This window comes from Streptomyces sp. NRRL S-340, assembly GCF_000720185.1.
In the GTDB taxonomy this organism is placed as follows: Bacteria; Actinomycetota; Actinomycetes; order Streptomycetales; family Streptomycetaceae; genus Streptomyces.
The window spans coordinates 114,339-171,849 of sequence record NZ_JOIY01000010.1; the positions used below are offsets into that span (position 1 = coordinate 114,339).

At 74.0% G+C, this 57,511-nt stretch carries 44 protein-coding genes, 3 tRNA genes and 2 pseudogenes (2 of these 49 only partly in view); 25 read left to right on the forward strand and 24 right to left on the reverse strand.

Features of this window, described 5'->3' with window-relative positions; all coding sequences use genetic code 11:
- The 3 genes in view from IG64_RS10030 to IG64_RS10040 are tightly spaced (each overlapping or abutting the next) and all read right to left on the reverse strand, a layout consistent with a single transcriptional unit that may run on beyond the window.
- On the reverse strand, positions 1-618 hold the 5' portion of the coding sequence (locus IG64_RS10030; protein ID WP_037854234.1) for a carbohydrate ABC transporter permease. 240 nt of this gene lie to the left of the window's left edge; the window shows 618 of its 858 coding nt (coding positions 1-618); it begins with the start codon at positions 616-618; the stop codon falls past the left edge of the window.
- Positions 615-1,559 (reverse strand): carbohydrate ABC transporter permease, encoded by a 945-nt coding sequence (locus IG64_RS10035; RefSeq protein WP_037854235.1) that lies wholly within the window; start codon positions 1,557-1,559, stop codon positions 615-617. The genes IG64_RS10030 and IG64_RS10035 overlap by 4 nt, the downstream gene beginning before the upstream one ends.
- On the reverse strand, positions 1,556-2,911 hold the full coding sequence (locus IG64_RS10040) for an extracellular solute-binding protein (protein ID WP_037854236.1): 1,356 nt from the start codon (positions 2,909-2,911) through the stop codon (positions 1,556-1,558). The genes IG64_RS10035 and IG64_RS10040 overlap by 4 nt, the downstream gene beginning before the upstream one ends.
- A 580-nt stretch (positions 2,912-3,491) precedes the next feature.
- On the opposite strand from IG64_RS10040, the gene IG64_RS10050 reads away from it, so the two are divergent.
- From IG64_RS10050 to IG64_RS10065, 4 genes are all read left to right on the forward strand, one after another.
- The gene (locus tag IG64_RS10050) at positions 3,492-4,001 is read left to right on the forward strand and encodes a hypothetical protein (RefSeq protein ID WP_037854238.1); all 510 of its coding nucleotides are present in this window, start codon (positions 3,492-3,494) and stop codon (positions 3,999-4,001) included.
- The gene (locus IG64_RS10055; protein ID WP_037854240.1) at positions 3,998-5,557 is read left to right on the forward strand and encodes an MAB_1171c family putative transporter; all 1,560 of its coding nucleotides are present in this window, start codon (positions 3,998-4,000) and stop codon (positions 5,555-5,557) included. Before IG64_RS10050 ends, IG64_RS10055 begins: the two co-directional genes overlap by 4 nt.
- Positions 5,558-5,636: 79 nt before the next feature.
- Entirely contained in the window at positions 5,637-6,812 is a 1,176-nt protein-coding gene (locus IG64_RS10060; RefSeq protein WP_037854241.1) for an MAB_1171c family putative transporter, read from the forward strand.
- Between the two features lie 128 nt (positions 6,813-6,940).
- Positions 6,941-8,353, forward strand: coding sequence for a pyridine nucleotide-disulfide oxidoreductase (locus IG64_RS10065; RefSeq protein WP_051812638.1), 1,413 nt, complete (start codon positions 6,941-6,943; stop codon positions 8,351-8,353).
- Positions 8,354-8,725: 372 nt separating this feature from the next.
- Here IG64_RS10065 and IG64_RS10070 read toward each other — a convergent pair whose 3' ends face one another.
- Together IG64_RS10070 and IG64_RS10075 are read right to left on the reverse strand one after the other, a co-directional pair.
- Entirely contained in the window at positions 8,726-9,589 is an 864-nt protein-coding gene (locus tag IG64_RS10070) for an SMP-30/gluconolactonase/LRE family protein (RefSeq protein ID WP_037854243.1), read from the reverse strand.
- A complete protein-coding gene (locus IG64_RS10075; protein ID WP_037854245.1) occupies positions 9,586-10,359 on the reverse strand; it encodes an IclR family transcriptional regulator in 774 nt (257 codons plus the stop codon). The genes IG64_RS10070 and IG64_RS10075 overlap by 4 nt, the downstream gene beginning before the upstream one ends.
- Before the next feature lie 132 nt (positions 10,360-10,491).
- On the opposite strand from IG64_RS10075, the gene IG64_RS10080 reads away from it, so the two are divergent.
- Positions 10,492-11,094, forward strand: a complete 603-nt coding sequence (locus IG64_RS10080; RefSeq protein ID WP_199811556.1) for a hypothetical protein — start codon at positions 10,492-10,494, stop codon at positions 11,092-11,094.
- Between the two features lie 31 nt (positions 11,095-11,125).
- Here IG64_RS10080 and IG64_RS10085 read toward each other — a convergent pair whose 3' ends face one another.
- On the reverse strand, positions 11,126-12,130 hold the full coding sequence (locus tag IG64_RS10085) for a hypothetical protein (protein ID WP_051812641.1): 1,005 nt from the start codon (positions 12,128-12,130) through the stop codon (positions 11,126-11,128).
- A gap of 209 nt (positions 12,131-12,339) precedes the next feature.
- On the opposite strand from IG64_RS10085, the pseudogene IG64_RS10090 reads away from it, so the two are divergent.
- Positions 12,340-12,990: pseudogene (locus IG64_RS10090) on the forward strand (PP2C family protein-serine/threonine phosphatase); the annotation flags it as partial.
- A 391-nt stretch (positions 12,991-13,381) separates the two neighbouring features.
- Here the strand turns inward: IG64_RS10090 and IG64_RS10095 are convergent.
- Positions 13,382-17,059 carry a S8 family serine peptidase gene (locus tag IG64_RS10095; protein ID WP_037854248.1) on the reverse strand — a complete coding sequence of 1,226 codons (3,678 nt, stop codon included), beginning with the start codon at positions 17,057-17,059 and terminating at the stop codon, positions 13,382-13,384.
- A 311-nt stretch (positions 17,060-17,370) separates the two neighbouring features.
- Here IG64_RS10095 and IG64_RS10100 point away from each other — a divergent pair, with 311 nt between their 5' ends.
- A complete protein-coding gene (locus tag IG64_RS10100) occupies positions 17,371-18,408 on the forward strand; it encodes a rod shape-determining protein (RefSeq protein ID WP_037854249.1) in 1,038 nt (345 codons plus the stop codon).
- 20 nt (positions 18,409-18,428) lie between these two features.
- Here IG64_RS10100 and IG64_RS10105 read toward each other — a convergent pair whose 3' ends face one another.
- Complete coding sequence (locus IG64_RS10105; protein ID WP_037854250.1) at positions 18,429-19,361, reverse strand: sensor histidine kinase; 933 nt, start codon at positions 19,359-19,361, stop codon at positions 18,429-18,431.
- Entirely contained in the window at positions 19,358-19,726 is a 369-nt protein-coding gene (locus tag IG64_RS10110) for an STAS domain-containing protein (RefSeq protein WP_051812601.1), read from the reverse strand. Before IG64_RS10110 ends, IG64_RS10105 begins: the two co-directional genes overlap by 4 nt.
- 228 nt (positions 19,727-19,954) lie before the next feature.
- Here IG64_RS10110 and IG64_RS10115 point away from each other — a divergent pair, with 228 nt between their 5' ends.
- Both IG64_RS10115 and IG64_RS41545 read left to right on the forward strand, forming a co-directional pair.
- A complete protein-coding gene (locus IG64_RS10115; RefSeq protein WP_051812603.1) occupies positions 19,955-20,752 on the forward strand; it encodes an ANTAR domain-containing protein in 798 nt (265 codons plus the stop codon).
- Positions 20,753-20,842: 90 nt separating this feature from the next.
- Positions 20,843-21,016, forward strand: a complete 174-nt coding sequence (locus IG64_RS41545) for a hypothetical protein (RefSeq protein ID WP_199811557.1) — start codon at positions 20,843-20,845, stop codon at positions 21,014-21,016.
- 190 nt (positions 21,017-21,206) lie between these two features.
- Here IG64_RS41545 and IG64_RS10120 read toward each other — a convergent pair.
- The 3 genes from IG64_RS10120 to IG64_RS10130 form a co-directional block, all read right to left on the reverse strand.
- A tRNA-Ile gene (locus tag IG64_RS10120) sits at positions 21,207-21,280 on the reverse strand.
- 210 nt (positions 21,281-21,490) lie between these two features.
- Positions 21,491-21,563 (reverse strand) — tRNA-Asn (locus IG64_RS10125).
- Positions 21,564-21,568: 5 nt separating this feature from the next.
- Positions 21,569-21,641, reverse strand: a tRNA-Asn gene (locus tag IG64_RS10130).
- A gap of 144 nt (positions 21,642-21,785) precedes the next feature.
- On the opposite strand from IG64_RS10130, the gene IG64_RS10135 reads away from it, so the two are divergent.
- The 4 genes from IG64_RS10135 to IG64_RS10150 all read left to right on the forward strand — a co-directional run bounded on the left by IG64_RS10135 (position 21,786) and on the right by IG64_RS10150 (position 27,517).
- Positions 21,786-22,088, forward strand: coding sequence for a hypothetical protein (locus IG64_RS10135; protein ID WP_037854253.1), 303 nt, complete (start codon positions 21,786-21,788; stop codon positions 22,086-22,088).
- Positions 22,089-22,161: 73 nt separating this feature from the next.
- Positions 22,162-23,637, forward strand: a complete 1,476-nt coding sequence (locus tag IG64_RS10140) for a xylulokinase (protein ID WP_037854255.1) — start codon at positions 22,162-22,164, stop codon at positions 23,635-23,637.
- Between the two features lie 218 nt (positions 23,638-23,855).
- Positions 23,856-25,589: an ABC transporter ATP-binding protein gene (locus IG64_RS10145; RefSeq protein ID WP_037854256.1), complete on the forward strand. Its 1,734-nt coding sequence runs from the start codon at positions 23,856-23,858 to the stop codon at positions 25,587-25,589.
- Positions 25,589-27,517 carry an ABC transporter ATP-binding protein gene (locus IG64_RS10150; RefSeq protein ID WP_037854257.1) on the forward strand — a complete coding sequence of 643 codons (1,929 nt, stop codon included), beginning with the start codon at positions 25,589-25,591 and terminating at the stop codon, positions 27,515-27,517. The genes IG64_RS10145 and IG64_RS10150 overlap by 1 nt, the downstream gene beginning before the upstream one ends.
- Before the next feature lie 61 nt (positions 27,518-27,578).
- Here IG64_RS10150 and IG64_RS10155 read toward each other — a convergent pair.
- The 5 genes and pseudogenes from IG64_RS10155 to IG64_RS10175 form a co-directional block, all read right to left on the reverse strand.
- Positions 27,579-28,888, reverse strand: a pseudogene (locus tag IG64_RS10155) (RNA polymerase sigma factor).
- 183 nt (positions 28,889-29,071) lie between these two features.
- Positions 29,072-30,991 (reverse strand): DNA primase, encoded by a 1,920-nt coding sequence (dnaG, locus tag IG64_RS10160; protein ID WP_037854261.1) that lies wholly within the window; start codon positions 30,989-30,991, stop codon positions 29,072-29,074.
- A 38-nt stretch (positions 30,992-31,029) separates the two neighbouring features.
- Positions 31,030-32,295, reverse strand: coding sequence for an NAD(P)/FAD-dependent oxidoreductase (locus IG64_RS10165; protein WP_037854262.1), 1,266 nt, complete (start codon positions 32,293-32,295; stop codon positions 31,030-31,032).
- A 217-nt stretch (positions 32,296-32,512) separates the two neighbouring features.
- Positions 32,513-33,883: a deoxyguanosinetriphosphate triphosphohydrolase gene (locus IG64_RS10170; RefSeq protein WP_037854263.1), complete on the reverse strand. Its 1,371-nt coding sequence runs from the start codon at positions 33,881-33,883 to the stop codon at positions 32,513-32,515.
- A gap of 121 nt (positions 33,884-34,004) precedes the next feature.
- Positions 34,005-34,826: a sirohydrochlorin chelatase gene (locus IG64_RS10175; RefSeq protein ID WP_037854264.1), complete on the reverse strand. Its 822-nt coding sequence runs from the start codon at positions 34,824-34,826 to the stop codon at positions 34,005-34,007.
- Between the two features lie 569 nt (positions 34,827-35,395).
- On the opposite strand from IG64_RS10175, the gene IG64_RS10180 reads away from it, so the two are divergent.
- The 4 genes from IG64_RS10180 to IG64_RS10195 all read left to right on the forward strand — a co-directional run bounded on the left by IG64_RS10180 (position 35,396) and on the right by IG64_RS10195 (position 41,601).
- Positions 35,396-36,079, forward strand: coding sequence for a SanA/YdcF family protein (locus IG64_RS10180; RefSeq protein WP_037854266.1), 684 nt, complete (start codon positions 35,396-35,398; stop codon positions 36,077-36,079).
- 110 nt (positions 36,080-36,189) lie between these two features.
- On the forward strand, positions 36,190-38,625 hold the full coding sequence (locus tag IG64_RS10185; protein WP_037854269.1) for a molybdopterin oxidoreductase family protein: 2,436 nt from the start codon (positions 36,190-36,192) through the stop codon (positions 38,623-38,625).
- 71 nt (positions 38,626-38,696) lie between these two features.
- Positions 38,697-39,542: an arylamine N-acetyltransferase family protein gene (locus IG64_RS10190; protein ID WP_037854270.1), complete on the forward strand. Its 846-nt coding sequence runs from the start codon at positions 38,697-38,699 to the stop codon at positions 39,540-39,542.
- A 415-nt stretch (positions 39,543-39,957) separates the two neighbouring features.
- A complete protein-coding gene (locus IG64_RS10195) occupies positions 39,958-41,601 on the forward strand; it encodes a M4 family metallopeptidase (RefSeq protein ID WP_037854272.1) in 1,644 nt (547 codons plus the stop codon).
- Between the two features lie 99 nt (positions 41,602-41,700).
- Here IG64_RS10195 and IG64_RS10200 read toward each other — a convergent pair whose 3' ends face one another.
- Positions 41,701-42,138 (reverse strand): hypothetical protein, encoded by a 438-nt coding sequence (locus IG64_RS10200; protein WP_037854273.1) that lies wholly within the window; start codon positions 42,136-42,138, stop codon positions 41,701-41,703.
- A 208-nt stretch (positions 42,139-42,346) separates the two neighbouring features.
- A complete protein-coding gene (locus IG64_RS10205; RefSeq protein ID WP_037854274.1) occupies positions 42,347-42,943 on the reverse strand; it encodes an NADPH-dependent FMN reductase in 597 nt (198 codons plus the stop codon).
- A gap of 323 nt (positions 42,944-43,266) precedes the next feature.
- Between IG64_RS10205 and IG64_RS10215 the strand changes: the two genes are divergently transcribed.
- Positions 43,267-43,839 carry a hypothetical protein gene (locus IG64_RS10215; protein ID WP_037854276.1) on the forward strand — a complete coding sequence of 191 codons (573 nt, stop codon included), beginning with the start codon at positions 43,267-43,269 and terminating at the stop codon, positions 43,837-43,839.
- Between the two features lie 124 nt (positions 43,840-43,963).
- Positions 43,964-44,584 (forward strand): class F sortase, encoded by a 621-nt coding sequence (locus IG64_RS10220; RefSeq protein ID WP_037854278.1) that lies wholly within the window; start codon positions 43,964-43,966, stop codon positions 44,582-44,584.
- A 77-nt stretch (positions 44,585-44,661) separates the two neighbouring features.
- On the opposite strand, the gene IG64_RS10225 is transcribed toward IG64_RS10220, so the two are convergent.
- Positions 44,662-45,444: a sulfite exporter TauE/SafE family protein gene (locus IG64_RS10225; RefSeq protein ID WP_037854544.1), complete on the reverse strand. Its 783-nt coding sequence runs from the start codon at positions 45,442-45,444 to the stop codon at positions 44,662-44,664.
- 245 nt (positions 45,445-45,689) lie between these two features.
- Between IG64_RS10225 and IG64_RS10230 the strand changes: the two genes are divergently transcribed.
- The 5 genes from IG64_RS10230 (at position 45,690) to IG64_RS10250 (ending at position 51,501) form a co-directional block, all read left to right on the forward strand.
- Positions 45,690-46,907 (forward strand): NAD(P)/FAD-dependent oxidoreductase, encoded by a 1,218-nt coding sequence (locus IG64_RS10230; protein ID WP_037854280.1) that lies wholly within the window; start codon positions 45,690-45,692, stop codon positions 46,905-46,907.
- A complete protein-coding gene (nirB, locus tag IG64_RS10235; protein ID WP_051812605.1) occupies positions 46,908-49,571 on the forward strand; it encodes a nitrite reductase large subunit NirB in 2,664 nt (887 codons plus the stop codon).
- Positions 49,572-49,639: 68 nt separating this feature from the next.
- Complete coding sequence (gene nirD / locus IG64_RS10240) at positions 49,640-49,990, forward strand: nitrite reductase small subunit NirD (protein WP_037854548.1); 351 nt, start codon at positions 49,640-49,642, stop codon at positions 49,988-49,990.
- 53 nt (positions 49,991-50,043) lie between these two features.
- Entirely contained in the window at positions 50,044-50,628 is a 585-nt protein-coding gene (locus IG64_RS10245; RefSeq protein ID WP_037854281.1) for a TetR/AcrR family transcriptional regulator, read from the forward strand.
- 87 nt (positions 50,629-50,715) lie between these two features.
- Entirely contained in the window at positions 50,716-51,501 is a 786-nt protein-coding gene (locus tag IG64_RS10250; RefSeq protein WP_037854282.1) for an SDR family NAD(P)-dependent oxidoreductase, read from the forward strand.
- An 18-nt stretch (positions 51,502-51,519) separates the two neighbouring features.
- Here the strand turns inward: IG64_RS10250 and IG64_RS10255 are convergent, their stop codons facing one another.
- From IG64_RS10255 to IG64_RS10265, 3 genes are all read right to left on the reverse strand, one after another.
- The gene (locus IG64_RS10255; RefSeq protein WP_037854283.1) at positions 51,520-52,353 is read right to left on the reverse strand and encodes a carbohydrate ABC transporter permease; all 834 of its coding nucleotides are present in this window, start codon (positions 52,351-52,353) and stop codon (positions 51,520-51,522) included.
- Positions 52,346-53,248: a carbohydrate ABC transporter permease gene (locus IG64_RS10260; protein ID WP_037854550.1), complete on the reverse strand. Its 903-nt coding sequence runs from the start codon at positions 53,246-53,248 to the stop codon at positions 52,346-52,348. The genes IG64_RS10255 and IG64_RS10260 overlap by 8 nt, the downstream gene beginning before the upstream one ends.
- A 140-nt stretch (positions 53,249-53,388) precedes the next feature.
- Entirely contained in the window at positions 53,389-54,648 is a 1,260-nt protein-coding gene (locus tag IG64_RS10265; RefSeq protein WP_199811566.1) for an ABC transporter substrate-binding protein, read from the reverse strand.
- A gap of 325 nt (positions 54,649-54,973) precedes the next feature.
- Here IG64_RS10265 and IG64_RS10270 point away from each other — a divergent pair, with 325 nt between their 5' ends.
- Positions 54,974-55,777 carry a PepSY domain-containing protein gene (locus IG64_RS10270; protein ID WP_037854284.1) on the forward strand — a complete coding sequence of 268 codons (804 nt, stop codon included), beginning with the start codon at positions 54,974-54,976 and terminating at the stop codon, positions 55,775-55,777.
- A 159-nt stretch (positions 55,778-55,936) separates the two neighbouring features.
- On the opposite strand, the gene ppdK is transcribed toward IG64_RS10270, so the two are convergent.
- Positions 55,937-57,511 carry the 3' portion of a pyruvate, phosphate dikinase gene (gene ppdK / locus IG64_RS10275; RefSeq protein ID WP_037854285.1) on the reverse strand. The gene runs 1,173 nt beyond the window's last position, so the window shows 1,575 of its 2,748 coding nt (coding positions 1,174-2,748); its start codon lies off the right edge, out of view; its stop codon occupies positions 55,937-55,939.

Below are 57,511 nucleotides of genomic sequence, written 5' to 3' on the forward strand. Positions count from 1 at the left end.
GACCGCCGACAGGGACGGCTTGGACAGCGGCAGCACGATGGTGAAGAAGATCCGCCAGCGGCCGGCGCCGTCGATGAACGCGGCCTCCTCCAGCTCCCTGGGCAGGGACTGGAAGAACTTGTAGAGGATGAGGACCATCGCGGCCGGGGCGCACTGCGGCAGGATCATGCCCCAGTAGGTGTCGACCATGCCGAGCGACTGCACGGTGGTGAACAGCGGGACGCCGAGGATCGCCGGGGAGAACATCAGCCCGGCCATGGTGAGCGCCATCAGCGCGGACTTGCCGCGGAACTCGGTGCGGGCGAACCCGTATCCGGCCAGCGCGCTCACCAGCAGCACGATGAAGGTGACGCAGACGGAGACGACGACGGAGTTCACGAACCAGTTCGGGATGTCGCCCGCCGTGAAGACCGCCTTCCAGGAGCCGAGGGTGACGTGGTCGGGGATCCAGTGCGGGGAGGCGACGGACTCGGCCGGGGACTTCAGGGAGGTGGACAGGGCCCAGGCGAGCGGCGAGATCCACAGCAGGGAGAGGAGGGCGGCCACGAGGGTGAGGGCGATCTGGCCGGGGGTCCAGGTGCCGCGCGGCCGGCGCACGGCGGGGGCCGGGGTCGTCATCGGGCGGTCTCCTCACGGTGGCGCAGCAGCCACATCCGGGCCAGGGCGACGGTGGCGACGATGACGAACAGGACGAAGGAGATGGCGGAGGCGTAGCCCACGCGGTAGCTGGTGAAGCCCTGTTCGAGGGTGTACTGGACGAAGGTGCGGGTGGATTCCTCCGGTCCGGGCCCGAAGTCGTACATGACGACGGCCTGGTCGAAGACCTGGAGCGAGGCGAGCACCTGGAGGGCGAGGACGAGGCCGGTGATGGCGCGCAGGTTGGGGACGGTGATGTGCCGCATCCGCTGGAAGGGGCCTGCGCCGTCGAGTTCGGCGGCCTCGTACAGGTGCTGCGGGATGTTCTGCAGGGCGGCCAGGTAGAGCAGGAACGAGAAGCCGACGGTCCACCACAGGGTGGCGATGACGACGGCGAGCAGGGCCGTCGACTTCTGCGTGAGCCAGGGGGTGTTCAGGCCGAGCAGGTGGTTGATCATGCCGTTGGTGGGCTGGAGCAGCCACTTCCACAGGTTGCCGACGACCGCGGACGGCAGCAGGAAGGGCGCGAAGAAGCACAGCCGCCACAGCCACTTGAGGTGGGTGACGTGGTGGGCGATCAGTGCCATCAGCAGGGCGACGACGACGATGCAGGGCACGACTTCGAGGGTGAACCGCACGCTGTGCCACAGCGCGTCCCACACCAGCGGGTCGTGCAGCGCCTCGCGGTAGTTGGCCAGGCCGACGAAGCGGGTGTGGTCGCCGGAGATGTTGGCGTCGGTGAAGCTGAGGTAGAGGCCGCGGACGACCGGCAGGATCACGAACAGCGCGTACAGCAGGAGGAAGGGGGCGACGAACCAGCCTCCGTGCTGGAAGCGGCGGCCCCAGCGGACGCGGGCCGAGTCGGTGGCGGTGGTGGTCCGCGGGCGCAGGGCGGCGCCGGTGGCGACGGTGGTGCTGCTCATGCGGCGGCTCCCGTCAGCTCCTGGGCGGCGGTGCGTCCGTCCATGGGGTTCTTCATGGCGAGCAGCTCCTCCAGGACGTCGCGCATCCGGCGCGCGGCCGTGGGCGGCTTCGCCGAGCCGAGGTTGGAGGAGGCGATGACCGGGCCGATGCGCTGGGCGAGGGTGCCGGTGGAGCCGGCGAACCAGATGCGCGGTTCGGTGGCCGGGTGCTCCATGGCCGGGCGGGAGTACTCGTCCTGCGGGGCCAGTTCCAGGTAGGCGGGGTCCTTGAAGGTGGGCAGGTAGGCGGGGACGTGGCCGCCGCCCGCCCACGCGGTGGCGTGCCGCACGAGGTGGGCGGCGAGCCGGTGCGCGCCCTCGTTCGCGGCGCCGCCGCGGCCGGACTGGTGGGGCAGGACGAAGGAGTGCGACTCGGCGTGGGTGGCGGGCCTGCCGAACACGGGCGGCAGCGGCTGAGCCCCGTACTCGACCTGGTCGCCGAAGTACGGGACGGACCAGTCGCCCTCCCAGGTGAAGGGGGATCCGGCCAGGAAGGCCTCGCCGTCGGCCTCGCCCGCGACGGTGTAGCCGTCGGTGACGTGCTTGCGGAAGAACTCCAGGATCTCGGTGGCCTTGTCGGTGTCGAAGGTGACGTCGGTGCGGTCGTCGGTGAAGTAGGTGCCGGCGAGCTGCTGGTAGAAGGCGACGAAGAACCACCAGCAGAAGTTCTGGTCGTTGGCGTGCAGGCCGAGGGTCTGCACGCCGTTCCTCAGCTGCTTGCGGGCCGCGCGCAGGACGGCGAACCAGTCGTCGGTGCTGGTGGCGGCCGGCAGCCGGCCGTGCTCGTCGAGCAGACCCGCCTTCGCGCAGACGTCCTTGCGGTAGAAGCAGAGCTGGACGTGGATGTCCAGGGGCAGCGCGTACAGCTTGCCGTCGACGATGCCGCGCTTCCACAGCACGGGGTTGAAGTCCGCCTCCCTGACGCCGTACCGGCTGAGGAGGTCCATGTCGAAGGGGTCCAGGAGGCGGCCCGGCGCGAAGCCGGGGATGCGGCCCTGGTGCATGACGGCCAGGTCCGGTGCGCGGTTGCCGGCGGCGGCCATGGCGAGCTTGGTGTAGTAGGGGCCGCCCCAGGTGAGCGTGGAGTCCTTGACGGCCACGTCGGGGTGGGAGGCGCGGAAGGCGTCCACCATCGTGGCCATGTTGGCGCCGTCGCCGCCCTGGAAGAGGTTCCAGTACCGCACCCGGGTGCGGGCGCTCGCGGCGAGGGCGTCGGCGCCCGTGCCGAGCGCGGCGAAACCGAAGCTGCCCGCGACCGCCACGCCTCCCGCGGCGGCGAGAAGTTGCCTGCGATTCAGGCCAGGTCGTCCCATTACCCGCCCTCACTGTTCGAGATTTCGAAAGGTGCTCGTAACTTCGAACGGGACCGTAGAATCGAAGCGCTTGCGCGTCAATGGGTCGGACAAGACTTTCGGACGGAGGGCGGGCGGCCGCGGGCCGGCGCGGCGCCGCGCCGGCGTGGTTGCGGCCGGGGTCGAACGGGCACCGGACGGACACCGTTCGGGGCCGAACGGGGATCGCACGGGCACCGGTCGGGCACCGGGGGCACGCCGGTCGGGCACCGAGGACCGTCAGTCGGGTATCGGCCAGGTGCCGGTCGTGTGCGGGCCGGGGTGCCGCGTGCGGCGGCGGTGGTGGCGGCGGCCGGGTGACGGCGGGGGGCGTGCGGGGCGGGGGCGGTCGCGGGCCGCCGCGTAGGCTCGGGGCCCGGTGCGGTGCGCGGCGCCCGCGCGCGGCGCGGTGCCGCACGGCGGGCGGAGCGGCAGGCCGGCCACCGGGCCGAGCGCGCCGCGAAAGGACCTTTCCCCGGTGCGGGCGGCACGGGGATGATGGGGGGCGGTCCCGGCGGAACAACGGGGGAACAAGGGGAAACGCGTGCGTAGGAAACGGGAGATGCGGCGCCTCGCCGACACTCTCATCGACCCCATCCGGGTGCCCGTCCCCGCGGACCCGGAGGCGTTGTTCACCGCGCTCGTCGACTCCGTCAGCGCCTGGCGCGGCCGGCGGGTCGTCGTCCGCCGCGAGATCTTCCCGCCGCACACCGCCAGCGGGCTGTGGCTGGAGGGCGAGTCCCAGGACGTGGTGGTCGTCGACCGGCGGGCCGCCTCCTGGCACCAGATCGTGATCTTCTGCCACGAGGTGTGGCACATGAACCGGCGGGACGCGGACGACGCGGCGGCCCCGGTCCCGCCCAGCGCCCCGCCCCGGCCCGTCGCCGCACGCACCGATTTCAGCCTCGCCGACGAGCAGGAGGCGGACCGGTTCGGCATGCTCATGGGCGGCAGGCTGCGCACCTGGCTGGAGGGGGCCCCGGCGGACGCCGTCCCGCCACCGGGCACCGAGGAGGACATCGCCGGGCGCATCGGATCCGCGCTCAACTATCGTGGAGCGCGCAGGAGATGAACGGACTGATCAACTACGTCAGCTGCGGCGCGCTGTGGCTCGGGCTGGCGGTCAAGACCCCCGACCTGGTCCGCCACCGGCGCGACCCCTACCTGCGCGCGATCTGCGTGGTGCTGGCCCTGGCGGGCGCCTGCTTCTTCCTCGGGGCCGCGCCGACGGTCGGCACCGTCAACCGGCTCAGCGGCGTGCCGAACCTCGCCGCGCCGCTCACCTACGCGTCCATCACCGCCTACAGCGCCGCCTCCCAGGTCCTCGTCGTGCACTGGCGGGGCGGGGAGCGGGTGCGCCGGGTGACCCGCCGCTGGATGACCGCCTACGCCTGCGTGGCCGTCGGCATCGCCGCCATGTTCGTGCTCGGCCGGGCGCCGGTGGAGCGCCGCACGGACCTGGACACGTACTACGCCACGACGCCGTTCATCGCCGAGATGATCGTGCTGTACCTGGCCGCGCACCTCGCCGCGGTGAGCGTCACCACCGTCTCGGCGCTGCGCTGGGCCCGTGAGGTACGGGGCTGGCTGCGCGCCGGACTGGTGCTCCTGGGCCTGGGTTCGCTGTGCAGCGCGGGGTACGGGGTGACCAAGTCCGTTGCGGTGGCGGCCCGTTGGTCCGGGCGGGACTGGTCGGCGCTGAGCACCGACGTGTCGCCCGCCGCCGCGGGTCTCGGTGCGCTGGTCACCTCGGTCGGGATCCTGGTGCCGCTGACCGGGCCCCGGCTCGCGCAGTGGTGGCGGTCCTGGCGGGCGTACGCCCGGCTGGCACCGCTGGAGCGGGAACTGGACGACCTCCTCACCCGCCGCGCCCTCCGGCTGCCCCGCCCGCGCTGGTGTTCCCCCACCACGCGGCTCATCTGGCGCCAGACCAGCATCCACAACGCGCTCAGCTACCTGGACGCGTTCTTCGACCGCGCCCTGTACGAGCGCGTCCGGACCAGGACCCTGGCCGCCACCGGCGATCCGGAGCAGGCGGAGGCCGCGGCGTGGGCGGCGGTCATCACGGGGGCGCTGCGGCAGCACGGCGGGTGCCCGGCCCGCGAGGCGGGCACCGGGGCCGGGGCGTCCGACGCGCGGGGCGGCCTTACGGCGCCGGAGGCCGGTGCCGGCCATGCGGCGCTGGAGACCGCGGTGCGCGGTGTGCTGCGGGACGGCACGCGGACCGAGGAGGCGGCCGGTCCGCCGCTGCGGGTGCTCGACGGCGTCGGGCCGGTGACCGGCCCCGAGGGCGGGGGCGGCCGGTGGCCGGTGCTGCTCGACGGGGTCGGACGGCCCCAGCCGGCCCCGGACGCGGAGCGGCTCGCGCCGGACGCGGAGCGGCTCACACCCGCCGCGGAACGGGTCACTCCGGGCGCGGAGCGGCTCGCGTCGGACGCCGGGGAAGCGGTCCGCACCGCGCCGTCCGCAGCGGTCCCCGCCGGCCCGGCCACGCCCGCTGCGGACGGAGCGCCGAACGGGCGGCCGGGCGGGCGGGTGCCCGGTCCCGCGCTGCTCGTACGGATCGCCGACACGCTGGGGGCCGCGCGGCGCCCGGCGCACGGCCCACGGCCGTCGGAGGCGGTGTGACGGGGGCGCCCGCACCCGCGCGCACGAGGGAACCGCTGCGCCCGCGCGCCGCCGGCCCGGCCGGGCGGAGGTGGCGCGGGTGAGCCTCGTCGTCTATCTCGCGGCGGGCCTGTTCGGGCTGTCGGCCGTGGTGCTGTGCCGGCGGCCGCCGCGGGCCGTGCGGGACCCGCTGACCGTGTCCACCTGCGTGGCGATCGTGCTCGGCTCGCTGGTGTTCGTCTGCTCGGCACCGCTGACCCTGGCCGCCGTCAACGACCTCACCGGCATCCCCAACTTCGGCGCCCCGCTGACGTACGGCATGCTCAGCGCGTACAGCTGCTCGCTGCTGATCCTGCTCATCCACTGGCGTGGCGGGCCCCCCGAGCGGGTCCGGCGGATGGTGCTGCGCAGTATCGCCGCCTACGTCCCGCTGATCGCCGCCATCGTCGTCCTGTTCGCGCTGGGCGACGCCCGCACCGAGCGGCTCACCGACCTCGACACGTACTACGCCAACACCCCGTACCTGTGCGAGATGATCCTGCTCTACCTCGTCGGGCACAGCGCGGCGACCCTGGCGACGTGCGTGCTGTGCGTGAAGTGGAGCCGCGAGGTCACCGGGCTGCTGCGGACCGGGCTGCGCCTCATCCTCGCCGGTTCCGCGCTGGACGTGGTCGGCTTCCAGCTGACCAAGTACACGGCGGTGGCCGCCCGGTGGACGGGTCACGACCTGGACGTGCTGTCCACGCAGGTCGCGCCGCCGCTGGCCTCCCTCGGCGCGCTGCTGTGCTCGGCGGGTTTCGTGCTGCCCAGGCTGCTGCCGTCCGCCCTCGCCCAGTTGCGCAGCCTGGACGACTACCGCACCCTCGCCCCGCTGTGGGCGCGGATCCGCTTCGTGTCGACCGCGCCCAAACCGCCCAGCGGCTGGTGGCAGTTGCCGCGGGCCCGGCTGCACTGGCGCGAGGTGTCCATCCACGACGCGCTGCTGGGCCTCGCGCCGTACTTCGACGACACGGTCCGCGAACGCGCCCTGGCAGCCGCCCGGCGCGCGGGCCGCACCCCGCACGACGCCCGGATCGCGGCGGAGGCGGCGATGCTCGCCGACGCCGCCCGCCGCGCCGCCGCCCGCGAGGACCCCCTGCCCACGCCGAGCGGCTACCGCCTGCACGCCACGGAGGTGTCCGGGACGAGCGGGCTGGTGGAACTGGCGCAGGCACTGGTCCGGCCGCCGGCCGGAACCCCCGTACGGGGAGGAACGGTGAGGACCTCCCATGGCTGAGCCCGTGATCCACTCCGAGGAGCCCCATGTCCCTGTCCCTGCCTCCCCTGCCTCCCCTGCCGCCGCTGCCCCCGGGCCGCGGTCCGGGCCGGCGCAGGGCCGTGATCGTCGGTGCCGGTCTGGCCGGCATGCTGGCCGCGGCGGCGCTGTCCGGCGTCGTGGACGAGGTGGTCGTGCTCGACCGGGACGACCTGCCGGCCGGCCCCGAGCACCGCAAGGGGCTGCCCCAGGGGCGCCATGCCCATCTGCTGATGGCCGGCGGCCTGGCCGCCATGGAGGACCTGGTGCCGGGCGGCGGCGTGCGCGAGCGGCTGCTGGCGGCGGGCGCCCGTGAGATACCGCTCGGCTCGGGCATGCTGGCCCTCACCTCCGAGGGCTGGCTGCGGCGCTGGCGGCACGACGGCCCGCGCATGCTCAGCTGCACCCGCGCGCTGCTGGACTGGACGGTGCGGGACGCCGTCCTCGCGCACACCCGCACCGAGGTCCGCAGGGCGGGGGCCGTGGGGCTGGTGGGCGACGCGGAGCGGGTGCGCGGCGTACGGATCGCGGCGGCGGGCCCCGGTGCGGCGGACGGCGGGCCGCGGGAGGAGACCGAACTGGCCGCCGACTTCGTCGTCGACGCGAGCGGGCGCGGCTCACGCGTCGTCACCTGGCTGGAGGAGATCGGCGTCACGGACGTGCGGACCAGGAGCGTCGACTGCGGCCTGGTCAACGCCACGCGCGTCTACCGTACGCCGGCGGGCGCCGAACAGTTCCCGCTGACGATCGTGCAGGCCGACCCGTACCGCTCGCTGCCGGGCCGCAGCGGCATGGTCCTGCCGATCGAGCAGGACCGCTGGATGGTCAGCCTCGCCGGAACCCGCGGCGGCGGTGAGCCCCCCGCCGACCCGGACGGCTTCCTCGCGTACGCGCTCGCCCTGCCGAGCCCGCTCGTGGGCCGTCTCGCCTCCGGCGCCGAACCCCTCACGGACGTGCACATCAGCCGCAGCACCAGCAACGTGCGGCGCTACCTGGAGAAGACCGCGCGCTGGCCGGAGGGTTTCGTCGCCCTGGGCGACGCGGTGGCCACCTTCAACCCGGCCTACGGGCAGGGCATGTCGGTGGCCGCGCTGGGTGCGCGGATGCTGGCCGGACAGGTGCGGCGGGGCGGTCCCCACGCGCCCGGCCTGGCCCGGCGGGTGCAGCGCGGGAACGCCCGGTGGGTCGACGCGGCCTGGGCGGCGGCGGTAGGCCAGGACGTCTGGTACCCGGACACGCGCGGCGCCCGGCCGACCGCGGCGGACCGGCTGACCACGGCCTACAGCCGCCGGCTGACCCGGGCCGCCACCGGCTCCCACCGGGCGGCGGCGGCGCTGTGGGACGTGACGAGCCTGCGCACCGGCCCGGAGCGCCTCTTCCGCCCCCGCACGCTCCTCGACGTGGCGTGCGGCCCCCTGCTGCCCCCGCTGTCCGGCCCGCCGCTGACGGCGTCCGAGCGCAAGATCCTCGGGGAACTGGACCGGGCGGGGGCGGAGGCGGGGCAGACGGCGGCGAAGCGGTAAGGCCCGCCGGTCCGCAACCGCGGCCTGCGGGCCAGGGCGGTCCCCTCAGCCCCGGCTCCCCTCACCAGGCCCGTTCGCTCAGCCACGGCCCGCCCTAGCCAGGCCCGTTCGCTCAGCCACGGCCCGCCCTAGCCAGGCCCGTTCGCTCAGCGACGGCCCGCCCTGCCAGGCCCGGTTCCTCAGCCCCTACCGCCCGTCAGGCCCGAGCCCCCGGCCGCGGCCTGCGGCCAGGGCCGTCCCCTCAGCCCGGCTCCCCTCACCAGACCCGGTCCCTCAGCCGAGGCGCGCCCGCCAGGCCCGTTTCGCTCAGCCATGGGCCGCCCCGCCAGACCCGTTCCCTCAGCCCCTGCCCGCCCCGCCGGGCCCGGTCCCTCAGCCCGCGAACGCCGGCTGGGGCAGGCCGCTGCCCGCGTCCGGCACCACCAGGAGGGAGCCGGCCAGCGGGTGCGGTGCGGTCAGACCGGTGCGGGCCGTGGTGACGTACAGGTCGCTCAGGCCCGCGCCGCCGAACGCACAGGCGGTGGCGCGCGGGACGGGGAGGGTGACGACGCGGTCCAGCACGCCGTCGGGGGTGTAGCGCCGCACCGCGCCGCCGTCCCACAGGGCCACCCACACGCACCCGTCGGCGTCGACGGTCAGCCCGTCCGGGTAGCCCGCGCCCTCCTCCACCTGCGCCAGCGGCCGTCTGTTCACGGCCTGCCGGCCGCCGTCCAGGACGTCGAAGACGTCGATCCGGCGGGTCGGGGTGTCCACGTAGTACATCCGGCGGCCGTCCGGGCTCCAGCCGGTGCCGTTGCTCACCGTCACATCGGTCAGGAACGGTTCGGCCGCGCCGTCACCGGTGAAGCGGGACAGGGTGCCGCCGCCCGGCGCCTCGTCGTAGCGCATGGTGCCGGCCCACAGGGAGCCGTCGGGCGCCACGGCGGCGTCGTTGCCGCGGCGGCCGGGCACCGGGTCGCGGTGCAGCCAGCGGAAGGCGCCCTCGGGACCGGGGTCGACCAGGCCGATCCCGTCGCGCAGGTTCAGCACCAGTCCCCCGCCGGCGCGCGGCTTGGCCGCGCCCACGTGCTGGCCCGTGGCGCGGACCGTGCGCCGGCCGGTCGCCGGATCGTAGGTGTGCACCCGGGAGGAGAGGATGTCCACCCAGATCAGCCGCTCCCGCGCCGGGTCCCACGTCGGTCCCTCGCCCAGCTCGGCCCGGGCCGCCACCGCCACGTCGTACGCCGTCGCCGTCATGCCGCGCTCCGGTGGCCGAGGCGCTCCGAGAGCTGGGCCGCGCCCTTCACGGCGAGCTGCTCCAGCTCGCTCCTGCGCTCCTCGCTCCAGCGGATCATCGGCACGGAGATGGACAGGGCCGCGACCACCCGGCCGGTGCGGTCGCGCACCGGGGCGGCCACGCAGCTGACGTCGGGGTTGGACTCGCGGTTCTCCACGGCCAGGCCGCGCCGCCGGATCTCGGCCAGGGCCTCGCGCAGGGCGGCGGGATCGGTGATGCTGTTGGGGGTCATCGCGACCAGTTCGGCGCCGTCCGGGACGCGTTCGGCCAGTGCTGACTCGGGGAGGGAGGCGAGCAGCATCTTGCCGACGGAGGTGCAGTGCGCCGGGAGGCGGCGGCCGGCGGCGGAGACCATGCGGACCGCGTGCGTGGAGTCGACCTTGGCGATGTAGATGACGTCGGCGCCCTCCAGGATCGCCACGTGCACCGTTTCGTCGCAGGTCTCCGCGACGGCGCGGGCCACCTGCTGGCCCTCGGCGGCGAGGTCGAGCTGCTCGGCGTAGCGGCTGCCGAGCTGGTAGGGGCGCACGCCCAGCCGGTAGCGTCCGGGCTGGCCGGTCACCGGGACGATGTACTGGCGGGCGGCGAGCGTGGTGACCAGCTCGTGCACCGTGGTGCGCGGCAGCTGGAGCCGGCGCACGATGTCGGGGGCGGAGAGCGTGCCGTCCCCGTCGAGGAACAGCTCGAGTATGTCGAGAGCCCGGGTCACGGCAGGTACGAGGCGTCCCACGACCGGTCCCCTCCCTGGATCCAGGCCTGTTCGAGATTTCAACAGGCGATCGGCATGACGAACACAGGCTAGCCATGGCGGGGGGCGGGGGCAATGGGGCGGCCCTTGCGCCCCTGCGCGACGATGGTGCGCATGGCTGCCTCCTCCTCCGCGTCCGGGCCCTTCACCGCGCGTGACTTCCAGCTCGTGCTGCTGCGGCGCATGGCCGATCACCAGCCGGACCTGGTCGCGGACGCCCGGCGGGAGCTGGGGGCGTCGCTCGCGCAGATGCGGGAGGCCAACAAGCGGTGGCAGGCGATGGTGCGCTCGCCCCGGGCCCGTTCGGCCGCCGCCCGCTACCGATCCGTCCTCGGCGCCCCCGAGTCCACGGCCGCCCGCCGCATCGGCGACCTGGACTGCGAGGCCCGGCAGTGGCCGCTGCCGCTCTGGCCCGGGCTGCGCTTCGAGGTGCTGGCCGGCCCCGACGGCCAGGTCTGGAACGCGTGGCTGGTCCGCGCCCCCGGGGCCGAAGGCCCTGACCTGCGGACGGTCGACGATCTCGCCCCCTGGTCCTGCACGGTCGAGGAGGCCGCCCGCGCCTTCGCCCCCGCCCGCCCGCTGGAGGGCACCGCGCCGACACGGTGGGGACTGGCCTTCACCGCGCCCGACGCGCAGGGCGTACGGCACGAGGTCGTCGCGGAGTTCACCTGGGGGCTGCTCCAGCGGACACGGGTCGGGGACGAACCGGACGCGTAACCCATCCCGGAACCGCCCCGGCACACACAGGTCAGGGACGAACCGGACGCGCAGCCCGCGCGGGGTTCCCGGGGCGGGCCGGGACGGCGGCCAGGATGTCCCGCACCACCCGCTCCTGCGATCCGGGATGCAGCCACAGGAACAGGTTCGGCTCGACCAGCTCCAGTTCCATGACGCACGGCGCACCGCCCTCGCCGCCTGCCTCGCCCGCCCCCGCCGGTCCGCCTCGACCGTCCGGTCCGTCCTGCCCGTCCGGTCCGGTCTGCCCGTCCGGTCCGTCCACGAGGTCGACGCGGGCGTACAGCAGCTCGGGTGCTCCGGGCACGGCGGCCAGCGCCCGCCGCGCCACGGCGAGTTCGGCGGGTGTCGGGGTCCACGGTTCGAGGTCCGGGTGGGCCACCTTCTCGGCGTCGAAGGCCGTTCCCGGCGAGAGCACGGCCCGCTTGCGGCTGGCGTGCAGCAGCCGGCCGCCGAAGAACTGCAGCGCCCGCTCCCCGCCGGTGTCGATGCGGGTCAGGTAGGGCTGCACCATCGCGGTCATGCCCTCCGCGTGCATGCGCGCCACCTGCGCGGCGGCCGTCTCCCGCTCGGCGGGCGCGTACCTGGCGGCGTACCGGGCGCCCGCCCCGAAGACCGGTTTGACGACGAAGTCGTGGTCGCCGGGCAGGTCCTGCGGCCCGCACGGGTCCCCGGGCGCCAGGTAGCGGGTCGGCACGACGGGCACCCCGGCCGCGGCGAGGTCCCCGAGGTAGCGCTTGTCTGTGTTCCAGCGCACGACAGCGGCCGGGTTGGCCAGCCGCGTCACCTTCGCGCACCGCTCGGCCCAGGCCGCGAACTCGGCGGCGCGCCAGCTGTAGTCCCAGGTCGACCGTATGACGACGAGGTCGTAGGAGGCCCAGTCGGCGTCCGCGTCGTCCCAGGGCACGGCGTCGGCGTCGGCTCCGGCGGCGCGCAGGGCCGCGAGGAGCGGGCCGAGGTCTCGGTCGCGGTTCGGCACGGCTCCGGGATCGTAGGTGACAAGGGCGACACGGGGCACGGCGGGCTCCTTCTGCGGGGCGGGGCGGTTCTCGCGTCCGGCCGGCGGCGCGTGCCGGCCGGGTCGCGGCTCCAGCGGGTGAACGGTCCGGGCGAACGGTCCGCGGTGCACGCTAACAACCGCCGCCGCCGCGACCGGAACGCGCTCCTTGACCTTCACCTTCGGGGAAGCCTCAGCATCGGTGGCGGGAACGGAGACGAGGTCCACATGCCTACGCCGGCCCGCGCCTGCTCGCCGTGGCCGACGGCTACGGGGCCGGCGGCGCGCGGGCGGGCAGTGCGGCCGTGTCGGCGCTGCGGACGCTGGACACGGCACGGCCGCCCGCCGGGAGCGTGCTGAACCTGCTGGAGGACGCCCTCCAGGACGCGACCCGCGCGGTGGCGGACGCCACCGGCGGCGAGGAGGCCGGTACGACCCTGACCGCGCTGCTGTGGACCGGCTCCCGGCTCGCCCTGGTGCACGTCGGGGACAGCAGGGCGTACCTGCTGCGCGGGAGCGGGCTGTTCCGGGTCACCCAGGACCACACCGTGGTCCAGGCGATGCTGGACGAGGGGCGACTGACGCCCGTGGAGGCGGTGAGCCACCCGCAGCGCGCGCTGCTCCTGCGGGCGCTGGACGGCGGCGGCACCCCGTCCCTCCCGGACCTGCGCCTGCACGACCCGCTGCCCGGCGACCGGTACCTGCTGTGCTCCGACGGCCTGTCCGGAGTCGTCCCCGACGACCGGATCCAGGCCCTCCTGGCCCGCGCGGCGGACCCGGACACGGCCGTACGTTCCCTGGTCGACGCCGCGAACACCGCCGGCGGCCCGGACAACGTCAGCTGCGTCGTGGCCGACGTGGTGGAGGCCGGGTCGGCCTGAAACCCCGGGTGCCGGGTGGTGGCCCTCGGGGGAGGCGATGGTCGGCGTGCGACGGCGGGGAGTCGTATGACGATCCGAACAAGGGATCAGTTGTTCCCTGGAACAGGTGATCGTCGCAGAAGTGATCGGTGCGGGGCCGGCGGGGCGGCAGATACTGACGGTGCGCAAGCGACGGGCTGCAGACCGTGGTCGGCGCGTGTCCCACTTGAGGCAACACAAGGAGAATGCACGATCATGAACTTCCTCACCGACGTCCTCGCCGGCCTGATCCACATCGTCGGCTGGCTGGTCTGACGGCAGCGACAGCGCAGGCAGCACGGCGGCGCCGCCTCCCCGTCCCAGGGAGGCGGCGCCGCCCGCGTGCGCGCGGGATCTTCCGGGGCGCGCTGCCTCAGCGCCGCCCCACCCCCACGGCCCGGACGAGCTCCTGCCGCACGGACCCGCCCCGGTCGTCGCCGGCGAAGGCCCGCAGCGAGACGGTGGCCGCGCCGCGCGGCACGGTGAGCGTGCCCTTCCAGGAGGCGTGGGAGCCGCTGAGCCGCACCTTCTGCCACGTCCTGCCCTCGTCGTACGAGACGTCCAGCCGCCCTCCGGAGATGGTGCCGGTGCCGGGCGCGCCCGCCACGTACTCGGCGTGCAGGCCCACCGGGATCCGGCCGCCGGCCCGCAGCTCGCCCGCGAGGTCGGTGTCCAGGGCGAAGCCGAGGTTGATCAGCGGCAGCGCGGTCCACCGGTCACCGGGCGTGGCCGCCGAGCGGAACGTCCACTCGGCGTGGCCCCGGCTCGCGAGCTTCCAGCGGGCCGGGTCGAGCGCGGTGTCGGTGACGAGCTTGTAGGTGTGCTCGTCGGCGGGCGCGTCCCACACGTACGCGGCCGAACTGGCGCCCCGGTCGACCTCCTTGCCGTCCAGGTAGGCGACGGTGGTCTGGGTCATGCCGCTGTCCGGGCTCCACACGTCGCCGAAGCCGGTGTGGTCGGGCCCGGAGTCGCCCCAGCCGGGGGCGTTGAACCGGATGGTGTCGCCCGACCGCTGCTGCCCCCAGCCCAGGCCGGTGCCGAGCCACGGGTGCAGGACGGGCTTGAACCAGTCCAGTTCCCCGTGCGAGCCGCCGGTGTAGCGGACCAGGCCGCTGCGCTCCTCCAGGGTGCCCTCGCCGAGCGTCACGGACTCGTGCCAGCGCTGGCCGGGGCCGGTGGAGACGTAGTCGGTCCGCTCGGCCGGGAAGCCGGCGCTCTCCTGGAAGCCGATGCCGACCGGGAAGGTGTCGGTGATCGAGTAGCGGAACTCGCCGCCGCCCGCCGCCCGGCCGGCGTGGAACTTCACGTCGAGGGCGGCCAGTTGCCGGTGGTCCGGCCGGTAGGTCAGGTCACGGTCGGGGACGGCGCCCGGGTGGCCCTCCGAGAGGTCGTAGACGTAGGGGGTGCGGCGGGTGCCGGTCATGTCGACGTGGTGGGCGGCGCGCAGCCGGGCGGCGTCGGCGGCGTTCACCGAGGCGATCTGGAGCGGGCGGTCGGCGTTGTCGTCGGTGCCCCACCACAGACTGAGCCGGCCGGGCGCGTCGTCGGTCACGAACAGCGCCCGGGCGCCCGCCTCCTGCGCGGCCTGGGCGAGGGCGGCCGGGTCGCCGCCTTCCGGGAGCCGGGCCAGGACCGCCTTGCCGCGCACGTCCGAGCCGGTGAAGTCCCCGGTGCCGACGTCGACCAGCGGGAGCCTGCTGCGGCCCTCGGTCAGGGTGCCGCCCGCCTGGACGAGTGCGTCGCCGATCCCCTTGACCTCCAGGAGGGGCTTGCCGAGCCGCCACACGGTCCGGTACTCGAAGCTGCCCTGCTTCACCGGCGCGGTCGGCGCCGCGAAGACGCTGTCGTACATCAGGGGCACCTGGACGGCACCGAACAGGTCGGAGCCGCCCGCCTTGCGGTCGTACTCCATGAGGAGCTGCCGCCGTTCGGTGCGGCGGCCGGCGTCGGCGCGGACCTCGCGCAGCCGGCGCCCGTCCAGGGTGATCTCGCGGTCCCGGTCGAGGGTGATCTCGGGGGCGGCGAGGAAGCCGAGCCCGAGGGAGTCGGCGCCGTGGCTGCCGCGCACGTCGAGGAAGGAGGAGACGCTGTAGGTGCCCGGCCGCAGCCGCAGCCGCAGGGTGCCGGAGTCGTCGACGCGGGCGCTGAACGGGTCGACTCCCGCGGCGAGTTGCTGCACGGCGAGGTCGGCCGCGGTGGCGGTGCCGGACCGGTCCTTGACGTGCACGGTGAGGGTGTAGCGCTCGTCCTCCTTGACCAGCCCGAACGCGGTGTGCGCTACGGGGGTGCCGGCGGCCGAGGCCACGATCTGCCCGCTGGTCGTCCCCACCGGCGCCTTCGCGCCGTCACCGGTGACGGTGGTGGAGGCGGTGCCGTGGGCGGGCACGGTCAGCTTCGTGCCGGCGAGGGTGGCCACGCCCTCGGGGGCGCCCTGCACGGCCAGGGTCAGGTCCACGGGCCGGTCGGCGGAGTTGGTGTAGGTGAGGGTGCGGGTGACCGGCTTGTTCCCGTCGTAGGGCCAGCCGTAGAAGCCGAGGTCGGCACTGCCGGTGGCGGTGACCTCGGCGGCCACCGCACCGGGCACGCTGACCCGGCCCGCGCCCAGCGTGTAGGCGGAGGCGTCCACCCGCTGCGACGTCGACATCAGCGCGTCCTTGAGCCGGGCGGCGCTCCAGTCGGGGTGTTCCTGGGCGAGCAGCGCGGCGACCCCGGCGACGTGCGGCGTCGCCATGGACGTACCGCTCATGGTCGTGTAGTCGCCGCTGCCCTCGGTGAGCCGGGAGCGGGCGGCGAGGATGTCGACGCCGGGGGCCGCGAGGTCGGGCTTGAGGGCGTTGTCGCCCAGGCGGGGTCCGGCGCTGGTGAAGTAGGCGGCCCGGTCGGCGGAGTCGACCGCGGAGACGGTCAGGGCCGCGTCGGCGGCGCCGGGGGAGCCGATGGAGGAGGGGGCTCCGGTGTTCCCGGCGGCGATCACGAAGAGCGCGCCGGTCTGCGCGGTCAGGGTGTTCACGGCCTGCGCCATGGGGTCGGTGCCGTCGCTGGCCTCGGTGGAGCCCAGCGACATGGACACGATCCGCGCGTGCACGTCCCGCGCGGCCCACTCCATGCCGGCGATGATCTGCGACTCGCTGCCGGTGCCCTGGTCGTCGAGGACCTTGCCGACGGCGAGCGTGGCGTCGGGTGCGACGCCCTTCTCCTTGCCGCCGGAGGCGGCGCCGCTGCCGCCGACGGTGGAGGTCACGTGGGTGCCGTGGCCGTTGCGGTCGGCGACCTCCTCGCCGGGGATGAAACTCCTGGTCTGCGCGACCCGTCCGGCGAGGTCGGGGTGGGTGGTGTCGACCCCCGTGTCGAGGACGGCGACGGTGACGCCCTTGCCGGTCAGCCCGGACTCCCAGGCCTTCGGTGTGCCGATCTGGGCGTTGGACTCGGCCATGCCGGCACTGACCCGGCCGTCCAGCCAGACCTTCTCGACGCCCTCCGCCGACAGGCCGCGCGCCGTGCCCGGCCGGGCGAACTCCCGCCAGAACGCCCGCCCCTTGTCCGCCTCCACGGCGGCGCCGTGCACGCTGGCGAGGTTCCGGGTCCGCTCGGTGCCGCGCGGGGTGCGCACCGCCTGCCCCTTGCCGTAGGTCACGATCAGCGGCAGTTCACCGGTGCTCCGGTCACCGAGCCCCTGGCGCAGCAGCTCGCTGACGTCGAACAGCCGCGGGTCGAGCCGGCCCGTCCGCAGATAGGGCCGTGCCTCGTCCGGTACGACGGTGACGGTGCCGTCGGCCACGCTGGTCCGCACGGCGCCGACGGCCCCGGCGGGCCGCCGCACCGTGACCGTGCTCCGGCCACCGCCGAGCGGGGTGAGGGTGACCCGGTCGCCGGTGACGAGGGTGACGGTGCGGGCGGCGTCCGGCTTCGCGGCTACGGCGGCCCCCGGGGCGGCGGCGCCGGGGCGGGGGGCGGCGGCCTGCTGGGCGGCGGCCTGCCCGGCGGGCAGCAGGGCGATCACGAGCCCGGCCGACAGGAGGGTCGCTCTCCGTCTGCCTGGTCCTCTGCTCATCCGTGCCTCTCTTCGTTTCGGAAGCTGCGTCGAATGGTGCGTCGAGTGCTGCGAAGAGTGTCAGGAGACTTGTGCGGCAAGGGAGTTGACGAGGACTGGCGGATGGCTGCCGTGGCAGGTTCCCGCCAGGACAAGGCCGCCCACTTTACGCTTATCCGGCGTTTATTCGGCGGACCGCCACCAAATGCACTCGTCCAGCGGCACCCCGCCCGGCCCCCTTGAACAGGCGCCCGCTCCCCCGTACCGCGCACGATGCGAAAGAGGCCGCCGCCCGGCGACCACCACGGTCCGCGCTCTCGGGAGGATCAGCCATGACCGCCAGTCTGGAGCAGTTGCGCCGCTGCCATGTCGCCGTCGATCTGGGGGCGGCCCGGACCCGTGTGTACGTCAAGGGTGCCGGAGTCGTCGTCGACCAGCCCTCGGTCGCCGCCGTCAACACCCGTACCGGTGCGCTGATCGCGGTCGGTGAGTTCGCCGAGCGGATGACGGGCCGCACCCCCGACTACATCCGCGTGGTCCGCCCGGTCTCCGGCGGCACGGTCATCGACATCGAGATGGCGCAGCGCATGCTGCGGCACCTGCTCGGCGACAAGATGCGCCGATCGCTGCGCCGCAAGGCCCGGTTGCGGGCCGCCGCCTGCACCCCGCACGACGCCGACCCGCTGGCCCGGCGCGCCACCGTGGAGACGCTGGTCGGCCTCGGCGCCCGCCGGGTCGAACTCGTCGACACCCTCATCGCCGCGGCCGTCGGCTGCGGACTGCCCGTGGAACGGCCCGAGGCCACCATGATCATGGTGTGCGGCGCGGCCGCGACCCAGGTGGCCGTCCTCTCCCTCGGTTCGATCGTCGCCGCCGTACGGATGCCCGTGGGCGGGGAGGCGGTCGACCACGCGATCGTGCAGCACCTGCGCCAGGAACACGCGTTGGTGCTGCCCAGCCAGTCCGTACGGCCGCTGCAACTCGCCCTGCACGACAACGGGCTGACCGCGCACGGCCCGGCGGCCACCGAGATCCACGGCCGGGACGTGGCCACCGGGCTCGCCCGGTCCGTCCTCGTGGACACCGCGGCCGTGCGGGAGGCCATCCAGACACCGCTGACCGCCGTGCTCGACGGCATCTACAAGGTGCTGCGGGAGTGCCCGCCCGACCTGGTGGCCGACCTCGCCGACCGCGGCATCATGATGGTCGGCGGCTCCGCGCTGCTGCCCGGCCTCGACCAGATGCTGCGCCGGGCCACGGGCATGCCGGTGCACATCGCCGAACGCCCCGACGTCTGCGCGGTGCAGGGCCTGGGCGACATGCTGGAGGGCCGGATCGAACCGCTGGTGCTGGACCCGCTGGGGGCGTAGGCCCTACCTGCGCGCCGGGCTCACGGGGTGAGCCAGGCGCGGACCGTGGTGCCGTCGCCGTCGGCGTGGAGGCGCACGAGGTCGGCCAGCAGGTTGACCATCAACAGGCCGCGTCCGCCGCGCTGGTCGCGGGCGGCGGGCCTGCGTCCGGCCAGCGGGTCCGCCAGGCGCCCCGCGTCCCGCACCTCGCACAGCACCTGGCCGTCCGCGGCCCACACCCGCACCTCGCCCCGGCCGCCGCCGTGCACCACGCTGTTGGTGGTCAGTTCGGCCGCCACCAGCGCGAGGTCCTCCAGCCGGGTCCCGGTCAGCCCGAGCCGCGCGCCCTCGGCGACGGCGACGTGCCGCGCCTGCGAGAGGGTCTCGGCGGTGAACCGGAAGACCAGCGCGTCCGGGGCGGCGGGCAGCGGCTCGTTGTACCGGGCGACGACGTCCGCCGGGTCGTACGCGCCGCTGGCCCGCTCCCCCGCGGCACCGGCCGGGATGACCACGGGGTGGGTGGCGTGCGCGTCGGCGAGGATCCGCTCGTCCAGGCGTACGGCGTCGTAGGGGCACAGGATGCTCACCTCGCGGCCCTCGAACGCCGCGTTGATCAGCGCCTCGTGCTGGGCACAGGCCGGGTACTCGGCCGGGGTGCGTCCGGCCCAGACCGGCTCGCCGACGATGCGCACCCGGCGGCCGGAGGGCTGGGCGTCGGCGAAGGCACGCAGGACACCGGGGATGATCCGCCCGGGGTTGCGGCCGGCCTCCCGCATGTCCAGCAGCCGCACCTCCCGTGCGGCGGCGCCCAGTTCGGCCTCGAGCAGTCTCAGGTTCTCGCCCGGTACGGCCACCGCGACCGGCTCGCCGGCCTCCAGCGCGGCCCGTACGAAGGGCACGGTGCCGGCGAGGTACTCCTGCTCGTCGCGGTAGAAGAGAGCGGGGTGGACGAAGGGCCGGGCCGTCGCGGTCATGAGGCCGTCACCTCGATCCCCGGCAGTCCCGGCCAGAACAGCTCCAGCAGCCGGGGCAGCGCGGGCGGCGGACGGTGCAGCACCATGCGGCGGCCGGGCCCGAGCCGCCGGGCGGCGTCCGCGAGCGCGCCGGCGCCGGCCACGTCGACGAACGTCACGTCCGAAAGCTCCAGGCGGTACACGTCCTCACCCCCGCTCAGCGCCTGTTCCAGCACGCGCTCCCATACCCCGCGGGTGGCCAGGCTCACCTCGCCCGCCGCCCTCACCCCCGCGCGCCCGGCCAGCGGGGACACCGCCAGCACGGGTGCGGCGTTGTCCCCGAGAGCAGGGTCCGGCGATGCCGGCTCACGGTAAGGAAGGTCCACGCCGTCTCCCTGTCGCCCCTGAACGGTCGTCGACGAACGGGAGAACAGTACGCCCTGGCACCGCCGCCATGTGTAGGGAGCCGCCCACCGGGCAGGCGGACGTCAGCGCCGCCGGTGACCGAGCGGCCCCGCGCCGTCACGCGCGGTCCCGCACACCGGCGCCAGGGCCGTGGCGGCACACGCGCGGCCGGGGACGGGAACAAGGCGGGGACGGAACAAGGCGGGGACATGACCTCAGCGGCACCAGCACCTCTCGCTCGACGGCTCAGCGCACTGGCCCGCACACTGACCATCGGCGTCCGCACGGACCCGGACGGCCGGGCCTCGCTCACCCCGCGCGGGGAACTGGTCCACGGCTGCGCGGGCGTCCTGACCACGGCCCTGGCCCGCCTGCCCGCGAGAACCGGCCGTGTCGACCTGGACATGGCCGCGGTGACCTTCATGGACTCGGCCGGACTGGAGTTCCTGGACGTCCTGGACGCGTACGGCCGCACGGCGCCCGCGCGGGTGACGGCGACCGGCTGGACGGGGCAGCCGCGCCGGGTGCTGGAACTGGCCGGCCTGGACACCACCGACCCGCTCAGCCGCACCCTGCCTCCGCCCCGCGGACCCGAGCCCTGCGCGCAGGCACCCGCCACGGACGCGCCCGCCGCGGATCCGCCCCTCGCGCGCGCCGCCCGCATGCCCGCGCCGGTGCCCTCCGCCGTCGCCGACGAGCGCACGGAACGGCTGCTGGAGCTGGAGCAGGAGGTGCGGCAACTGCGCCGCGCCCTCGTCTCCCGCCCGGTGATCGACCAGGCGCGCGGCATCCTGATGGCCGCCCACGCCTGCACCGCGCAGCAGGCCTGGGACATCCTCCGCGAGGCCTCCCAGCGGTCCAACACCAAGCTGCGGACGGTGGCCGCCGCGGTCACCGCGGGCGCGCGGCCGGACGGCCCCGCTCCCCCGGAGGAGATCCGCGCGGCCCTGCGTTCGGCGGTCGTACGGACGACGGGCACCGGTCCGGCCGGTCCCGTGACCCGGTGACGAGGGGCCCTGGGGCGCGCGGACGTTCCGTTCCGGGCCGGGGCGGGTACCCGGCGGGGCGAGTGGCCACCTTCGTCCGCAGGAGTCACCATGCGAGAGCACACCCCCTCCCAGGCCGAGGGCGAGCGGGACGACAACGACGCCCGGCGCACCGCAGAGGCCCCGGACACGCCCTACCCGACGCCTTCCCAGGCCGAGGGCGACCGCGACGACCTCCCGGAGACGGCCGACGCCGCCGACGCGGAGGACGGCCGCCGCCCGTGAGTTCCTGACCCGCCGTCCAGGGGCCGCCCCGCGGCCGGCCCGGCCCGTCGCGGGATCCGTTCTCCGCGGCCCTGCCCCGAGCGGGTACCGTCCTGACCCGAGCGAGTGAACGAGGGCCGCCGCATCAGCGCGGCGACCCTCGTGTTCGCGTCCTCGCGGGTAGAAACGCTTCTGCCCGCGTAACGCCCGGTGGGGCGGGTGGGACTCGAACCCACGGCCGACGGATTATGAGTCCGCTGCTCTAACCGGCTGAGCTACCGCCCCGTCCGGCGCGTCGCGTACACGTGTGCGCGCCGTCTGCCGCAGCATAGCCGCTCATACGATCTCCTGCTTCGCCGTGGTCGCTCGCTGCGGTCCTTCCTGACCTTGAGGACTCCTGCGAGGTCACGGCGGTTCCCCCGAACACAGGTCCGGCGGGTACCCGTATCGGAGCCGGACATGAAAAAGGACCCCGGAGGGTCCTCGTTCAGCATGCTCCCCCGACTGGACTCGAACCAGTAACCTGCCGGTTAACAGCCGGCTGCTCTGCCAATTGAGCTACGGAGGACCGAGCTCCCCCGACTGGACTCGAACCAGTAACCTGCCGGTTAACAGCCGGCTGCTCTGCCAATTGAGCTACGGAGGAATGCCTCGTCGCATCGAACGCGTCTTCCGGGGTAGTCCCCGGGGAGCGCGCGTTCGCTGCGACACATACATTAGCGCAAGCAGGGGGGTGCTCCGCCAATCGGTTCCCCCGGGCTCCGACGTCGAGGCAAGGAAGGGTGGCACCATGCGCTACCGGCTCGTGTTCATCGCAGGGCTGGCCGTGGGTTACGTACTGGGCACGAAGGCGGGACGTGAGCGCTACGAGCAGCTCCGCAAGTCCGCGCGCCAGGTGGCGCAGAACCCGGCCGTGCGCAACACCGCGGAGACCGCCGCGCAGCAGGGGAGGCAGTTCGCGGGCAAGGCGTACCACGCGGTGAGCGAGAAGGTCGGCGACCGCGTCCCGGACTCGGTCGCCCAGCGGGTCCGCTCCCTGCGCGAGCGCGCGGGCCGCGACGGCGCCGACGACTGGGGCACCAGCAACACGTGACGCGCCGCCGGTTCCCCCGGCGACTTCCCGCCCCCGGCCCGGGCGGCCGCGGCGATGCGGCAGAATTTTCGGCATGGGGATAGTCGCCGGGTTGGACAGTTCACCCGATTTCACTCGCATCGTGGTCTGTGACACGGACACGGGCGCCGTGCTCCGGCAGGGCTACGCGCCGCATCCGGTGGAGAACCCCGAAGGAGGGGGGCGCCCCGCCGACGTCGATCCACAGGCCTGGCTGCTGTCGCTCGGGGAGGCCGCGGGCGGCGGACTGCTGGAGGGCGTGCAGGCGATCGGCGTCTCCGCCCAGCAGAACGCGCTGGTCCCGCTCGACGGGCAGGGCGGCACGGTGCGCCCCGCGCTGGTCGGCGGTGACCGGCGGGCCCAGGTCTCCGCGGCGGATCTGATCGACTCGCTCGGCGGCCGCGAGGCGTGGGCGCAGGCGGTCGGCTGCGTGCCGCAGGCCGCGCAGCCGGTGACGAAGCTGCGCTGGCTGGCGAAGAACGAGCCGGAGGCGGCCGGCCGGGTCGCCGTGCTGATGCAGGCGCACGACTGGCTGGTGTGGCAGCTGCTGGGCCGTCCGGTGCGGCGCACCACCGACCGCGGCGGCGCCTCCGGCACCGGCTACTGGTCCGCGGCCACCGGCGCCTACCGGCCCGATCTGGTCGAGCTGGCGCTCGGCCACCAGGCGGTCCTGCCCGAGGTGATCGGCCCGGCCGAGGCGGCCGGTACGACGCCGGAGGGGCTGCTGATCTCGGCCGGGACCGGGGAGACCATGGCCGCCGCCTTCGGTCTGGGGCTGGGGCTCGGGGACGCGGTGGTGTCGCTGGGCGCCTCGGGGTCGGTGATGGCCGTGCATCCCGAGGCGCTGGTGGACCAGACCGGGATGATCACCTCGCTGGCCGACGCGACCGGCATGCACCTGCCGGTGGTCACCACGCTGAACGCCGTACGGGCGCTGCGCGGCACCGCCGAACTGCTGGGCCTGCCCGACCCGGAGGCCCTGTCCGAACTGGCGATGAAGTCGACCCCGGGTGCGCACGGGCTCGTCCTCCTGCCGTACCTGGAGGGCGAGCGGACGCCCGCGCTGCCGCACACCGCCGGGACGCTGGCGGGTCTGCGGCGCGAGTCGATGAAGCCGGAGCACCTGGCGCGGGCCGCGTTCGAGGGCATGCTGTGCGGGCTCGCGGACGCGCTGGACGTGCTGCGCGGCCGGGGGGTGGAGGTGCGGCGGGTCTTCCTGCTCGGGCAGGCCGCCGAACTGCCCGCGGTGCAGGCGGCGGCGCCTTCGCTGTTCGGCGCACAGGTCGTCGTGCCGCAGCCCGCGGACTACGCGGCGATCGGTGCCGCCCGGCAGGCGGCCTGGGCGCTGGGCGTCTCGCAGGGCACCCTCGATCCGCGCACCCCGCCGGCCTGGCAGGGCGCGGCCGCGCAGGTCCTGGAGCCCGGCGAGGACCTGGCGGTGGGCCAGGCGGTCCGTCAGCAGTACGTGGCGGTGCGGGAGCAGACCCATCCGGGTGCCTTCACCGCGCAACCCGGTACGTTCACCGCATGAACCGCAGAACGGACGAAAGGTAAGAAGCATCTGCGGAGAACCATACGTATGACGAAACGGGACACCTTGCGCGCGCTCTCCCGGCTGACGGCGCGTCGGCCGGGGGGCGGCCCCGCGGTTCTATCGGGTTAATCAGTTGAGGTAACGCGGGTGGAGTGTTCGACGATAGGTGCCAGGGGACACCGACCGCCCCCACCGCCGACTCCGAGAGACCCAGCGTGCTCATACGACTTCTGCGGACCTATCTCAGGCCCTACAAGAAACCCATCTCCCTCCTGGTGCTGCTGCAGTTCCTGCAGACCTGCGCCACCCTCTACCTGCCCACCTTGAACGCCCACATCATCGACAAGGGTGTGGTGAAGGGCGACACGGACTACATCCTGACCTTCGGCGCCGTGATGATCGCCATCTCGCTGGTGCAGGTGGGGTGCAACATCGGTGCCGTGTACTACGGCGCCAAGACCGCCTCCTCGCTCGGCCGGGACGTGCGGGCCGCCGTCTTCGACCGCGTGCAGTCCTTCTCGGCGCGCGAGGTCGGCCAGTTCGGCGCGCCCTCGCTCATCACGCGTACGACCAATGACGTCCAGCAGGTACAGATGCTGGCCCTGATGACGTTCACCCTGATGGTGTCGGCGCCCATCATGTGTGTGGGCGGTGTCGTCCTGGCCCTCGGCCTGGACGTGCCGCTGTCGGGGGTCCTGGTCGCCGTCGTACCGGTGCTGGGCATCTGCGTGACGCTGATCGTGCGCCGGCTGCGCCCGCTGTTCCGGTCCATGCAGACCCGCCTGGACACGGTGAACCGGGTGCTGCGCGAGCAGATCAGCGGCAACCGCGTCATCCGGGCCTTCGTCCGCGACGAGTACGAGAACGACCGCTTCCGCGCGGCCAACGGGGACCTGACCGAGATGTCCCTGGCCACCGGCCGGATGCTCGCCCTGATGTTCCCGATCGTGATGACGGTGGTCAACCTGTCGTCCATCGCGGTGGTGTGGTTCGGCGCGCACCGCATCGACAGCGGCGGGATGATGATCGGTGACCTCACCGCGTTCCTGGCGTACCTGATGCAGATCGTGATGTCCGTCATGATGGCCACCTTCATGTTCATGATGGTGCCGCGCGCGGAGGTCTGCGCCGAGCGCGTCCAGGAGGTCCTCTCCACCGAGTCCAGCGTCGTGCCGCCGCTCGCGCCGGTGCGTGAACTGCGCCGCCACGGCCACCTGGAGCTGCGCGGGGCGGGCTTCCGCTACCCGGGTGCCGAGGAGCCCGTGCTGCGAGCCGTCGACCTGGCCGCCCGCCCCGGCGAGGTGACCGCCGTCATCGGCTCGACCGGCAGCGGCAAGTCCACCCTGCTGGGCCTGGTCGCCCGCCTGTTCGACGCGACGGAGGGCGAGGTCCTGGTCGACGGCGTGGACGTGCGGACGGTGGACGCGAAGCTGCTGGCGAAGACCGTCGGCATGGTGCCGCAGAAGCCGTACCTGTTCGCCGGCACGGTCGCCACCAACCTGCGCTACGGCAACCCGGACGCCACCGACGAGGAACTGTGGCACGCGCTGGAGGTGGCGCAGGCCAAGGACTTCGTCGGCAGGCTGGAGGGCGGGCTCGACGCGCCCATCGCCCAGGGCGGCACCAACGTGTCCGGCGGCCAGCGCCAGCGCCTGGCCATCGCCCGCACCCTCGTGCAGCGCCCGGAGATCTACCTCTTCGACGACTCCTTCTCCGCGCTCGACTACGCCACCGACGCGGCCCTGCGCGCCGCGCTCGGCCGCGAGACCGCCGAGGCGACCGTCGTCATCGTCGCCCAGCGGGTGGCGACCATCCGCGACGCCGACCGGATCATCGTCCTGGACGAGGGACGGGTCGTCGGCACCGGCCGCCACCACGAGCTGATGGCGGACAACGAGACGTACCGGGAGATCGTGCTCTCCCAGCTGACGGAAGCGGAGGCTGCCTGATGGCAGGGCCGATGGGGCGGATGATGGCCGGGGGCTCCCCCGACAGCCGCTCGATGGACTTCAAGAAGTCGGGCAAACGGCTCATCAGCCAGTTCAGACCCGAACGGGCCACGATCGGCATCCTGCTGGCGTGCGTGGTGGTGAGCGTCACCCTCAGCGTCATCGGGCCGAAGATCCTCGGCAAGGCCACCGACCTGGTCTTCGCCGGCATCATCGGCCGGCAGTTCCCGGCCGGCATGACCAAGGACGAAACCCTCGCCTCCCTGCGCGCGCACGGCCAGGGCTCGGTCGCCGACATGCTCAGGAGCACGGACTTCACCCCTGGCCAGGGCATCGACTTCGGAGCCGTCGGCGAGGTCCTGCTGTTCGCGCTGGGCACGTTCCTCGTCGCCGGTCTGCTGATGGCGGTGGCGACCCGGCTGGTGAACCGGTCGGTCAACCGGACCATGTTCCGCATGCGCGAGGACGTGCAGACCAAGCTGGCACGGCTGCCGCTGTCGTACTTCGACAAGCGCCAGCGCGGTGAGGTGCTCTCCCGCGCCACCAACGACATCGACAACATCGGGCAGACCCTGAACCAGTCGATGGGCCAGCTCATCAACTCGCTGCTGACCATCGTCGGCGTGCTCATCGTGATGTTCTGGGTCTCCTGGCTGCTGGCGCTGGTCGCGCTGGTCACCGTGCCGCTGTCGTTCGTCGTGGCGACCCGCGTGGGCAAGCGGTCCCAGCCGCACTTCGTGCAGCAGTGGCGCTCCACCGGCAAGCTGAACGCGCACATCGAGGAGATGTACACCGGCCACGCCCTGGTGAAGGTGTTCGGGCGGCAGGAGGAGTCGGCGCAGCAGTTCGCCGAGCAGAACGAGGCGCTGTACGAGGCCGGGTTCAGGGCGCAGTTCAACAGCGGCATCATGCAGCCGCTGATGATGTTCGTGTCGAACCTGAACTACGTGCTCGTCGCGGTCGTCGGCGGCCTGCGGGTCGCCTCGGGCACGCTGTCCATCGGTGACGTGCAGGCCTTCATCCAGTACTCGCGGCAGTTCTCGATGCCGCTGACGCAGGTCGCCTCGATGGCGAACCTGGTGCAGTCGGGCGTCGCCTCGGCCGAACGGGTCTTCGAACTCCTGGACGCCGAGGAGCAGGAGGCGGACCCGGTGCCGGGCGTGCGGCCGGAGGAACTGCGCGGGCGGGTCGCGCTGGAGAACGTGTCGTTCCGCTACGAACCGGACAAGCCGCTCATCGAGGACCTGTCGCTGAAGGTCGAGCCGGGCCACACGGTCGCCATCGTCGGCCCGACCGGCGCGGGCAAGACGACGCTGGTCAACCTGCTGATGCGGTTCTACGACGTCACCGGCGGACGGATCACGCTGGACGGTGTGGACATCGCCCGCATGTCGCGCGACGAACTGCGCTCGGCCATCGGCATGGTGCTCCAGGACACCTGGCTGTTCGGCGGCACCATCGCGGAGAACATCGCCTACGGCGCCTCCCGCGAGGTCACCCGCGGGGAGATAGAGGAGGCGGCGCGGGCCGCGCACGCGGACCGGTTCGTACGGACGCTGCCCGACGGCTACGACACGGTGATCGACGACGAGGGCACCGGGGTCAGCGCCGGTGAGAAGCAGCTCATCACCATCGCGCGGGCGTTCCTGTCCGACCCGGTGATCCTCGTCCTGGACGAGGCGACCAGTTCGGTCGACACCCGTACCGAGGTGCTGATCCAGAAGGCGATGGCCAAACTCCAGCACGGCAGGACGTCGTTCGTCATCGCGCACCGGCTGTCCACCATCCGCGACGCCGACACCATCCTCGTCATGGAGAACGGCGCCATCGTCGAACAGGGCGCCCACGACGAGCTGCTGGCCGCCGACGGGGCCTACGCGCGCCTGTACAAGGCGCAGTTCGCGCAGGCGGTCGCCGAGGTCGACTGAGCGGGCCGAAGGAGACGGCACGGGGGCCGCTGCCCGGGTTCGCCCGGGGCGCGGCCCCCGTTCAGTCCAGATAGCCGCGCAACTGCTCGGCGAAGGTGTGGTCGCGCAGCTTGTTGAGGGTCTTGGACTCTATCTGGCGGATCCGCTCCCGGGTCACGCCGAACAGCCGCCCTATCTCCTCCAGGGTGCGCGGGCGCCCGTCCACCAGGCCGTAGCGGAGCTGGACGACCTTGCGCTCGCGCTCCCCCAGCGTGGACAGCACGGCCTCCAGGTGCTCGCGCAGCAGCAGGAACGCCGCCGACTCCACGGGGGAGGCGGCGTCGCCGTCCTCGATGAGGTCACCGAGGGCGACGTCGTCCTCCTCGCCGACCGGGGCGTGCAGGGAGACGGGTTCCTGCGCGAGGCGCAGCACCTCGCTCACACGCTCGGGCGGCAGTTCGAGCTGGGCGGCGACCTCGGCGGGGGTGGGCTCGTAACCGCGCTCCTGGAGCATGCGGCGCTGCACCCGGACCACCCGGTTGATCAGTTCGACGACGTGGACGGGCACGCGGATGGTGCGGGCCTGGTCGGCCAGCGCCCGGGACATCGCCTGGCGGATCCACCAAGTCGCGTACGTCGAGAACTTGTAGCCGCGGGCGTAGTCGAACTTCTCCACCGCACGGATCAGCCCCAGGTTGCCCTCCTGGACCAGGTCCAGCATGGTCAGCCCGCGGCCGACGTACCGCTTGGCGACCGAGACCACGAGCCGCAGGTTGGCCTCGATGAGGCGCCGCTTGGCCATCCGGCCCAGGACGACGAGCCGGTCCAGGTCGACGGCGAGGCTGCTGTCGAGGTCGGGCGTGCTGCTGAGTTTCTCCTCGGCGAACAGCCCGGCCTCGACACGGCGGGCGAGTTCCACCTCCTCGGCCGCGCTGAGCAGCGGGATGCGGCCGATCTCCCGCAGGTACTGGCGGAACAGGTCCGAGGAGGGCCCGCCGCTCTCGGTCCGCGCGGGCGCGGCGGCCGGTCCGCCGGGCTCGGGGGTGCCGGCCTCCGGCTCCCCGGCGGGCGGCTCCCCGGCGGCCGGCTCCCCGGGCCCGGCGGTGGGCGGCTCCTCCGCCTCGGCCGGCTCTGCCGTCTCCGGGTGGTGCGCGACCCGGTCCTGCGGGGGCACGGCCGCCCCGAGGACGAGGTCGGTGGCGCTGTCGGTAGGGGTGAGGGTCTGGGTCTGCACGCGGGCGACCTCCAGGGTGATCGCTGCTGACCTGTGCCGCAGCGCTGCTCGGGGGCAGGGGACGACGGCCTCGCCGCTGTCCGTCCGTACGCGAGGAGCACGACCGCCGGGAGAAGCTCCGTGGGGACGGACCGGCCGCGCTCCGAGAACTCGGGCACCGGCCCCCAGTGTGGAGTACGACACATCGCCGCCACGAGGGGCGTGCGGTGACTTTTTGCGTCCGGTCCGTTACGAGGCGGATATCCGGGCCGCACGGCAGCCGGTCCGGCTTCCGGTGAACCGCTGGGCGAGGAGGCGATCACCCCGCCCGGGCAGCCCTCGCAGGAGCGGCCCGGGGTCTCTCACAGCGCCGCCGCGCCCTTCACCGCCAGTGCCTGGTCGTACTGCTGGAGGATCCACAGCTCGTTCTGGGCGGCGGCCAGGTGGGCGGGGTCGCCGCCGGTGCCGAGGCGGGCGACGGTGCTCGACAGGTCGCGGATGCGGCGTTCGACGGCGCGGCGGCGGACCGTCACCAGCTGCGCGCCCGCGTAGGCCTCGTCGACCTCGCGGCGGAGCAGGATCGCCTCCACCGCCAGCTCGGTGACCATGGCGCGGACCGTGTCGTCGGGGGCGGCGTCGCGGACACGGACCAGGTACTCCTGCGGGTCGGCCGTGCCGTACTCGGCGCCGCCGGCGTCCTGGATCGCCTGGCGTACGGCCGCGTAGGGCGGGGCGGTGAACTCGTCCACGCCGTAGGCGTCGAAGGCCGGGGAGACCAGCTCGGGCCGCTGGAGGGCGAGCTTCAGCAGCTCGCGCTCGGTGGCGTGGACGGGGTTGCGCAGGGTGAGCGCGGGGCCGCGGGGCGCGGCGGACTGTGCGGGGGCGTACTCCTGCGGGCCGCGCTGCTGCCGGTCGGGGCCCGGTCCGCCGCTGCGGCCGGAGCCGCGCTCGCGGGCCCAGCGGGCCAGCTGCGCGACCCGCTTGACCACGAACTGGGTGTCGAGGATGCCGAGGAGCCCGGCGAGCTGGACGGCGACCTCGTGCTGGGCGCCGCTGTTCTTGATCCGGGCGACGACCGGCGCGGCCTCGTCCAGGGCGGCGGCGCGGCCGGCCGGGGTGTCCAGGTCGTAGCGGGCGACGATCTGGCGCAGCGCGAACTCGAAGAGCGGGGTGCGCGGCTGGACCAGGTCGGTGACGGCGTCGTCGCCCTTGGCCAGGCGCAGCTCGCAGGGGTCCATGCCGTCGGGGGCGACGGCGATGTACGTCTCGGCGGCGAACTTCTGGTCGTCCTCGAAGGCCCGCAGCGCGGCCTTCTGCCCGGCCGCGTCGCCGTCGAAGGTGAAGATGACCCGTGCGCTGCCGTTGTCCATCAGCAGGCGGCGGAGGATCTTGATGTGGTCGCCGCCGAAGGCGGTGCCGCAGGTCGCGATGGCGGTGGTGACACCGGCGAGGTGGCAGGCCATGACGTCGGTGTAGCCCTCGACCACGACCGCCCGGGAGGCCTTCGCGATCTCCTTCTTCGCCAGGTCGATGCCGTACAGGACCTGGGACTTCTTGTAGATCGGCGTATCGGGCGTGTTGAGGTACTTCGGGCCGGTGTCCGCCTCGTGGAGCTTGCGGGCGCCGAAGCCCACCACCTCGCCGCCGATGTCGCGGATCGGCCACATCAGCCGGCCGCGGAAGCGGTCGATGGGGCCGCGGCGGCCCTCCTGGGCGAGCCCGGACAGGAGCAGTTCCTTGTCGGTGAAGCCCTTGCCGCGCAGGAAGCGGACGAGGTGGTCCCAGCCCTGCGGGCTGTAGCCGACGCCGAAGTGGAGCGCGGCGGCCTGGTCGAAGCCGCGCTCGGCGAGGAAGACGCGGCCGGTCTCGGCCTCGGCGCTGCTCGCGAGCTGTTCGGCGTACCAGTCGGCGGCCAGTTTGTGCGCCTCGACCAGGCGGATGCGCTCGCCGCGCTGGTGGGCGGGGTTGTAGCCGCCCTCCTCGTAGCGCAGGGTGATGCCGGCCTGGGCGGCCAGCCGCTCGACCGCCTCGGAGAAGGTGAGGTGGTCGACCTTCATCACGAACGTGATGGTGTCGCCGCCCTCCTGGCAGCCGAAGCAGTGGAAGAGTCCCTTGCTGGGGCTGACCTGGAAGGACGGCGACTTCTCGTCGTGGAACGGGCACAGGCCCTTGAGGTTGCCGCCGCCCGCGTTGCGCAGCTGGAGGTACTCGGACACCACGGCGTCGATCGGGACCGCGTCCCGTACCGCCTTCACGTCCTCGTCGTTGATCCGTCCTGCCACGGGTGAATTCTACGGGGGCCCTCGGACATCCCCGTGCCTCAGGAGGCGAGGGTGTCCAGCGGCACGTGCGGGTCGGCCAGCGCCTCGGTGTCCACCTGCGTCTTCGTGCGGATCAGGTGCTGGATGGGGTCCGTGACGTCCCACACGTTGACGTTCATCCCGGCCAGCACGCGGCCCTCCTTCACCCAGAACGCGATGAACTCGCGCTTGCCGGCGTCGCCGCGGATCACCACCTGGTCGTACGAGCCCGGGGGCGCCCACCCGCTGTACTCCATCCCGAGGTCGTACTGGTCGGAGAAGAAGTAGGGCACGCGGTCGTAGGTGAGGTCCTGGCCGAGCATCGCGCGGGCGGCGGCCGGGCCGCCGTTGAGGGCGTTGGCCCAGTGCTCGACGCGCAGCCGGGTGCCGAACAGGGCGTGCGGGAAGGCGGCCACGTCGCCGGCGGCGAAGATGTCGGGGTCGGCGGTGCGCAGCCGTTCGTCGACGACGATGCCGCCGCCGTGCGCCCGGTCGGCCAGCTCCAGGCCGGCAGCCTCGGCGAGCGAGGTGCGCGGGGCGGCGCCGATCGCGGCGAGCACGTCGTGGCAGGGGTGTTCCTCGCCGTCGTCGGTGCGGGCGGCCAGCACCATGCCGTCCTGGCCGACGATCTCGGTCAGCCGGGCGCCGAAGTGGAAGCGGACGCCGTGCTCGCGGTGCAGGTCGGCGAAGAGCTGGCCCAGCTCGGGGCCGAGCACGCCGTGCAGCGGGGTGGCGGACGGCTCGACGACGGTGACCTCCGCGCCGTACCCGCGGGCCGCCGCGGCGACCTCCAGGCCGATCCAGCCGCCGCCCGCGATCACCAGGTGGCCGTTGTCCCGGCCGAGGTGGGTCAGGACGTTCTTCAGGCGCTCGGCGTGGGCGAGGCGGCGCAGGTGGTGGACCCCGGCCAGGCCGGTGCCGGGGATGTCCAGGCGGCGCGGCTCGGCGCCGGTGGCCAGCAGCAGCTTGTCGTAGCGCACGTGGGTGCCGTCGTCGCCGTAGTGGACGGTCTTGGCGGCGCGGTCGATCGCGACGACGGTCTGGCCGAGGTGCAGCTCGATGTCGTGGCGCGCGTACCAGGCGGGTTCCTGCACGAAGACGCTGTCGCGCTCCTCCTTGCCGAGCAGGTAGCCCTTGGACAGCGGCGGGCGCTCGTAGGGGTGGTCGCGCTCGTCGCAGATGAGGATCACCCGGCCGCTGAACCCTTCCGCGCGCAGCGTCTCGGCCGCCTTGGCGCCGGCCAGACCTCCTCCGACGATGACGAATGTCTGATCCGCGTCGACCACTTGATGCCTCCTGCCGGGGGTCTGGGGGGTGTCCCCCAGGGGAACTGCGGGTGTGCCGCCACCTGCGAGCGTCCCGCACGGAGCGTGATGCGGGAAGAGGGAGTGGCCCGATCAGGCCACGCAGGGTCACCTCCGGGCGCCGGGCCCGGGCTCAGCGGTCACCCTCGTCCCACGGGTGACAGCGGTATCACGGGGGTCCGTAAGCGCGCTGTCAGTTTCATGCCGTCATGCCTGCCCCCGTCAGACGTGCGTGAAGCGAGCGGGCCGAGACATCGGTGAGGGAGGCGATCTGGTCCACGATCACCCGCTTGCGGGCGCGGTCGTCGCCGGCCCGGCCGAACAGGGCGCGGAACTGCGGGTCGAGGCCCTCGGGGGCGCGCGCGGTGAGCGCCGCGGCGAGTTCGGCGACGACGATCCGCTGGTCGGCGCGGAGTCTTTCCTGCTCGGTGCGCTGCATGACGAACCGGTCGGCGACGGCCTTGAGGACGGCGCACTCCATTCGGGTGCTTCTCGGCACGACCAGCTCCGCGCCGTACCGGGTGAGCCGGCCGCCGCCGTAGGCCTGCCGGGTGGCGCCCTCGGCCGCCAGGCAGAAGCGGCCGATGAGCTGGCTGGTGGCGTCCTTCAGCCGGGCCTGGGCCATGGCGGTGCCGTCGTACCCGTGCGGCCACCACTCCTGGTCGAGGAGGCGGTCCAGGGCCTCGGCCAGCTCGGCGTGGTCGGTGTCCGCCGGGACGTAGCGGCCGACGGCGGCGGCGAAGACGGCCCGGCGTTCGGGGGCGGCTCTCAGGCAGCCGGGGTCGATGTGGCCGGCGTGCAGACCGTCCTCCACGTCGTGCACCGAGTACGCCACGTCGTCGGACCAGTCCATGACCTGGGCCTCGAAGCAGGTGCGCGTGCCGGGGGCGCCCCGGCGCAGCCAGTCGAAGACCGGCCGGTCGTCCTCGTAGACCCCGAACTTGGGTGAGGCGGGGTCGGTGGGGTGGGCGCCGCGCGGCCACGGGTACTTGGTGGCGGCGTCCAGGGCGGCCCGGGTCAGGTTGAGTCCGACGCTGACCGGCTCGCCCGAGGCCGGGCCGGTGACGAACCGTTTGGGTTCGATGCGGGTGAGCAGGCGCAGTGACTGGGCGTTGCCCTCGAAGCCCCCGCAGTCGTGCGCGAACTCGTTGAGCGCCTGCTCGCCGTTGTGGCCGAAGGGCGGGTGGCCCAGGTCGTGCGAGAGGCAGGCCGCCTCCACCAGGTCGGGGTCGCAGCCCAGGGCGGCGCCCAGCTCGCGGCCCACCTGGGCGCACTCCAGGGAGTGGGTGAGCCGGGTGCGGGGGCTGGCGTCCCACGCGCCGGCGGTCTGCGGGACCTCGTCCGGCGTGACGACCTGGGTCTTGCCGGCCAGCCGTCTGAGCGCCGCGGAGTGCAGCACCCGCGCGCGGTCGCGCTGGAACGCGGTCCGCCCCGGCCGCTTGTCCGGCTCGGCCGCCCAGCGGTCGACCGACGCCGGGTCGTAGCCCACGGGTGGCACGTGGTTCTCGTACGGCGGCGCTGCCTCGGGGGCCGGCCCCGCCGTCCCTGCGGTCCCATCGATCCCTTCCATGCCTCGACAGTAGGCGCACCCACTGACAACCGGATGTCACGTTCCGCTCACGGCGGGTGGCGACCGGTGGCCGGAGGGCGGTCGCGGGCTCGTCCGGGGCGAGGCGGCGGGCCGGGCGGGGTCAGGCGGGGACGAGCGCGGCGCGCGCCGGGGCCGGGACGGGCGTGAGGGTCCGGTCGTAGCGGTGGAGGACCAGGCGGGCCATCGCCGGGTGCGCGCCGAGCGGGGCCGCGGCCGGGCCGGGTGCGGCGGCGGCGCACTCGGTGGCGAAGCGGCCTGGGGCGGTGAAGCAGGAGGCGACGGCGACGCGGTGCCGGCCGCGGGCGGCCAGCGCGCGTACCGCCTCCGGGACGGTGGGCGCGGCGGCGGAGGCGTAGGCGGGGACTACGGGCACGCCGAGGCGGTCGGACAGGAGCCGCGCGGTGCGGCGGGTGCCGTCCGCTGACTCGGGGTCGCGGGACCCGGCGGCGGCCAGCACGACCGCGCTCGCGCGGCGGGCGGCCGCGTCGGCCGGCGGACGCCAGCCCGCCTCGGTCAGCCGGGCGTGCAGCGCCTGCGCGAGCAGCGGCTGCGGGCCGAGCGGCGCGGCCACGCGCGTGCGTGCCGCTGCCGCCGCCGCCATCTCGGGGATGTCCCGCTTGACGTGGTGGCCGCGCCCGAACAGCAGCGGCACGAGCACCGCCTCGGACCGGCCGAGGCGGGCCAGGGTGTCGGACAGCGGCGGTTCGTCCAGTTCGATGTGCCCGAGGCGCACGGTCAGGGCGGGGCGCAGGGCGCGGACGCGCTCCATGAGGGCGCGCACGGTGCTCACCGCGCGCGGGTCGCGGCTGCCGTGCGCCACGAGGACGAGGGCGGGTGGGGCGGTGGTGGAGGGGCCGGGAGCGGGTCGGACCGTGGGCGGTGGGACGGGGCCGGCTGGGGCGTGCGGGGGCAAGGCCGTCATGAGGGGATCCTCGCGGACGCGGATTGCGCCGCCGTTGCGTGACCGTGTCGGCCGTGTTGTGGGGGGTGCGCCGGGCGGGAGCGGAGGGCGTGAGGACGCGGGGCGGGGGGTTCCCGGACGCGGGGCGGGAGGTTCCCGGACGCGGGGCGTGAGACTTGGCGCGCGGGACCGGAGAACTGCGGACGGGAGACTTCGCGCGGGGGGAGGGTCCGCGCTCGTCCTCGCGCGCGTCCTGGGCCTCGGGAGACTTCGCGGGGGGGGCGGAAGGGCGCGCGGCCAGCTCGTGGCGAACCTGCTCGCCCGGGTGACCTCGCACGCGGGGCGGGAGGCTCGGGAACAGGACACCTCGCACGCGGGGCGGCAGGCTCGGGAACAGAAGACCTCGCACGCGGGGCGGGAGGCTCGGGGACGCGGGAGGGGAGACTTGGGGGCGCAGGACGGGCGTGCGCGGCGCGTGCGCTGTTGCGAGAGCGGTACACGGGGAGCGAACCGGTCCGCGCCGCGCCACGTCCTAGCTGGTCGAGGCCCGTACGACCGGTACGGGCGGGGGCAGAAGGGGGAACCGCCCGATGCGGATGCGACCGCGCCTGCCACGCCTGCCGCGCACGCGGACCGGGCAGCGGCGCCTGGTGCAGGCCGTGGTGGCCGTGTGCGTGCTGGCGCTGCTTCCGGCGACCTGGCTGTACGTCGCCACCGGGGACCGGCTGCGCACCACGGCGGACGCGCCGCACGCCGACGTGGCCGTCGTGTTCGGCGCGGGCCTGTGGCACGGCGAACCGTCGCCGTACCTGGCGCACCGCCTGGACGCGGCGGCGGCGCTCTACCGGGCAGGCCGGATCAAGGTGCTCCTGGTCACCGGCGACAACAGCCGCGAGGACTACGACGAGCCGGACGCCATGCGCGCGTACCTGACGGAGCACGGCGTCCCCGCCGCCCGGATCGTGACCGACTACGCCGGTTTCGACACCTGGGACTCCTGCGTGCGGGCCAAGAAGATCTTCGGCGTGGACCGGGCGGTCCTGGTCAGCCAGGGCTTCCACATCCGGCGGGCGGTGGCCCTGTGCGAGGCGGCGGGCATCGACTCCTACGGTGTCGGGGTCGATGCCGTGCACGACGCCACCTGGTACTACGGCGGCACCCGGGAGGTGTTCGCCGCGGGGAAGGCGGCCCTGGAGGCGGCCTTCCGGCCGGACCCGAGGTTCCTCGGCCCCCGGGAGCACGGGGTCGCGCGGGCGCTGGCCGGGGCCGGGTGAGCGGCGCCCGCCCGCCTCACCGTCCGGGCGCCGGCGCGGGGAGGTCACCGTCCCGGCGGCGTAACAGCGGCCGTAGGGGCGCGTAACACGGCCGCCGCACCCTGAGCGGCATGCCGAACACCCGCACCGCCTCCGCGACGCCCACCCACTGCCCGTACTGCGCCCTGCAGTGCGGGATGAACCTGACCCCGGTCCCCGGCGGAGGCGTAGAGGTCAGTGAGCGCGCGGACTTCCCGGTGAACCGGGGCGCGCTGTGCGGCAAGGGCCGTACGGCCCCGGCGGTGCTCTCCTCCCGGGTGCGGCTGACCTCGCCGCTGGTGCGCTCGCGCGCGGGCGTGCTGGAGCCGGCCGGCTGGGACGAGGCCCTGGACCGGATCGCCGGGGCGCTGGCACGCGCGCGCGGGGAGCACGGTCCGGACGCGTGCGGGGTGTTCGGCGGGGGCGGGCTGACCAACGAGAAGGCGTACGCGCTCGGCAAGTTCGCGCGGGTGGCGCTCGGCACCTCGCAGATCGACTACAACGGCCGGTTCTGCATGTCGTCGGCGGCCGCCGCCACGACCCTGGCGTTCGGTCTCGACCGGGGGCTGCCGTTCCCGCTGGAGGACATCCCGAGGACGGGGTGCGTGATCCTCGTCGGCTCCAACCCGGCGGAGACGATGCCGCCGTCGCTGCGGTACTTCAGCGAACTGCGCGAGAACGGCGGCACGCTGATCGTGGTCGACCCGCGCCGCACGAAGACCGCCGAGCAGGCCGACCTGCACCTCGCGCCCCGCCCCGGCACCGACCTCGCGCTCGCCCTCGGCCTGCTGCACCTGGTCGTCGCCGGGGGGCGGGTGGACGAGGAGTACGTCCGCGAGCGCACGACCGGCTGGGCCGCGGCGCGGGCGGCCGCCATGGCGCACTGGCCGGAGTACGTGGAGCGGGTCACCGGCGTGCCCGTCCCGCACCTGCGGGAGGCCGTACGGCTGTTCTGCGAGCCGGAGGCGGCGATGGTGCTCACCGCGCGCGGGCCCGAGCAGCAGGCCAAGGGCACCGACACGGTGGGCGCGTGGATCAACCTGTGCCTGGCGACCGGCCGGGCGGGCCGCCCGCTGTCCGGGTACGGCTGCCTGACCGGGCAGGGCAACGGGCAGGGCGGACGCGAACACGGCCAGAAGGCCGACCAGTTGCCCGGCTACCGCAAGCTGACCGACCCGGCGGCCCGGCGGCACGTGGCCGGGGTCTGGGGCGTGGACCCGGACAGTCTGCCGGGGCCCGGACGCAGCGCGTACGAGCTGCTGGACGCGCTGGGCACCGACATCCGCACGCTGCTGCTGATGGGCTCCAACCCGGTGGTGTCCGCGCCGCGCGCCGCACACGTCGAGGAGCGGCTGCGCTCGCTGGACTTCCTGGCGGTGTGCGACGTGGTGCTGTCGGAGACGGCGGCGCTCGCGGACGTCGTCCTGCCGGTGACGCAGTGGGCCGAGGAGACGGGCACGACGACGAACCTGGAGGGCAGGGTGCTGCTGCGGCGCCGTGCCCTCGCCCCGCCCGACGGTGTGCGCAGCGACCTGGAGGTTCTGCACGCCCTGGCCGCCCGGCTGGGTGTGGAGAAGGGTTTCCCGACGGACCCGGAGGAGGTCTTCGAGGAGCTGCGCCGGGCGAGCGCGGGCGGCCCCGCGGACTACTCGGGGGTCACCTACCGCAGGCTGGCGGCGGAGAACGGGGTGTTCTGGCCGTGCCCGGCAGCCCCGGAAGGACCGGGGGACACGGATGTCCGGGAGGGCGGGACGGGCACAGCGGGCGCGGCAGGCACGGCGGACACGGCAGGCGTGGCACACATGGCAGGCACGGCAGACGCGGGTGCCACGGCAGGCACGGCAGGCACCACAGGCCCGGCAGGCGCCACAGGCACAGCAACAGACACAGCAGCAGGCACACGAGACACAGCCGGCACAGGAGGCACGGCAGGCACACCGGACCCTGCGGGTCCGGCGAATCCCGCGAGCCCGGCCGCCACCGCCTCCTCGCCGCCCGTGCGCGCCGCGCGGTCCCCGCGCCGTGCCCTTCCCGCGCCGCACCCCGGCACCCCCCGTCTCTTCCTCGACCGCTTCGCCACCGAGGACGGCCGGGCCCGGTTCGTCGCCGTGTCGCACCGGCCGAGCGCGGAGGAACCGGACGACGCCTACCCGGTGCTGCTGACCACCGGACGGGTCGTCGCCCAGTACCAGTCCGGCGCGCAGACCCGGCGCGTGGACGAGCTGAACGCCGCCGCGCCCGGCCCCTTCGTCGAACTGCATCCCCGGCTGGCGGCACGGCTGGGCGCGGCCGAGGGGGACCCTCTGGCCGTCGTGTCCCGGCGCGGCCGCGCGGTCGCCCCCGCGCGGATCACGGACGGCATCCGCCCGGACACGGTGTTCATGCCCTTCCACTGGCCCGGCGAGGGCCGCGCGAACACCCTCACGAACCCGGCGCTGGACCCGGCCTCCCGGATGCCGGAGTTCAAGGTGTGCGCGGTGCGGGTGGAGCTCGCGGAGGGACCGGGGGCCGCGGGAGGGCAGTCCTAGGTCCACCGGACGAGAGGGGTCCGGGCCGGGGGCCGGGGCCGGGGCGGGGCGGTGGGGCGTAGGTTCGGGGCATGTCCGACGTCCAGAGCAGCACGCCCGAACCGTTCGACCTCGACGCCTACCTGCGCCGCATCGGATGGGAGGGCGGCAGGGAGCCCGGTCTCGCGACCCTGCGCGCAGTGCACCTCGCGCACTCCTTCTCCCTCCCCTTCGAGAACCTGGACGCCCTCTCCGGCACCGCGCCCTCCCTGGCCCCGGCCGATCTGATGGCCAAGATGGTGCGCGGCCGGCGCGGTGGCTACTGCTACGAGCACAACTCACTGCTGGCGTGCGCGCTCGACGCCCTCGGGTTCGAGGTGTCGGGGCTGGCCGCGCGGGTCGTGCTGGGCGCCGACTCGCCGCAGAGCCGGCCGCGCACGCACATGATGCTGCGGGTCGGCGTGCCGGACGAGCCGCGGCCGTACCTAGCGGACGTCGGCTTCGGGGCGACGGGGGCGCTGCTCCTGCCGGTGCCGCTGGTCCTCGGCGCCGAGTTCGAGGACGCCGGGCGCAGGCACCGGTTCGCGCGGCTGCCGCACGGCGGGCCGCTGGAGCTGTGGGCGCTGGAGGCGTACGACGGCGCATCGGCGCGCTGGGTCGCCCAGTACGCCTTCACGCTGGAGCCGTTCACCGCGGCGGACTTCGAGGTGTTCAACTGGCACGTCAGCACCCACCCGCGCTCCCCCTTCACGCGCCGCGCCTACCTGCAGAAGGCCACCGCGGAGCGGCATGTCGCGCTGGACGGCGCCCGGTTCACCGAGTCGCGCGCCGACGGCACGGTCACCGAACGCACCCTCACGGACGAGGCGGAGGCGCGTCGCGTCGCGGACGAGGAGTTCGGCATCGAGGTGCCGCAGGGGCTGAACCTGCTGGTCTGAGGACGCGGGCAGGCCACCGGCCATCGGGCGGGCGGGCAGACGGCAGGCGGCAGGCGGCAGGCGGCAGGCAGCAGACGGCAGACGGCAGACGGCAGACGGCAGACGGCAGACGGCAGACGGCAGACGGCAGGCGGCAGACGGCAGGCGGCAGACGGCAGGCGGCAGACGGCAGACGGCAGACGGCAGGGTGCCACCCCGGGACCGCCGGGCGGCGGGCCGCCCTCCGCCGGAGTCCGGCGGGCGGGCCGGCCTGCCGCCGGCGGTCCGCACCGCGCCGGTACCGGTCCCCCGCTGAGCCCCCGCTCCTCATTCCCCCTGCAGATGCTATGGACATGACATGTCATGCCCACTTAAATCTTGGTCACCGTCAGCGCAACCCCCGCGCGCCCCAGGGCGCCCGCGCTCAAGGAGACCGATGAGTCGGACACGGCACACCCGAGGTTCCCGTCTTGCCGCAGCCGGCGTCGCCGCCACCGCCGCCGCCCTGCTGGCCACCGCGCTGTCCCCCGCCGCCCACGCGGAGACCGGACCCAGCCGCACGACCGCCGTCCGGAACGCCGCGTCGGCGCTCGCCGAGCACACCGGAGCCCTGGGGCTGACCGCCGGTGAGCGCACCAGCGTCCGGGACGTGATCGTCGACAAGGACGGCACCCAGCACGTCCGCTACGACCGCACGTACGACCGGCTGCCCGTGCTGGGCGGCGACTTCGTGGTCCACCTGGCCCCGGACGGAACCTACCGGGGCGCGGACCGCGCCACGCGCACCACGGTGTCGCTCGCGACCACCACCCCGCGCCTCGCCGCCCCGCGGGCCGCCGGCCTCGCCGAGCAGGCGCTGCGCGCCGCGCACCCCGCCGCCCGCCTCCAGCAGGTCAAGGCCAGGCCGGGCCTGGTCGTCGACGCCCTGCACGGTACGCCCCGCCTGGCCTGGCGCACGGTGGCCGCCGGCCTGGACTCCCTCGGCAACCCGGTCGCCCGCACCGTCCTGACCGACGCGCGCACCGGTGCGCAGATCGACGCCTGGGACAGCATCGAGACGGCGACGGGTGACGGCACGTCGCTCTACAGCGGGACGGTCGCGCTGGAGACGACGCAGTCCGGGTCGGCGTACCAGCTCAAGGACCCGACACGCGGCAACACGTACACGGGCGACGCGGAGAACAAGACCGACCTGTGCATCTTCGGCATCTGCTTCCAGCGGGCCCCCGCCACCCTCTTCACGGACGCCGACAACCACTGGGGCACGGGCACGACGGCGGACCGCGCCTCGGCGGCGGTGGACGCTCAGTACGGCACCAACGAGACGTGGGACTACTACAAGAACGTCCACGGCCGCAACGGCATAGCGGGCGACGGCAAGGGCTCGTACAACCGCGTCCACTACGGCACCAACTACAACAACGCCTTCTGGGACGACAGTTGCTTCTGCATGACGTACGGCGACGGTGACGGTACGACCTTCGGGCCGCTCGTCGCCCTCGACGTCGCCGGGCACGAGATGTCGCACGGCGTGACGTCCAAGACGGCGGCCCTGACGTACTCGGGCGAGTCCGGCGGCCTGAACGAGGCCACCTCCGACATCCTGGGCACGATGGTGGAGTGGTACGCCGCCAACCCGGCCGACCCCGGTGACTACCTGATCGGCGAGGAGATCGTCCGCTCCGGCTTCGGCGGCACCGCCCTGCGTTACATGGACAAGCCCTCCAGGGACGGCAGCTCGGCCGACTGCTGGAGCGGTTCGGTGGGCAACCTCGACGTGCACTACTCCTCGGGCGTCGCCAACCACTTCGCCTACCTGCTCGCCGAGGGCAGCGGCGCCAAGACCGTCAACGGGGTCGCGTACAACTCCCCCACCTGCAACAACTCCACGGTGACGGGCATCGGCCACGACAAGCTCGGCAAGATCTGGTACCGGGCCCTCACGGTCTACATGACGTCCTCGACGAACTACGCGGGCGCCCGGACGGCGACCCTCAACGCGGCGAAGGACCTGTACGGCGCCGGTTCCGCGGAGTACAACGCGGTGGCGGCGGCGTGGAGCGCGGTCAGCGTGAACTGACCCCGCCCGCCGGACACTACGGCCGCCCCCGCCCGCACGGCGGAGGCGGCCGTTCGTCTTGTACCGGGCTCGGTACCGGCGGATCCGGCACCGGTGGGCTCAGTACTTGTAGATGGTGTGCACCCCGGGGGCCATGACCGTGCACACCCCGCCCTTGCCCAGGCCTTCCCGCACCCAGATGCCGCGCAGGTTCGAGGCGAACGTGTAGGAGGCGTGCTTCTCCGAGCCGGCTCCGCCGCTGTTGTAGACCCACTCGTCGCGAATCCCGCCGTCGGCGTAGGTGGCGTGGAGCTGGACGCACGCCGACTTGCCGTCCGCGACCGTGTCCTTCAGGTACACGTCGACGCTCGGGCGGTTGTCCACGTTGAAGATGCACATGTCCCCGTGCGCGTACGCCCCGCCGATGTCGCCCGCGGTGCCGGTCGCACCCCAGGGATCGCACAGCGGGGCCGCTTCGGCGGGTGCGGTGAGGACCAGGCCGCCTCCGGCCAGGGCCGCTGTCGTGGCGAGGGCCGCGAAGGTTCCGCGCAGGGACATGGGTGTGCTCCTCCTCTGCTGCGTCGACCGCAGCGACGACCGCGCGGGGGCCGCCGGGCTCGTGTCCTGCCGGGGCCGCGCGCCGGGAACCGTGTCGCCGCCGAACGTACGGGGCGCACCGGCGCCGCGGCGTCAACCCGGCGTGGGAACCCGGCGGTAAACCCCGGCGGTAGCCCTACCGCCGCGGGTGGAGGAGTCCACGCCGCCCTCAACCCCCGTACGGCCTGCGCTCCCTGGCCTCCCGCAGGGAGCGTCCCCACCATTCCAGGCGGTCCAGCATCACCTTCGCCGCCGCGTCCGGGGCGGTGGGGTCCTTCAGGCCGCCTTCGCCGTCGAAGGAGTCGCCCGCGTTGGCGAAGGAGACCGTGTCGCGGACGGTGACCGCGTGCAGTTCGGCGAAGACCTGCCGCAGGTGTTCGACGGCGCGCAGACCGCCGGCGACGCCGCCGTAGGAGGCGAGGGCGACCGGCTTGGCCTGCCATTCGGTGTAGTGCCAGTCGATGAGGTTCTTGAGGCCGGCCGGGAAGGAGTGGTTGTACTCCGGGGTGAGGACGACGAACGCGTCGGCGGACGCCAGCTTCGGGGTGATCTCCGCCAGGGCCGCCCTCGCCTCCGGGCCCGGCTCCAGGGTCGTCGGGAGGGCGGCCGACTCGGCCACGTCCACGACCTGCACGGCGAGGCCGGGCCGCTCCCGCAGGCGGGTCAGGAGCCAGTCCGCGACCACGGGGCCGAAGCGGCCGTGGCGGTTGCTGCCGAGGACGAGGGTGACGTTCAGGGGCGCACCGGGCGCCGTGGTGGTGTTCATGCGGGACAGCCTGATAGCTCAACCTTGCTTGAGGTCAAGTGCGGGTTCCGCGCACCCCGCTCACCCGTTCACCGCCGCCCGCCGCCCCCTTCGGGAAAATTCCGACACCCCGTCAGGGCGTGCCCGCTGACCTGGGCAAAGAGAGGTGGCGGTACGCGGCGCGCCGGAAGCGGCAGCACCCGTTCATCGTATTTCTGACGGACTCTCAGGAAGCGGACGGGCGCATGTGCCACTTACCTCGGAAGGGCAGGGACGCGACGACGGCGGCACATGCCGGTGCCGCGGGCCGTGTCCCGACCGCTGAGCAGCTCTAAGGAGCACCGATGCGACGTACCGCACGTCTGCCGGCCGGGGCCGTGACCGGGGCCGCGTTCGCCGTCGCCGCCGTGAGCGCCCTCGCCGGGCCCGCGTACGGCGCGGACACCGCTCCCGTGGCCGCGCGCCCCGCCGGCTCGGCCGCGACCGCCCTGGAGGTGTACCCCTCCTCGGTGGTGCCGGGCGGGCAGGTCACGGTGAACACCAAGGCGTGCGGCGAGAAGTCCTCCGCGGCGGGCGACGCCAGCGCGGTGGGCGCCGGTCCCTTCCCGCTGGCCCCGAGCACGCACGAGGGCGACGCGATCGGGCAGTTCCGGGTCCCCGAGAGCGCCCAGCCGGGGACGTACGAGATCGTCGCGGAGTGCGCCGAGGGCGGCCGGGAGGTCAGGGGCGACCTGGTGGTCACGCTGACCGCGGCGCAGGGGCAGCAGGTGGAGCCCCGGGGAAGTGTGAAGACGGGGGTCGGCGGCGCCCTGGGCCACGACCCCGTGCAGACCGCGGCCGGCGTGGCGGCTCTCGCCGTCGCCGCCGCGGGCGGTACCTGGCTCCTGCACCGCCGGGCGAGAGGCGACGGGATCTGACGGACACCCTCCGCTGTCCGTCCGCCGGGACCGCACGTCCCCTCCCCCTCCGGGTGCGACGCCCCTCGCGGCCCGGAGGGGGCGGGGGGCACGACCGCAGCACCCGTCCGGGAGAGGGGTTCCCATGCGCAGGATCGGCGACTGTGCGATAGCCGCCGTCACCGTCGTCAGCCTCTGCTGCGGCGTGTGGCTGCTGAACGGTGCGGACACGACGCACGCCCCGCCCCAGCCCGCCGCCGCCGAGGGCACGCCGGACCCCGGCGCGCAGCGCCTGGGCGCGCCCGCGCTGCCGCCGTCCCCGCCCACCCGCATCCGCATCCCCTCGATCCGGGTGGACGCCCCCCTGACGGGCCTGGGCCTCACCCCGTCCGGCAGCCTGGACGTCCCGCCCGCCGCCGACAAGAACCTGGCCGGCTGGTACGAGTCCGGCACCACTCCCGGCGAGCGCGGCACCGCGATCGTCGCCGGCCACGTCGACAACACGCAGGGCCCCGCCGTCTTCTACGACCTCGGGGCCCTGAAGAAGGACAGCGTGATCGAGGTGGACCGCCGCGACGGCGGGGTAGCGGTGTTCACCGTGGACGCGATCGAGGTGTACGCGGCGAAGGACTTCCCCGACAAGAAGGTCTACGGCGCCGCGGAGCGCCCGGAGCTGCGGGTGATCACCTGCGGCGGCGGCTACTCCAGGGCCACCGGCTACCAGGGCAACGTCGTCGTCTTCGCCCACCTGACCGGCAGCCGCTGACGGCAGGGCGGGGGCGCGCCCGCGCCCCCCGGTGCGCGCTCACGCCCCTGCTGCGCCCGCCCCCCCACCGCGCGCTCTCACGCCACCCACTGCTGGTACGCCAGGTTGGCCACCAGGGCGAAGACCACGCTCAGCAGCACGACCCGGACGAAGCCGCTGCCCTTCTTCAGCGCGGTGCGGGCGCCCAGCATCCCGCCCGCCAGGTTGAACACGGCCATGACGGCCGCCAGTTGCCACAGCACCGCGCCCTGCCAGGCGAAGGCGGCCAGGGCACCGGCGTTGGTGCAGCAGTTGACGATCTTGGCGGTGGCGGAGGCGGTCACCAGGTCCAGGTGGAGCACGGCGGTCAGCGCCAGCACCAGGAACGTGCCGGTGCCCGGGCCGATGAACCCGTCGTAGAAGCCGATGCCCAGGCCCGCCAGGCCGATCGCCGCGAGGATCTGGCGGCGGGTGGCCGGGCCGGGCGCCGGGGCCGTGCCGAACGCCGGGCGCAGGATCACGAACGCCCCCACGGCGAGCAGCACCACCATGATCACCGGCTTCAGCACGTCGGTGCTCATCCCGGCCGCGCACAGCGCCCCGGCGCAGGACCCGGCGAGCGCGGCGAGCCCGATCCGCACGGCCAGGCGTACGTCCACGGGTGCCCGGCGCGCGTAGGTCACCGCCGCGCCGGACGTCCCGACGATGGCGACGGCCTTGTTGGTCCCGAGCGCGGACGCCGCCGCGGTGCCGGTGGGCAGCCCGAGCAGCAGCACCGGCAGCAGCAGGAGTCCGCCCCCGCCGACCACGGCGTCGATCCACCCGGCCGCGAGCGCGGCGAGGCAGAGGAGGAGGACCACGGTCAGGGATATGTCGGGCATGATCACGACTCTAGGGAGGCGGTACGTGCCCGGTCCACGCATATGAGCGTCTTCTGAGGTGGGACGGGTGGCACCCGCCCCCGGCCCGCCCTCCGAGCCACCGGCCGGCAGCAGCCGCTCCCCGGCCGGCATCCCCGCTCCCCGGCCGGCCTCACAGTGCCCGCCCGCCCTCGCTGAGGGCAGCGTTCCTGGCGGGAAACAGAGGCGATGCCACCGGGTAACCTCCGCGCCGCACGCTCGTGGGCATGACCTCGGATGCGCGTGTGGTGGTGATCGGTGCCGGACTCGCGGGCGTGACGCTCGCCCGGCGGCTCGGTGAGCTGGGCACGCCCGCGCTGGTCGTCGGCGAGGAGGAGCACCGGCCGTACAACCGGGTGCTGCTCGCGGAGGTGCTGGCCGGCCGGTACGCCCCCGAGGTGATCACGCTGCCCGCGCCGCCCGCGCTGGTCCGTGCCCGCGTCGTCGGCATCGACCGCTCGGCCCGCGAGGTGCGCTGCGCGGACGGCTCGGCCATCGGCTACGGCACGCTGGTCCTGGCCACCGGCTCCAATCCCGTACTGCCGCCGCTGCGCGGCCTGTTCGCCGCCGGCCAGGAACTGCCCGCGGGCGTCCACGCCTTCCGCACGATGGACGACTGCCTGCGCCTGTCCGCGGCGGTGCGGCCCGGGGTGCGGGCGGTGGTGGTCGGCGGCGGGCTGCTCGGGGTGTCCGCCGCGCGGGCGCTGGCCGAGCGGGGCGCGCAGGTGGTGCTCGCACAGCAGGCCGAGCGGCTGATGGAGCGGCAGCTCGACCCGGGCGCGTCCCGGCTCGTGCTGCGGCACCTGCGCGGCCTCGGCGTGGAGGTGCACACCGAGTGCCGGGTCCGGGACGTGCGCTGCGTGGGCGGCGCGGTCCGCTCGGTGGAGCTGGCCGACGGGTACGCCCTCGACGCCGACCTCGTCGTCCTGGCCTGCGGGGTGCGCCCGCGCACGGGGCTCGCCGAGGACGCGGGCCTCACCGTCCGCGAGGGCGTCGTCGTCGACGGCGCACTGCGCACCTCCGATCCGCGCATCCGCGCCGTCGGCGACTGCGCCGAGCACGCCGGCACGGTCTACGGGCTCGCCGCCCCCGCCCTCGAACAGGCCGCCGCGCTGGCCGGACTGCTCACGGGCACGGCCGCCTCCCCCTACACCGGCACCCGCTCGCTCACCCGGCTCACCCTGCACGGCCCGGACTCCCCCTTCGACCTGGCCGCGTTCGGGGAGACGGACGTCCGCCCCGGCGACGACGTCGTGCAGCTCGCCGACGCCACCCGGGGCACCTACCGCCGGGTCGTCGTCCGCGGCGACCGGCTGGTCGGCGGGGTCCTCGTCGGCGAACTCGGCACCGTCGGCGCGCTCGCCCGCGCCTGGGAGGGAGCAGAGCCGCTCCCCACGGACGGCGGCCCCCTGCTCCACCTGCTCACCCCTGACGGAGGCTCCTGAATGACCGCCACCCCCGCCACGAACGCCACCGGCGCCACGAGTGCCACCGGCGCCGCCCCCGGCCCGGTGCCCACGATCGTGCTCGTCGGCCACGGCATGGTCGGCCAGCGCTTCCTCGAAGCGCTCGCCGAGCGCGGCATGACCGCCACGCACCGCGTGGTCGTGCTGTGCGAGGAGCCGCGTCCCGCCTACGACCGCGTCCAGCTCACCTCGTACTTCTCGGGCCGCACCGCCGAGGAACTCTCCCTCACCGACAGCGCCTTCCTCGACGCCCACGGCATCGAACTGCACCTGGGCGACCCGGCCGAGACGATCGACCGCGAGGCGCGCCGGGTCACCGCCCGCTCCGGCCTCACCGTCGGCTACGACGTGCTCGTCCTCGCCACCGGCTCCTACCCCTTCGTGCCGCCGGTGCCCGGCAAGGACGCCGAGGGCTGTTTCGTCTACCGCACCATCGAGGACCTGCTCGCCATCGAGGCGTACGCCGCCGGGCGGGCGAGGACCGGCGCGGTGGTCGGCGGCGGGCTGCTCGGTCTGGAGGCGGCCGGCGCCCTCAAGGGGCTCGGACTGGCCACCCACATCGTGGAGTTCGCGCCGCGCCTGATGCCGGTGCAGGTCGACGAGGGCGGCGGCGCCGCCCTGCTGCGCACCATCGAGCAGATGGGGCTGACCGTGCACACCGGCACGGGCACCCAGGAGATCGTGGCCGGCCCGGACGGCGCGGTCACCGGCATGAGGCTGTCCGACGGCTCCGAACTCGCCACCGACATGGTGGTGTTCAGCGCCGGTGTCCGCCCCCGCGACCAGCTGGCCCGCGACAGCGGTCTCGCGGTCGGCGAGCGCGGCGGGATCAGCGTGGACGCGCAGTGCCGAACGGTCACCGACCCGCACGTGTTCGCGATCGGCGAGTGCGCGCAGGCGGTCGACGGCCGGGTCTACGGCCTGGTCGCGCCCGGCTACGAGCAGGCCGAGACGGCGGCGGCGGCCATCGCCGCCGACGAGGGGGAAGCCCCGGCGTTCACCGGCGCCGACCTGTCCACGAAGCTCAAGCTGCTCGGCGTGGACGTGGCCTCCTTCGGCGACGCGCACGGCACCGCCGAGGACTGTCTGGACGTCGTCTACTCCGACTCCCGGGCGGGCCTGTACAAGAAGCTGGTCATCGGCCGGGACGGCACCCTGCTCGGCGGCATCCTGGTCGGTGACGCGGAGGCGTACGGCACGCTGCGCGCCTTCACCGGCTCGGTGCCCCCGGTCTCCCCCGAGTCGCTGGTGCTGCCGGCCGGTGCCGGTGCGCCCGCGCAGCTCGGCCCGGCCGCCCTCCCCGACGACGCGGTGATCTGCTCCTGCCACAACGTCACCAAGGGTACGATCCGCGGCGCGGTCACCGGCCACGCGTGCACGAGCGTGCCCGAGGTGAAGAAGTGCACCCGGGCCGGCACCGGGTGCGGGTCCTGCGTCAAGGTGCTCACCCAGCTGGTCGACGCCGAGCTGGAGGCGAGCGGCGTCGAGGTCGACAAGGGCCTGTGCGGCTGCTTCGCGCAGACCCGCGAGGAGCTGTACGAGATCGTCCGGGCCCTGCGCATCACCTCCTACCAGGAGCTGCTGGACGGCTACGGCCGCGAGGAGGCCCGGGGCGGCGACGGCTGCGAGACCTGCAAGCCGGCCGTCGCCTCGGTCCTCGCCTCCCTCGCCCCGGTGATCGGCGCCGGCGGTTACGTCCTCGACGGCGAGCAGGCCTCCCTCCAGGACACCAACGACCACTTCCTGGCCAACCTCCAGAGGAACGGCTCGTACTCCGTGGTCCCGCGCATCCCCGGCGGGGAGATCGCGCCGGAGAAGCTGATCGTGATCGGGGAGATCGCCCGGGACTTCGGCCTCTACACGAAGATCACCGGCGGTCAGCGCATCGACATGTTCGGCGCCCGCGTCGAGCAGCTGCCGCTGATCTGGGCCCGGCTGGTGGACGCGGGCTTCGAGTCGGGGCACGCGTACGGCAAGTCGCTGCGCACGGTGAAGTCCTGCGTGGGGCAGACCTGGTGCCGCTTCGGCGTCCAGGACTCCGTACGCATGGCGATCGACCTGGAGCTGCGCTACCGGGGCCTGCGCTCCCCGCACAAGCTGAAGTCGGCGGTCTCCGGGTGCGCCCGCGAGTGCGCCGAGGCCCAGTCGAAGGACTTCGGGGTGATCGCCACCGCGAACGGCTGGAACCTGTACGTCGGCGGCAACGGCGGCGCCACCCCGCGCCACGCCGACCTGCTCGCCCAGGACCTGTCCGACGCCGAACTGGTCCGGCTGATCGACCGGTTCCTCATGTTCTACATCCGCACCGCCGACCGGCTGGAGCGCACCAGCGTGTGGCTGGAGCGGATCCCCGGCGGCCTGGACCACGTACGGGACGTGGTGGTCCACGACTCGCTCGGCATCTGCGCCGAGCTGGAGTCCCAGATGGCCGCGCACGTCTCCCACTACCGCGACGAGTGGGCCGAGACGGTCAACGACCCGGACAAGCTCGCCCGGTTCGTGTCCTTCGTCAACGCCCCCGACACCCCCGACCCGGTCGTCGGGTTCGTTCCCGAACGCGACCAGATGAAGCCCGACCTGCCGCTGCTGTCCCTCGGCCTGCGGCCGGCCCACGACGCCCTGGAAGGAAGCGCCCAGCGATGACCCTCGCCACCGAGACCACCGAGACCACCGAGACCACCGAGACCACCGAGACCACCGAGACCACCCTGATCACCGAGGCCGCCCGGACCACCGGGGGGAAGGTCCAGCTCCGGCTCGACGACGACTGGTACACCGTGTGCGACCTGGGCGCGCTGCTGCCCGGCCGCGGGGTAGCGGCCCTGCTGCCGGACGGCCGGCAGGCGGCCCTGTTCCGCGACCGGTCCGGCCGCCTGTACGCGATCGACAACCGGGACCCGTTCACCGGCGCAGCGGTGCTCTCCCGCGGTCTCACCGGCACCCACGGGGGCCGCCCGTTCGTCGCCTCGCCGCTGCTGAAGCAGCGCTTCGACCTCACCTCCGGCCGGTGCCTGGACGACGAGCGGGTGCGGGTGACGGCGTACGGGGTCCGCAGCGCCTGAAGACCGAACCTGTTTACTTGACCGGTCGTTCCAGACAGGCTTAGGCTCACGGCGTGGCCAGGACCAAGGAATTCGATCCGGACGCCGCGCTGCAGTCGGCCCTGGAGCTGTTCTGGCGGCGCGGCTACGAGGCGACGTCGATGGCGGACCTCGTGGCGCACCTCGGCATCGGCCGCGCCAGCCTGTACGCGACGTTCGGCAGCAAGCACGAGCTGTACCTGAAGGCGCTGGAACGCTACGAGCAGGGGGGCATGGGGCGGATCGTGCGCGAGCTGTCCCCGCCGGGCCCCGCGCTGCCGGGCGTACGCGCGGTCGTACGGCGCTACGCCGCGGAGGCGGCCCACGACGAGCTGCGCCTGCACGGCTGCATGGTCACCAACACGGCGTCCGAGCTGGCCGCGCACGATCCGGCCGCCGCCCGGCGCGTGGAGCGCAACTGGGACCACCTGGAGACCCTCCTGCACGCGGCCCTGGTCCGCGCCCAGGCCCAGGGCGAGCTGCCCGCCGGCCGCGATCCGCTCGCCCTGGCCCGCACCCTGCTGGTGCTGATGCAGGGCCTGCGGGTCGTCGGCAAGGCGTCGGCGGACCCGGCCCGCGTCCGGGACGCGGCGGAACAGGCCCTGGCACTGCTGGACTGAGCGGCGGAACCGCGGAACGCGCCCTGTCGCCGGGCGCGTTTCTTTCGGCCCTCATACTGAACCGATCGGTCAATAAAAGGGGAGATCATGACTACGGTGAGCACACGGTCCGCGGGCCGCTTCCAGGACCGCACCGTCCTCGTCACCGGGGCCGGTTCCGGCATCGGCCGCGCGACGGCCCTCGCGTTCGCCGCCGAGGGCGCCCACGTCGTCGTCGCCGGCCGCCGCCCCGGGCCGCCGGCCGACACGGTCGCGCTGATCGAGGAGGCGGGCGGCAAGGCACTCGCGGTGACCGCGGACGTCTCCCGCCCCGGTGCGGCCGCGGCGCTGGTGGAGGCCGCCGTGGACCGCTTCGGCTCGCTCGACGTCGCCGTGAACAACGCCGGTGTGTTCCGGGGCGGGCAGCCGCTGGCCGACCTGCCGGAGGAGGACTGGCACACCCAGCTCGCCGTCAACGTCACCGGCGTCCACCTGGCCCTGCAGGCGCAGATCCGCCGGATGCGGACCCAGCCGTCCGGCGGCGCGATCGTCAACGTCTCCTCCACCTTCGGCGCCCACGCCACCTCCCCCGGCGCCGCCGCCTACTCCGCGACCAAGGCGGCCGTGACCGCGCTCAGCCGCGGTGCCGCGCTGGACCACATCCGCGACGGCGTGCGCATCAACGTGGTCAGCCCCGGCGCCACCGCCACCACGATGTCGCTGCGCGCCGGCGAGACGGAAGCGGACCGCGCCGAACGCGCCCGGGCCACCCTCCCGCTCGGCCGGGTCTCCGCCACCGAGGAGGTCGCCGCCGCGATCCTGTACCTGGCCTCCGGCGAGGCGGCCTCCCTGGTCGGCACCGACCTGGTGGTCGACAGCGGCGGATCCCTCTGACACCCCCTGGGCACGGGCCTAGTCGATCCCGGACCGTTCCACCCCCGCCACGATCCACCGCTGGAAGCACAGGAACACCACCAGCAGCGGCAGGATCGACACGGCCGCCGCCACGAACAGCTCGTGCAGGCGCACCACCTGGGCGGTGGTGAAGGAGGACAGGGCGACCTGGACCGTCCAGGCGCTCTGGTCCTGCCCGATCACCAGCGGCCACAGGAAGGCGTTCCAGGCGCCGATGAAGACGATCGTGCCGACCGCCGCGAACACCGGCCGCGCGTTCGGCACGACGACCAGCCAGTACGTCCGCCAGGGACCGAGCCCGTCGACCTGGGCGGCGTCCTCCAGCTCGCGCGGGAAGCCGAGGAAGTACTGGCGGAAGACGAAGCAGGCGAAGGCGGAGAAGAGCGTCGGGACGATCAGGCCGCGCAGGGTGGAGATCCAGCCCAGGGACGACACCAGCACGAAGCTGGGGACGAAGGTCACGGCGGCCGGGACCATGAGGGTGCCGAGGACGGCGTAGAAGACCTTGTTCGCGTGCCGGTAGGGGATGCGGGCGAGACCGTACCCGGCGAGCGAGGCCAGCAGGACCGTGCCGAGGGTGGTGGCGACGGCGATCAGGGCGGAGTTGAGCAGCGAGCGGGCGAACGGGACGGAGGTGTCCGTGAAGAGTTCGCGGACGTTGCCCCAGCGCAGGTGGGCGGGGAAGAACGTCCACTCGGGCGAGGTGATGTCCTGCTCACTGGCCAGGCCGTTGCGCACGAGCAGGTAGAAGGGGACCAGGAAGAGCAGCGCGAGCGCGATCAGCAGGGCGAGCCGCAGCGCGCGGCCCACCCGCACCAGGGCGTCATCCATCGGCGTCCGTCCTTCCCAGTCCGAACCAGCGGGCCTGGCCCAGGGTGACGAGGGCGATGATCAGCGCGAGGATCACCGCGCCCGCGCTGCCGAGGCCCAGGTTCTGCCCCTGGCCGAGGGCGGTGTAGTAGAGGTAGACGAGCGGCGGGCGGGCGTAGGGCGGGTAGCCGCGGGCGTCGGAGAGCAGGTTGTAGAACTCGTCGAAGGACTGGAAGGCGTTGATGACGAGGAGCAGGACCACCGCGACGGAGGTGGCGCGCAGTTGCGGCAGGGTGATGTGCCGCAGCACCTGCCGGCCGGGGCGAGCGCCGTCCACGGCGGCGGCCTCGTAGAGCACCGGGTCGATCCGCTGGAGCCCGGCCAGGAACAGGATCATGTAGAAACCGGCCTGGAGCCACAGCCGTACGGTCACGATGACCAGCCAGTACCAGGGCGGGTCGGTGGTCGACAGCCAGGCCACCGGGTCGGCGCCGAAGAAGTCCAGGACGGTGTTGGCGAGCCCGAACCGCACCCCGTTGAAGATCGACATCTTCCAGACGAGGGCGGCGACGACGTAACTGCACGCGGCCGGCAGGAAGAACACCGAGCGGAAGAACGCCTGCGCGCGGCGGACCCGGTTGACCATGAGGGCGAGGCAGAGGGAGAGGGCGTAGGTGGCCGGGACGATGAACGCCGTGAAGAGGAGGAAGGTGCGCAGGCTGTCGAGGAAGGCGTCGTCCTTCAGCATCGCGGTGTAGTTGTCCAGCCCGGTGAAGCGGGTGGGCGTGACGGTGTTGTGCGCGTCGAAGAAGCTGAGGGCGACGCTCCACAGCAGCGGGACGTAGGTGAACAGGGCGAGGCCCGCGGCGAAGGGCCCGACGAAGACCCAGAACCAGAGGGTGCGCCGCCGGCGCACGGCCCGGGCGCTCGCGTCCTCCCTGGCGCCCACGACCTCCCGCGCCCTCACGGCCGACCCGGTACCGGTCCGCGCCCTCCCTGCCGGGGCCTGCCCGGTCGGAGCCTTCCCGGCCGGCGTGTTCCCCGTCGGTGCCGCGCTCACGGCTTCTTCTTCACGCGGTCGAGTTCGGCCGACACCTTCCGCAGCACCGCCTTCAACTCACTGTCCGGATTCGCCCCGTCCTTGATGATCCGGCTCAGCGCGTCCTGGTAGGCGGTCTGGGCGGCCGGGGTCCACAGCAGGGGCTGGGCGTACCCGTGGTCGGTGGTCAGGCGCACGGCGTCGGCGGCGGCGCCGGTGCGCAGCTTGGCGGCCTTCTCGGCGAGCGAGATCCGGGCCGGGATGTGGAAGCCGTAGGAGAGCGCGAAGTCCTCCTGGTCGTCGGTGCGCCGCACCCACAGCCACTTCACGAACTCCTTGGCCGCGTCCTGGTGGCGGCTGCGGGCGCTGACGGCGGCGGCGTACGCGCCGACGGGCACGGCCGGACGGCCGGAGGGGCCGTCCGCGGGGAAGGGCAGCACGCCGAAGTCGTCGCCGAGTTCCTTCTGCACCTGGGGCAGCGCCCACAGCCCGGACCACTGCATGGCGGTCAGGCCCTGGAGGAACGCGGACGGGTCGGACCAGTCGGCGGGGGCGCCGAGCAGCAGGGACTTGCCGGCGTACAGCCGGCGGACCTTGGCGAGGGTGCGCGCGGCGGCCGGGTCGTCGAAGCCGGGCCTGCCGTCCTCGGTGACGAGCTGGAGTCCGGCCGCGTACAGGGGTGTTCCGCCGAGGACGCCCGCGCCGCCGTCGTTGCCGAGGAAGAGTCCCTTGGTCTTCCTGGTGGTGAGCTTCCTGGCGGCGTCGACGAGGGCGTCGAGGGTGTCCGGCGGCCGGAGCCCGGCGTCCCGGAGCAGGCTCTTGCGGTAGTAGAGCATCTGCATGTCGATGACCTGCGGGATGCCCCAGATCTTCCCGCCGTACGTCTTCGGGGTGAGCACCGCCGGGTTGAAGTCGTCCTTGACGCCGTCGAGCAGGGCGGTGAGATCGGCGACCTGACCGCCCTGGATCTGGTCCAGGGTGGGCCCGTTGACCTCGAAGACGTCCGGGCCGGAGTCGGTGAGGAGCGCGGCGGCGGTCTGCTGGTCGTAGTTGCCCGGCCGCCACTGGACGGTGACGCGGGCCTTGCCGTACGCGGCGGCGTACCGCTTCACCGCCTGCTCGGTGCCGCTCTCGCCGTACTGGTGGTACCACTGCGTCAGTACCGGCCCCGATCCCCCGCCGCCGTCCCCGCGCCCGGTGTTGCTCCCGCAGGCGGCGAGCAGCCCGCCGCCCGCGACCGCCCCGGCGCCGAGCAGTGCTCTGCGGCTGATGGTCATGTGCGCCCCCTGACGCTCGTCCTCGCTGCCCGCCCGCACGGCCGTACCCGCACCGTGCCCGGCCCAACGATCAACCATGCACCGTGATTACGACAGGAGCGTGGCGGCGGTGTGTACGCGTCAAGAGCGCACTTCCGGCCACCCGCGACGCCCGGCGCCGGCGCGGGGCGCGAGCGCGGCGGCCGGGCGCGGGGGGCGGGCGGGCAGGAGGTCCGGCGCCGGGCAGGGGGCGGAGAAGCCGCAGGTGACCGGGTGCGTGGGCCGTTGGGGTGGTTCCGGCGGCGGGTCCGTGTCGGCCTCACGCGCAGGGGTTACCCACAGTGGTATGACAACCGCGCTTCGTATTCCGCCCCTGCGTTCGATCGTCGCGATCTGTGCTCTGGGCGGCTCCGCTCTGCTGATGACCGCCTGCTCGAACGGCTCGACCGGGTCGAGTGTCGCCGAGGCGGCCGAGGCCAGTCCCACGTCGGCCTCGCCCACGGCACCGTCCTCCCCCTCCCCCACCGCGTCGCTGACCAAGGACCAGGCCGAGCGCCGGGACCTGCTCGCCAAGACGCACGTGAGCTGGGACAAGGCCGCCGACACCGCCGTGAAGGAGGTGTCCGGCGGCAAGCTGGTCTCCATCGAGCTGAAGAACGCCTCGCACGGCAACACCTCTTCGCCGGGCATGGCCACCTCCCCCGGCCCCGCGTCCCCGAGCCCCGCCTCCCCGAGCCCCGCGTCCCCGAGCCCCGCGTCCCCGGGCACCGGCACCGCGAGCCCGTCGCCCTCCGCGGGCGCGGCGGAGTGGGAGACCAAGGTCGCCGCCGCCGACGGCACGGTCCACCGGGTCGACGTCGACGCCGCCACCGGCAAGGTGTCGCGCAAGGCGGTCGAGCCGGACCAGGACGCCGGCGACAAGCGCAAGGTCGCCGACCGGCTGAAGAAGGTCACCCGGACGCCCGCGCAGGCCGTGCGGACGGCCACCGGCAAGACCAAGGGCACGGTCACCGGCGTCGACCTCGACGAGCACGACAACAAGCTCGTCTGGGCCGTCGACGTCGTCACGCCCAAGGACTGGCACAAGACGACCTACGACATCGACGTGGCCAATGGCAACGTCGTGCGCGAGCACGTCGACCGCGACTGAACGCGCCCGGCACCCGCGCACACCGCGGGAGGCGCACGACAGGGGCGGCATCCCCGCACAAGGATGCCGCCCCTTTCTTCGTGAACCGGAGTCCCCGCCGCGATCGGCAGTGAGGGTCGGGGACCACGACGAGGACTCCGGGGTCTTCTCACACCGGCGTCACCGGTGGTCGCTGCCCTCCGAGGCGGAGGCCGCGCGGCCCGCCTCCAGGCGGGCGACCGGGATGCGGAACGGGGAGCAGGAGACGTAGTCCAGGCCCACCTCGTGGAAGAAGTGGACGGACTCCGGGTCGCCGCCGTGCTCGCCGCAGACGCCGAGCTTGAGGTCGGGGCGGGTGGCGCGGCCGGCCTTCGCGGCGGCGGCCACCAGGGAGCCGACGCCGTCCTTGTCGATCGTCTCGAACGGGCTGACGCCGAAGATGCCCTTCTCCAGGTACGCCGTGAAGAAGCTCGCCTCGACGTCGTCGCGGCTGAAGCCCCACACCGTCTGGGTCAGGTCGTTGGTGCCGAAGGAGAAGAACTCGGCGGCCTCGGCGATCTGCGCGGCGGTGAGCGCGGCGCGCGGCAGCTCGATCATCGTGCCGATCGCCAGCTTCAGTTCCGTGCCGGTGGCCGCCTGGACCTCCGCGACGACCTGGTCGGCCTCCTCGCGGACGATCTCCAGCTCCTGCACGGTGCCGACCAGCGGGATCATGATCTCGGCGCGCGGGTCGCCCTTGGCAGCCTTGCGCTCGGCGGCGGCCTCGGCGATGGCGCGGACCTGCATGGTGAACAGGCCGGGGATCACCAGGCCGAGGCGGACGCCGCGCAGGCCGAGCATCGGGTTCTGCTCGTGCAGCCGGTGCACGGCCTGGAGCAGGCGCAGCTCGTTCTCGTGCGGCTCCTGGCGGGACTCGGCGAGCGCCACGCGGACCGACAGCTCGGTGATGTCGGGCAGGAACTCGTGCAGCGGCGGGTCGAGCAGGCGGACGGTGACCGGCAGGCCGTCCATCGCCTCGAACAGCTCGACGAAGTCCTTCTTCTGCAGCGGCAGGAGCTGTTTGAGGGCCTCCTCGCGCTCGGCCTCGGTGTCGGCCAGGATCAGCCGCTCGACCAGCTCGCGGCGGTCGCCCAGGAACATGTGCTCGGTGCGGCACAGGCCGATGCCCTGCGCCCCGAAGCGGCGCGCGCGCAGCGCGTCCTCGGCGTTGTCGGCGTTGGCGCGCACCCGCAGCCGGCGCTTGCGGTCGGCGAAGGCCATGATGCGGTGCACGGCCTCGACCAGTTCGTCGGCGTCGTCGGCACCGGCGTGCATCCGGCCCTCGAAGTACTCCACGACCGGGGAGGGGACCACCGGCACCTCGCCCAGGTAGACCTTGCCGGAGGAGCCGTCGATGGAGATGACGTCGCCCTCCTCGACGACGTGCCCGCCGGGCACGGTCATCCGGCGCCGCTTGGTGTCGACCTCCAGCTCCTCGGCGCCGCAGACGCAGGTCTTGCCCATGCCGCGCGCGACGACGGCCGCGTGGGAGGTCTTGCCGCCGCGCGAGGTCAGGATGCCCTCGGCGGCGATCATGCCGTCCAGGTCGTCGGGGTTGGTCTCGCGGCGGACCAGGATGACCTTCTCGCCCGAGCGGGACCACTTGACGGCGGTGTAGGAGTCGAAGACGGCCTTGCCGACGGCCGCGCCCGGGGAGGCGGCGATGCCCCGGCCGACCTGCTCGACCTTCGCCTTGTCGTCGAAGCGCGGGAACAT

Excerpts from the sequence above, each read along its gene's own strand:
- IG64_RS10205 (WP_037854274.1), bottom strand. The coding sequence starts at position 42,943 with ATGAACACCACCACGGCGCCCGGTGCGCCCCTGAACGTCACCCTCGTC.
- IG64_RS10170 (WP_037854263.1), bottom strand. The coding sequence starts at position 33,883 with ATGGAAGGGATCGATGGGACCGCAGGGACGGCGGGGCCGGCCCCCGAG.
- IG64_RS10265 (WP_199811566.1), bottom strand. The coding sequence starts at position 54,648 with ATGACCATCAGCCGCAGAGCACTGCTCGGCGCCGGGGCGGTCGCGGGC.
- IG64_RS10035 (WP_037854235.1), bottom strand. The coding sequence starts at position 1,559 with ATGAGCAGCACCACCGTCGCCACCGGCGCCGCCCTGCGCCCGCGGACC.
- IG64_RS10230 (WP_037854280.1), top strand. The coding sequence starts at position 45,690 with ATGACCTCGGATGCGCGTGTGGTGGTGATCGGTGCCGGACTCGCGGGC.
- IG64_RS10100 (WP_037854249.1), top strand. The coding sequence starts at position 17,371 with ATGACCGCCAGTCTGGAGCAGTTGCGCCGCTGCCATGTCGCCGTCGAT.
- IG64_RS10065 (WP_051812638.1), top strand. The coding sequence starts at position 6,941 with ATGCTGGCCGCGGCGGCGCTGTCCGGCGTCGTGGACGAGGTGGTCGTG.
- IG64_RS10220 (WP_037854278.1), top strand. The coding sequence starts at position 43,964 with ATGCGCAGGATCGGCGACTGTGCGATAGCCGCCGTCACCGTCGTCAGC.
- IG64_RS10055 (WP_037854240.1), top strand. The coding sequence starts at position 3,998 with ATGAACGGACTGATCAACTACGTCAGCTGCGGCGCGCTGTGGCTCGGG.
- IG64_RS10140 (WP_037854255.1), top strand. The coding sequence starts at position 22,162 with ATGGGGATAGTCGCCGGGTTGGACAGTTCACCCGATTTCACTCGCATC.
- IG64_RS10135 (WP_037854253.1), top strand. The coding sequence starts at position 21,786 with ATGCGCTACCGGCTCGTGTTCATCGCAGGGCTGGCCGTGGGTTACGTA.
- IG64_RS10200 (WP_037854273.1), bottom strand. The coding sequence starts at position 42,138 with ATGTCCCTGCGCGGAACCTTCGCGGCCCTCGCCACGACAGCGGCCCTG.
- IG64_RS10255 (WP_037854283.1), bottom strand. The coding sequence starts at position 52,353 with ATGGATGACGCCCTGGTGCGGGTGGGCCGCGCGCTGCGGCTCGCCCTG.
- nirB (WP_051812605.1), top strand. The coding sequence starts at position 46,908 with ATGACCGCCACCCCCGCCACGAACGCCACCGGCGCCACGAGTGCCACC.
- IG64_RS10115 (WP_051812603.1), top strand. The coding sequence starts at position 19,955 with ATGACCTCAGCGGCACCAGCACCTCTCGCTCGACGGCTCAGCGCACTG.
- IG64_RS10250 (WP_037854282.1), top strand. The coding sequence starts at position 50,716 with ATGACTACGGTGAGCACACGGTCCGCGGGCCGCTTCCAGGACCGCACC.
- IG64_RS10180 (WP_037854266.1), top strand. The coding sequence starts at position 35,396 with ATGCGGATGCGACCGCGCCTGCCACGCCTGCCGCGCACGCGGACCGGG.
- IG64_RS10040 (WP_037854236.1), bottom strand. The coding sequence starts at position 2,911 with ATGGGACGACCTGGCCTGAATCGCAGGCAACTTCTCGCCGCCGCGGGA.
- IG64_RS10150 (WP_037854257.1), top strand. The coding sequence starts at position 25,589 with ATGGCAGGGCCGATGGGGCGGATGATGGCCGGGGGCTCCCCCGACAGC.
- IG64_RS10185 (WP_037854269.1), top strand. The coding sequence starts at position 36,190 with ATGCCGAACACCCGCACCGCCTCCGCGACGCCCACCCACTGCCCGTAC.
- IG64_RS10080 (WP_199811556.1), top strand. The coding sequence starts at position 10,492 with ATGGCTGCCTCCTCCTCCGCGTCCGGGCCCTTCACCGCGCGTGACTTC.
- IG64_RS10095 (WP_037854248.1), bottom strand. The coding sequence starts at position 17,059 with ATGAGCAGAGGACCAGGCAGACGGAGAGCGACCCTCCTGTCGGCCGGG.
- IG64_RS10270 (WP_037854284.1), top strand. The coding sequence starts at position 54,974 with ATGACAACCGCGCTTCGTATTCCGCCCCTGCGTTCGATCGTCGCGATC.
- IG64_RS10050 (WP_037854238.1), top strand. The coding sequence starts at position 3,492 with ATGCGGCGCCTCGCCGACACTCTCATCGACCCCATCCGGGTGCCCGTC.
- IG64_RS10105 (WP_037854250.1), bottom strand. The coding sequence starts at position 19,361 with ATGACCGCGACGGCCCGGCCCTTCGTCCACCCCGCTCTCTTCTACCGC.
- IG64_RS41545 (WP_199811557.1), top strand. The coding sequence starts at position 20,843 with ATGCGAGAGCACACCCCCTCCCAGGCCGAGGGCGAGCGGGACGACAAC.
- IG64_RS10190 (WP_037854270.1), top strand. The coding sequence starts at position 38,697 with ATGTCCGACGTCCAGAGCAGCACGCCCGAACCGTTCGACCTCGACGCC.
- IG64_RS10070 (WP_037854243.1), bottom strand. The coding sequence starts at position 9,589 with ATGACGGCGACGGCGTACGACGTGGCGGTGGCGGCCCGGGCCGAGCTG.
- IG64_RS10225 (WP_037854544.1), bottom strand. The coding sequence starts at position 45,444 with ATGCCCGACATATCCCTGACCGTGGTCCTCCTCCTCTGCCTCGCCGCG.
- IG64_RS10215 (WP_037854276.1), top strand. The coding sequence starts at position 43,267 with ATGCGACGTACCGCACGTCTGCCGGCCGGGGCCGTGACCGGGGCCGCG.
- IG64_RS10195 (WP_037854272.1), top strand. The coding sequence starts at position 39,958 with ATGAGTCGGACACGGCACACCCGAGGTTCCCGTCTTGCCGCAGCCGGC.
- IG64_RS10175 (WP_037854264.1), bottom strand. The coding sequence starts at position 34,826 with ATGACGGCCTTGCCCCCGCACGCCCCAGCCGGCCCCGTCCCACCGCCC.